Raw genomic sequence first — 57,671 nt, 5'->3', positions numbered from 1 at the left:
GATGTCGACGATGGTGGGCTTGCTGTTCTACATGGCCACCTCGCTGTCGATCGAAAACGATGCCGGCGACCTGTTCAACAATCTGGCGCGCAATACCCAGAAAAACATCGAATCGCGCACCAGTTCGTATGCCAACCTGCTGCGCGGCACGGCCAGCCTGTTCCATGCCAACGAACATGTGAGCCGCGAGCAATTCCACCGCTACGTGGCAAACCTCGCCTTGCAGCAGAACTACCCGGGCGTGATGAACCTCAATTACAGCCAGGAACTGGACGATGCCCAGCGCGGCGCCTTCGAAGCGGCCATGCGGCGCGACTATCCGCCCGGACGCGACGGCTATCCGGCGTTTGCCATTCATCCGCCCGCCCCGCGCGCGCATTACTCCGTGCTCGTGTATATCGAGCCGATCGCCAGCGCCGCAGACAAATATGGCTATGACATCGCCTCGCGCCCCCAGATCGCCGAAACGCTGACGCAATCGCGCGATTCCGGGCACGTCAGCAATTCCGGCGTTCCCGTGCCGATGGACGGCCGCCCCCAATTGACGGGCATGGCCATGCGCCTGCCCGTGTACCGCTTCGGCATGCCGACCGGCACGGTGGAGCAGCGGCGCGCGGCTTACCAGGGTTCCGTCGGCATCGGCTACGACCTGGTGACGATGATGCGCAGCGCGCTGGCCGACATGCCGGTACGCAACGTCCGCCTGACCCTGTTCGATATCGGCCCGCACGCGCCGCTTGAACAGCCGGACTTGCCCCTGGACTTGCCGCACGACATGCGCCCCATCTTCGACAGCACGACGGCAGGCATGCATGCGCCATGGTGGCAGCCCGGCAGTTCGGGCCGCTACCTGAGCAGCACGCTGCTGATCGAGCACAATGGCCGCCTGTGGCAAGCGCTGTTCAGCGTGCGCAAGAGCGACCTGTATTCGCGCTTCGACGCCTTTTTGCCCTGGCTGGCCCTGCTGATCGGCTTTGCCAGCACCATGTTGCTGTATGTGCTGTTCCATACCCTGGCGTCGTCGCGCCGGCGCGCCATCCAGATGGCGACGGGCATGACGGAGGAATTGCGCGCCAGCCAGATCCGCCTGCAGCTGTCGCACCAGAAACTGCGCCGCCTGGCGGCCCACGCCGACCAGATCAAGGAAGAAGAGCGCAAGCGCATCGCGCGCGAAATTCATGACGACCTGGGGCAGAACCTGCTGGTCTTGCGCATCGACGCCGACATGCTGGCTTCGCGCACGCAGCGCCGCCACCCGCGCCTGAACGCCCGCGCCCGTTCGACCCTGGAGCAGATCGACGCCACCATCAAGAGCGTGCGGCAGATCATCAACGACTTGCGCCCTACCGTGCTGGACCTGGGCGTGAATGCGGCCGTCGAATGGCAGGTGGCGCAATTTCGCCAGCGCACGGGCATCGACTGCGAAGTGAGCGAAAGCCATGCCGACATTTTCCTCAGCGATCAATGCGCGACGGCCCTGTTCCGTATCCTGCAAGAGTCGCTCAGCAATATTTCCCAGCATGCCAATGCCAGCCGCGTGCAAGTCAAGCTGGAAAAGTGTCGCGATACGGTATCGATGAGCATCTGCGACAACGGCGTGGGCGCGGCCATCGACGGACGCAACAAGCTGGGCTCATTTGGCCTGGTGGGGATCGAGGAGCGCATCAAGTTGCTGGGTGGCACTTTCCATATCGAAAGCAGCCCTGGCGCCGGCATGAGCGTGCACGTCAGCGTGCCGCTGGGCGCGGACGCCACCGGCTTCCCTTACCAGGAGGAAATCCGGGCCAGCGGCTGACCGGCGCGCCACGCATCCAACAAGCTCAGCTTGCGTTTTTCGTAATTAAATGCAATATTAATGTAGAACAACTCAGCGCCCGCCCGCCATGGGTCCGGCATTCCTCGACTACTTGCCAGGAGTACACGCACGCCGCTTTCCCTTGTTTCACCGTATTTCCCACAACGCTCTTTACCAAAGGACATTCATGGATACGAACGACAGTTTCAAGGCAATTGCCGATTTGAATTTGGACGCGATCAAGGTCAAGCTGATGCACCGGGAGTCAGGCGAAGGATGGAGCCTGGAGAAGGCGAATGCGGTGGAATTCGAATACCGCCGCTTCCTGATCCTGATGAAACAGTTTCCGGAAGAAGAGACGGCGCCACTGATGGACGTCGATACGTTCTGGCACTACCACATCCTCGACACCCTGAAATATGCGGCCGACTGCGAGCAGGTGTTCGGTTACTTCCTGCACCACTTCCCGTACATCGGCCTGCGCGGCGAAGACGACGAAGCGGCGCACCATCGCGTGGGCGAGCGCATGAAACAGCTGTATGAGCAAACGTTCGGGGAAGACTATATCCGCGCAGAAACGGCGTATTCAGGGCGCGCCGTACAGGCCGCATATTCGGGACGGACTGTGCAAACAGCATTTTCCAGTGCGGCGGTACAGGCGACGGCATACTCGGGCCGGGCCGTGCAAACAGCATTTTCCAGTGCGGCGGTTCAGGCGACGGCATACTCGGGCCGGGCCGTGCAAACGGCGTTTTCCAGTGCGGCGGTTCAGGCGACGGCGTATTCGGGCCGCGCGACCGGGGCTGCCAACACCGCCTTTTCCAGCGCGCCTGCCTCATTGACGGCGGCGCTGGTCAAGTCGTCCTCGACTGGACTGGAAATGGGGCGTTTCTATCTCGATCGTCCGGCACTGAACCGCGACCCGCAATAGAAAAACGGAAACAGCTGCGGCTGCCGCACGCGGCAAGCCTGACTTACGCAGACGGCACCTCTCAGTTTGCCGTCTGTCAGGCGCTCTTAGGCAGCCATCAACTCGCGCAATTCACGAATGCTGAAATCGCTGATTTCATGCATGCGGATGAGGATCGTGGCGCCGATCGGCAAGGTATTGTGACGAATCTTGCTGATAACAGGTGGCGCCACTTCCAGAGCTCGCGACAAGGCGGCATCGTTTTTCAGTTGCAGCTTGTCGATGATCGCATCGAGGACGCGATTCGGGTTGTAGGTAGGCAAAGAGGTAATTTGTTTGAGAGACATGATCAAAAATCCGTACTTGTTGTATTAAAGCAAGAAAAGACAGAATGTCTCTTCTGCAATAATTCAGGGTAAACACACTAAAAAGCGCCATCACTTATGCGGCTTTTACGCCGCAAACAATATAATACACGCTATTGTTGATTTTTGCGTAACTTAAAGCAAAATTGTGATAATTGAAGAGAATTGACGCACTTGGAATGTGCTAGAGGATAACTCAAATCGGAAAAATTTGCTGCACGTCATCAATTTTTACAATGGGGGACGCCGCTACGCATGAGCCAGGCAATCGTCATGAGCGTGCCCAGACGGGCCATGTCGGCGGATAGATGCCAACCTTGCGCGGCCACGCCGGCCGGGGTGGCAGGCAGGCAAGTGCCTGTGATGGGATCGCCACGGCACCAGGCCAGTTGGCGGCGAATTTCATCGGGTGGTGGTGGCGGCTGCAGCGCATGTTCGCGGCGCCGCATATAGGCGCGCACCTGTTCCTTGCTGGGGTGACTCGTAGCTCGCATGGCTCGCTCCTGCTGACGGGAAACAGCGTCGCGCTAATTGTAGAGCCCGCCACAAATAACCAAGACGCGTGACGACATTGCTCAGCATATCGCCAGCGCGCCATGACGCCCTTGCGGTGCATCAAATGGCAAGGCCCCGGCATCGCGCCGAAGCCCATGCTGCCCCACGGCCTGGCGGCCAGAGGCCCAGCCCCCATCCTTACTTCTTTTGCTGGCGCACGCGCTGTTGCTGTTTTTCCTGCGTTTGCTGGCGGTTCTGCTTGCGCTCGAACAGGGTGACCGCATCTTTCTTGGCTTGCTCGACGGTACGCATTTCCTCATGCGCATCGTGCGGGACAAAAAATTCGGCGTCCTGCGCCGCCACGACCAGCTTGATGGCGGCGTCGTCGTCGAGGTCATACAGTTCCGTCAGAACGGTGGTGACCTCGTCCAGGTATTCTTCGTAAGTGAGGGTGCTCATGCTGTAGTCCTTAGGTGAATGGCGCACCGCCGCAACGGCGCGCTGCGCGCCGGCCCAGCAAAGTGCGCAGATAACCGGTCATTTTACCCGATGCCGGCGCCATCGGCGGACAGCGACCGCAAGGCATCGGCCACGCGCGCGTAGCGCAGGCGCACGCCCAGCTCGCGCTTGAGACGCGTATTGTGCAGGCGGCGCGACTCGGACATGAACGACAGCAGCATCGGCGTGACCACTTGCCGCAGCTCGGCACGCGGCAGGCGCGGCGGGCGCGGCAAGCCAAACGTATCGGCCACGGCGTCGAAATACTCCGCCATTTTGAGTTCGCTGTCATCGCTGGCGTGATACACGCGTCCCGGCTTGCCGCGCCACAAGGCCCGCTCGATGATGCGCGCCAGGTCATCGGCATGGATATGGTTGGTGTACACATCGTCGCTTGCCGCCAGGGCCGGCGTGCCTTCGCGCAAGCGCTTCAGCGGCAGGCGGTCATCCGCGTAAATACCGGGCACGCGCAGGATGGCCACGCTGGCGCCGCGGCGCGCGCCCCAGCCCCGCAAGACCTGTTCGGCATCGACGCGCCGCTTCGCGCGCGCATTCGCCGGCGCAAGCTGCCGCGTTTCATCGACCCAGTCGCCAGCGCAATCGCCATACACGCCGCTGGTGCTCACATACACCATGCGTGCATGCTCGGGTAAAATGGCGGCCAGATTGCGCGTGCGCTGGTCCAGCAAACCCGACGACCGGGGCGGCGCCAGGTGCACGACCATCGTCGCCAGTCCCGCCAGCCGTTTTAGGCTGGCGCGCTCGTCGAGGTTGGCCACGATGGGCACGGCGCCGGCCGCCCGCAGCTGTGCGCAGCGCGCCGGCTGGCTGGTGACGGCAAAGACGCGAAAACGCGTGCGCAGCAGGGGCAGCAGCCGCATGCCGACGTCGCCGCAGCCCAGGATCAGCAGGCGCGGCAAGCCTGACGGCTTGCGCAAAGAGTGCATTAACATATTTTTCATCTCAAGGATTGTATGACTTTTCAAATTACTGTTCAGCCCAGCGGCCACCAATTCAGCTGTGAAGCGGACGAAACCGTCCTGTCGGCGGCGATACGCGCCGGCGTCGGCCTGCCGTACAGCTGCAAAAGTGGCGCCTGCAGCTCCTGCAAGGGCAAGATCGTCTCCGGCAGCGTACAGCATAAGCCATACCAGGCCCGCTCCCTGACGGAAGATGAAGCGGCCGCCGGCTACTCGCTGCTGTGCTGCGCCGTGCCCCAGGGCGACCTGGTGGTGCAGGCGCGCGAAGTGGCGGGCAGCAGCGACTACCCGATCAAGAAAATGCCGTCGCGCGTGACCACCATCGAAAAAGTCGCACCCGACGTCGTCGTGCTGACCCTGCAGTTGCCGGCCAGCGAGCGCCTCAATTACCGCGCCGGACAGTATATCGAAATCATGCTGCGCGACAACAAGCGCCGCAGCTACAGCATGGCCAGCGCGCCCGTCGAAGGCGGCCCCGTGAGCCTGCACATCCGCCATATGCCAGGCGGCCTGTTCACCGATCAGGTGTTCGGCAGCATGAAAGAGCGCGACATCCTGCGCTTCGAAGGCCCGATGGGCACCTTCTTCCTGCGCGAAGATTCCGACAAGCCCGTCGTGCTGCTGGCCTCGGGCACGGGCTTTGCCCCCTTGAAAGCCATCGTCGAACACATGATCAACGAGCAGTCCCCGCGCCCGATCACCCTGTACTGGGGCGGCCGCCGTCCGCACGACCTGTACATGGACGCGCTGTGCCGCCAGTGGGCCGCCGACTTGCCGCAGTTCACCTATGTACCCGTCGTGTCGGAAGCCTTGCCGGAAGACGCGTGGGAAGGCCGCACGGGCTTCGTGCACCAGGCCGTCATGGCCGACCTGCCCGACATGTCCGCGTATCAGGTATATGCCTGCGGCGCGCCCATCGTCGTCGAATCGGCCAACCGCGATTTCGTGCAACTGTGCCAGTTGCCAGCCGACGAGTTCTACGCGGACGCCTTCACCACGGAAGCCGACCTGGCCAAGTAAGCGTCACCTTCCAGACAGCGGGGCGCGGCTGGCGCGGCGCCCGCTGCCGCCACCGCCCTACCCCGCTGTTCCCTGGAAATCTCATGTCTCTCGCTTCTGCCGGCAACGGCTTCAGTATCCTGCGTCACCGCAACTTCGCCTGTTATCTTTCCGCCCGCGTGCTGGGCACGGTGGCCGTGCAGATGCAAAGCGTGGCCATCGGCTGGCAGGTGTACCAGATCACGGGCAGCCTGTTCGACCTGGGCTTGATCGGCCTGGCGCAATTCGCGCCCTTCCTCGTGTTGATTTTGCCGGCCGGCCACGTGGCCGACCGCTACAACCGCCGCAACATCATCGCCTGGTGCCTGGCGGCGCAGCTGGCGTGCGCACTGGCCCTGCTGGCGTTTACGTTAAGCAACATTTCCATCGTCTGGCCCGTGTTTGCCGTGCTGGTGCTGTTCGGCAGCGCGCGCGCCTTCATGATGCCGGCCACGCAAGCCGTGCTGGTGAACATGGTGCCCACGCAACACTTCAGCCGCGCCGTCGCGCTCAGCTCGTCGAGTTCGCACGTGGCCATCATCCTGGGGCCTACCCTGGGCGGCTTGCTGTATTACTTCGGTCCCAAGGTGGTGTACCTGATCTCGTCCGCGCTGCTGGTCGTGTCCGTCTTGCTGATGCGCGCCACCACGCCGGCGCCGCAAGTGGTCAGGCGCGAACCCGTCAGCTGGCATACGCTGCTCGAAGGCTTGCGCTTCGTCTGGTCGAAACCCATCGTGCTGGGCGCCATTTCGCTGGACCTGTTTGCCGTGCTGTTCGGCGGCGCCACGGCCCTGCTGCCGGCGCTGGCGCACGACGTGCTGCATATCGGCCCCAGCGGCCTGGGCCTGCTGCGCACGGCGCCTGGCGCCGGCGCGGCCCTGTGCTCGATCGTGCTGGCCATCTTCCCCATCACGCGCCGCGTGGGCGCGTGGATGTTCGGCGGCGTGGCCGTCTTCGGCCTGGGCACCCTGGTGCTGGGCAGCACCAGCTATTTCCCGCTGGCGCTGGCGGCGTTGTTCCTGATGGGCGCCGGCGACATGGTCAGCGTCTACATCCGCCACCTGCTGGTGCAGTTCGAGACGCCCGACGAGATCCGCGGCCGCGTCAGCGCCGTGAATGCCGTCTTCATCGGCGCCTCGAACGAGCTGGGCGAATTCGAATCGGGCTTGACGGCCGGCTGGTTCGGCCTGGTGCGCGCCGTGCTCTTCGGCGGCGCCGCCACCCTGGCCGTGACCGGTATCTGGGCCGTGCTGTTCCCCGTGCTGTCGCGCATGGACCGCTTTCCCCACCACGAGAAGGAAGCGGCCGCCAGGACGGCCACCGCGGCAAGCACATAGAGATTAAGATGCGCTATTGCCACTGACGAACCCGCACCATGAAAATCACGCTTCCCTTGCACGGCTTCATCCGCAGCCGCCCCCACCTGAGCATGGCCACGGCCATCGGCGTGGCAGCCGGCCTGATGCTGCCGTCTTCCTGGCAACAGATGACGCGTTTGCTGACGGCGTGGAACGTCGCCGTCTGGTTCTACCTGGCGACGATGGCCTGGATGATGATGCGCGCCAACCATCACAAGGTGAAGGTGATGGCGGCGCGCCAGGATGAGCGGGCCACCACGGTGCTGTCAGCCCTGTCCGTCGCATCCGTGATGAGCCTGGTGGCCATCGTCTCGCAGCTATCCTCGATGAAAGACATGGCGCCGGACGAGCGCGCGCTGCATTACGGCCTGACGATCCTGACGCTGGTCGGCTCCTGGTTCCTCGTCGGCACCCTGTTCTGCTTCCACTATGCCCACCTGTATTACCAGGCCGACCCCGCGCTGCGCCCCCTGAAATTCCCCGACGACGAGCAAAACCCCGATTACTGGGATTTTCTGTATTTCGCCTTCACCATCGCCGTGGCCGTGCAAACGTCGGACGTTTCCGTGCAGACGCGCTTGATGCGGCAGATCGTGCTGGGACAATCCGTGCTGAGCTTTTTCTTCAACCTGGTCGTGCTGGGGCTGTCGATCAATATCGCGGCGGGCCTGATCAATGGATAAGGCTGACGATAAATAATTTCGTGGTGGAAACTTGACCTGGCTGAAGGGTTAAGCGCATCTTAATCGTGCGCACCCTCTTGAAATACTGGAAAGAGGAGTAAGATAAGTTCCATGCACAGAGGTCATGTGCATGAGGCAGCAACCAGGCCGCAGCACGCCTGAGATGGGTTTTTTTTGAATTGACAGGAGTAAGCATATGCAAATCAATATTCATACCGACAGCACCATCGCCAACACCGCTGGACTGAACGAACATGTGCAATCCGTACTTGAAAGCGCACTGAGCCGCTTCCGCGACAACCTGACCCGCATCGAAGTCCACATCAGCGACACGAACGGCCCGAAAGGCGGCGCTGACGATATTCGCTGCCTCATGGAAGCACGCGTTGCTGGCTATCAACCGATTGCCGTGACCGAACAGAACGCCACCGTGCATCAATCCGTTGCCGGCGCCACCGACAAACTGAAACGCGCCATCGATAGCGCCCTGGGCCGCCTGCAAGACAGCAAGCGCCACGCCACCGGCAAAAATGCCGTGATCGATACGGCCGAAGCGGAAGAAACCGCCGAGTAACTCCCCACCCGCAGGATTTCCAGAGACTGAGGCAGCCGTTCAAGGCTGCCTTTGCACATCTGGCCCGCCTTTCGCGCGCGGCAACAACAATAGTCAAACCAGCATTGCTCCAGCGTATTGACGCCGCAATGAAATAATTGTCGTATTTCTCACAGTAAGTGACCTCAAGCAAGCCTTTGCCGTTACGGTCAAGGCCGCTTTACGCTATCATGAAGCTACCGGCCCCGTGCTCGCGCGCCGGCTTTTTGAAAGTATGATTGTGGAACAGATCGGCAACTTTGGCGCTTCAGGCTGCAACATCGGCGATTTACAGCTATTTCGCGATGGGGCGGACAGCCAGACGGCCGCCATGCTGGCGCCCTGTCCCGTCATGCGCCTCGAAGCGGGCGAAGCTATTGCCGACACGCAAGGCGCCAGCCTGTACATCGTCTTGCGCGGCTCGCTGGCCGTGGCCGCCGACACCCACACGGGCATGGATGACGGCACCGTCAGCAAGGTCTTGCCCGGCGAAAGCGTGGGCGAACAATCGGTGCTCGATGAAGCGAGCAACCTGGCCGCCATTTCCGCCCTGGAAGAAACCGACTTGCTGGTGATCGACGCGGCTATCGTCTGGGAATTGATCGAGCAATCGAACGGCCTGGCCCGCAACCTGCTGCGCCTGCTGTCCTTCCGTATCCGCGCCGCCAATGCCCTGCTGCGCCGGCGCCAGAAACTGGGGGAATTCTACCGCCAGCTGTCGATGGTCGACAGCCTGACGGGCTTGTACAACCGCGCCTGGCTCACCGATTTACTGCCCAACATGATCGTCACGGCCCACGCCAGTGGCGAGCCGCTGTCGCTGGTGATGATAGACCTCGACCATTTCAAGCGCTTCAACGACACGCACGGCCACCAGGCAGGCGACCAGGCGCTGCGCATCGCCGCGCAAGTGCTGGGCGCGGCCCTGCGGCCCACGGATTTTGCCGTGCGCTATGGTGGCGAGGAAATGATGGTGATCTTGCCCGATACCAACGAACACGTGGCCCTGCGGGTGGCCGAGCGCCTGTGCGAGCGCATGCAGCACGCCGTCATCTTCGCCGACATGCGCAGCGCGCTGCCGCACATCACGGGTTCCTTCGGCGTGGCCAGCCTGGCGGCCGAACAGGACGACGAGGCGCTGATCGCCGCGGCCGACGCGGCGCTGTACCGCGCCAAAGCCTCGGGTCGCAACCGGGTCATGCTGTAGTTCAGGCGGCCTTGCTGTCGGCCGGCTTGGCCGGCGTGGCCGGCGCCGCTGCGTCATCCTTCTTGCTGCCGTGCGCGGCGATGAAGTCCGCGTAGCCCTTTTGCACCAGTTCGTACGTCTTGTCGATATTGCCGGCGATATCGCCATTCAGCACTTTCAGGCCGCCCAGGATGTCGCGCGCTTCCTTGAAGCCTTTTTCCATGCCGCCGCTGATGGTGTCCATGAACTTGGTCAGGGCCGTATCGTCGTCCAGGCCGGGATTCTGTTTCTTGAAGGCGTCAAAAAATCCCGTCGACAGCGATACAATGCGGCTCGCCGTCGCTTCGGCGCTGTTGTCCTGCGAGGCCGCGTTCTGGATCGCGTCCTCGCCGTACTGCCCCTTCAACGCTTCATTGATGTTGGTGATGGCCGTCTTGTACAGCAGCGCCAGCGGCTCGTTCTCGGAACCGATCGACACGTTCAGCGACGCTTGCATGATGGAGGCGTTCAATTGCAGCTTGGTGCGGTCGTTAACGCTCATTTCAGTGTTGACGCCGTCCTTTTGCTGGACTTTATCGTCCTTGCCGGCAACGCCCGTACTGACGGAAGTCACGGAAGGGGTGGAATTGCCGCTTGCGGCGATGGGAATTGACACGATAGACCTCCTTGAACGGGCAATGTATGCCACCATGCGGGAAACGCGATGATGACCATCCTCTCGTGTAGTATCGGCAGGTTTTCAGAAAACTGTAGCAGCGGCCGCTTTTAGGGGCCCGGATAACCAATCAAGCAACGACCATCAATGACTAACCAGACCTTTCTTTGGCACGACTACGAAACCTTTGGCGCCCAGCCGCGCCGCGACCGCCCGGCCCAGTTCGCCGCCATCCGCACGGATGCCGACCTCAACGAGATCGGCGATCCCATCATGCTGTATTGCCAGCCTGCCAATGATTTCCTGCCCGATCCGCAATCGTGCCTGATCACGGGCATCACGCCGCAACAATGTCTGCAGCTGGGCGTGCCCGAGCACCAGTTCGCCGCCACCATCGAGGCGGCCTTTTCGGAGCCGGGCACCATCGGCGTGGGCTACAACACCATCCGTTTCGACGATGAAGTCACGCGTTTCCTGTTCTGGCGCAACCTGATCGACCCGTATGCGCGCGAATGGAAGAACCATTGCGGCCGCTGGGACATCCTCGACGTGGTACGCATGACGCACGCGCTGCGCCCGGAAGGCATCGCATGGCCGAAGCGCGACGATGGCCAGACCAGTTTTAGGCTGGAACACTTGAGCAAGGCCAATGGCCTGGTCCACGAAGCGGCGCACGATGCGCTGTCCGACGTGCGCGCCACGATCGCCCTGGCACGCCTGATCAAGGAAAAGCAGCCGAAGCTGTTCGAATTCTGCCTGGCGCTGCACAAGAAGGACCGGGTCGCCAGCGAGATGGGCATGCACCTGGCCGCCAGCGAGCGCCAGCCTTTCCTGCACGTGTCGGGCATGTTCCCCGCCGAACGCGGCTGCCTGGGCGTCGTCTGGCCGCTGGCCACGCATCCGAGCAACAAGAACGAGATCCTCGTCTGGGATTGCGCCCACGACCCGCGCGAACTGTTCAGCCTGGACGCGGACACCATCCGCACGCGCCTGTTTACACGCAGTGACGCCATGCCGGAAGGCATGACGCGCCTGCCCGTAAAAAGCGTGCACCTGAACAAGTCGCCCATGTTGGTCGGCAATTTAAAGACCTTGTCGCCGGCCATGGCCGCGCAGTGGGGCATCGACGTCGATGCGGCAAAGGTCAACGCCCAGCTGGCCGCCACGGCGCCGAACATGGATGCCATCTGGGCCGAAGTGTTCCAGCGCCCGGGCGCGAATGGCGCGCTGGACGTGGATGAGGATCTGTACAACGGCTTCGTCAGCAACGACGACCGCCGCCTGCTCGAATCGCTGCGCCGCGACACACCGGCCAAGCTGGCCACGGCGCGCCCCTCGTTTGCCGACGAACGCCTGCAGGAATTGCTGTTCCGCTACCGCGCCCGCAATTTCCCGCAAACCCTGAGCGAAGCGGAAAGCCTGCGCTGGGAACAGCACCGCGCCGCCCGCCTGTTCGACGGCGACGGCGGCGCCCGCACCATCGAAATGCTGTTTACGGAAATCGACGTGCTGTCGGAGATGGTCGATGAGCGAGGGGAAGAGATTCTGGGCGAGCTGTACGACTATGCGGAGATCGTTGCCCCGCAGAGAGACTAAATGCAAAATGCCGGGCTAGCCCGGCATTTTTTATGCATGCGACTTAAACCGAACGGTGCGCGTTGATCGCATCGCGCGTTTCAATCGCCACGCGGCGCGCCGCGTCGGCGAAATCTTCGCCCGCTTGCGGAGTGGCGTAGATGATGGCGCGCGACGAGCTGATCATCATGCCCATGCCGTTCGCCGTCTGGCCCGCGCCGACGGTGGCGGCGATGTCGCCACCCTGGGCGCCGATGCCGGGCACCAGCAGCGGCATGTCGCCGACGATGGCGCGCACTTGCGCCAGTTCTTCAGGGAAAGTGGCGCCGACGACGAGCGCGCACTGGCCGTTCTTGTTCCATTTGTCCGCCACCAGGCGCGCCACGCGCTGGTACAGCGGTTCGCCGTCCGTATTCAGGAATTGCAGGTCCGAGCCGCCCGGGTTCGAGGTGCGGCACAGAATGATCACGCCGCGGTCCTTCCACGCCAGGTAGGGATCGAGCGAATCCTCGCCCATGTAGGGGTTCACGGTGACGGCGTCGGCGCCGTAGCGCTCGAACGCTTCGCGCGCGTATTGCGTGGCCGTCGCGCCGATGTCGCCCCGTTTCGCGTCGAGGATCAGCGGGATGTGCGGGTAATTCTCGCGCACGTAGCGGCAGATGTCTTCCAGCTGCTTTTCCGCGCCCAGCGCGGCAAAGTACGCGATCTGCGGCTTGAAGGCGCAAGCCAGGTCGGCCGTGGCGTCGATGATGCGCGTGCAAAAGGTGGTGATTCCATCCGGCAGGTCGCGCAATTCGGCCGGCAGTTTCGCCAGGTCAGGGTCCAGGCCCACGCACAGCAGGGAATTATTGGCCGTCCACGCGGCGGATAATTTATCGATGAAATTCACGGCACACCTTCTTATATTCAGTTGCAAACCCCGTATTGTAACGCGGCGCAGGCCATGCAAGGCAGCCGGGGGCGGCGGCCGACGCTTATTAAACCGACATTGCGGGCCGTTTCAGGTATATTTGCCTCACCTCCCCCATTACGCACGGAACCCATCATGCAAATCACCAATCAATTCACCAAATGGCTGCGCCTGGCGCTGAGCGTCACCGTCCTGGCCGGCATCCTCACGGGCTGCGGCTACAACGACTTCCAGACCAAGGACGAAGCCACCAAGGCCGCCTGGGGCGAAGTGGTCAACCAGTACCAGCGCCGCGCCGACCTGATCCCCAACCTGGTGAACACCGTCAAAGGCTACGCCACGCACGAGCGCGAAACCCTGGAAGCGGTGACCAAGGCGCGCGCCGCCGCCACCAGTTTCCAGATCACGCCCGAGGTGCTGAACGACCCGGCCGCGTTCGAGAAATTCCAGCAAGTGCAGGGGCAACTGTCGTCGGCCCTGTCGCGCCTGATGGTGGTGTCCGAGAAATACCCGGACCTGAAGGCCGACACCAGCTTCCGCGACTTGCAGTCGCAGCTGGAAGGCACGGAAAACCGCATCACCGTGGCGCGCCAGCGTTACATCGTCGCCGTGCAGGATTACAACGTGCATGCGCGCAGCTTCCCGAACAACCTGACGGCCATGGTCTTCGGCTACAAGGTCAAGCCATCGTTCACGGTGGAAAATGAAAAAGCCATCTCGACCGCACCGACCGTCAACTTCGGCAAATAAGATGAAAGCCTGGTCCTACCTTGCGGCGCTGGCGACGGCGCTGCTGCTGTGGTCGATGCCGCCGGCCGGCGCGCAGGGCTTGCAGCCCGTGCCGCCGCTGACCGCGCGCGTGACGGACAACGCCGGCATGCTCGACGCCAAGCAAAAGGCGGCGCTGGAAGGCGTGCTGGCCGATTACGAAGCCAAGACGGGCAGCCAGATCGCCGTGCTGCTGGTCAAGAGCACGGAACCGGAAGCCATCGAGCAATACAGCGTCCGCATGACGGATGCCTGGAAGCTGGGCCGCAAGGGCGTCGATGACGGCGTGCTGCTGATGGTGGCGAAGGACAACCCCTCGTCGCTGCGCCGCCTGCGCATCGAGGCGGGCCGCGGCGTGCAGGGCGTGCTGACGGATGCGCAATCGAAACGCATCCTGCAAGACGTCATCGCCCCGCATTTCAAGCAAAACGACTTCTATGGCGGCCTGGTCGCCGGCGTGGGCGCGATCGCCACCCTGCTGAACCAGGAGCAATTCCCCGCACCCGCACAGCAGAAAGCGCCAGCCAGCGTGGAAGCGGGCGGCATGACCTTCTGGCTGCCGCTGCTGTTCTTCGGTTTCCTCGTCGTGCTGACCCTGTTCCGCTCGCGCGGCGGCCCCACGCGGCTGCAGCGCGGCAGCAACTGGTCGAGCGGCGCCACCGGTGTCGTGCTGGGCAGCATCCTCAGCCAGGCGCTGAACAACCGCGGTGGTGGCGGCTTCGGCGGCGGCGGTGGTTTTGGCGGTGGCGGTGGCGGCGGTGGTTTTGGCGGTGGCGGTGGCGGCGGTGGTTTCGGTGGCGGCGGCGGCGGTTTTGACGGCGGCGGCGCCTCGGGAGATTGGTAATGACGAAACAACTGACATTCGGACAACGCTGCGGACGCGCCCTGAAACATTTGCGGGGCACGCCGGCGACGGCACGCCAGGCCTTTCCCGAGCGCACCCTGAAAGCCATCGAGACGGCCATCGCCGACGGTGAAGCGATGCACCAGGCGGAAGTGCGCCTGATCGTCGAAGCGGCCCTGACGCCGGGCATGGCCTATCAGGGCGTGAGCAACCGCGAGCGGGCGCGCGAACTGTTCGCCCAGTATGGCGTGTGGGATACGGAAGACAACGTTGGCGTGCTGATCTATATCAACCTGGCCGAACATCAGGTCGATATCGTGGCCGACCGCAACGTGGGCCGCCGCGTCACGCCGGAGCAATGGCAAGCCGTGTGCCGCACCATGACGGGCGGCTTCAAGGAGGGCAATTTCCACGACAGCACCTTGCACGCGCTGGCGCAGCTGAATACCTTGCTGCAAAGCCACTTCCCCGCCGATGGCACGCGCGGCAACCAGTTGCCGAACGAACCCATCCTCCTCTGAATCCCGGGCAGGGATTAGAATCTGCCATTGCCGCGCACACAGGCAGCGCGCCCCACCCGCAGAGGAGAACACATGAAACTGATCAATAAAACCGCCATCGTCACGGGCGCCACGCAAGGCATCGGCCTCGCTTGCGCCACCCGCCTGATCGCCGAAGGGGCGCAAGTGATGCTGGTCGACATCAAGGAAGAAGGCGCGCAGGCGGCCGCCACCCTCGGCCCGCAGGCGCGCTTCTTTTGCGCCGACGTCAGCCAGAAGGCGGACGTGGACGCCATGCTGAAGGAAACCCTGGCCCAGTTCGGCCACGTCGATATCCTCGTCAACAATGCGGGCGTCACGCACGCGGCCGATTTCCTCGACGTCTGCGAAGACGATTTCGACCGGGTCATGCGCATCAACCTGAAATCGATGTTCCTGTGCGGCCAGGCCGTGGCGCGCGAGATGGTCAAGCGCAACAGCGGCTGCATCATCAATATGTCCAGCGTGAACGCGGAACTGGCGATCCCGAACCAGGTGCCGTACGTGGTGTCGAAGGGCGCCATCAACCAGCTGACCAAGGTCATGGCCTTGAACCTGGCGCCACACGGCGTGCGCGTGAACGGCATCGGGCCAGGCACCATCCTGACGGAACTGGCCAAGCAGGCGGTGCTGTCGAGCCCGCAGGCGCGCCACACGATTTTGTCGCGCACGCCGCTGGGCCGCTGCGGCGAACCGGAAGAAGTGGCGGGCATCGCGGCCTTCCTGGCCAGCGACGACGCCAGCTACATGACGGGCCAGACCATCTATGTCGATGGCGGACGCATGGCGCTCAATTACACGGTGGCCGTGAAGGAGTGAAGGCAGGGGGAGATAGTTATATCAAAAAATGATAATGGTTATCTGAAAATACCATTAGACACATATCGTGCGACGCAGCATAATGCACCTGTCTCCACTATTCTCCTCCAAGAAAATAGTTTTAAGCCCGCTTTCACCAGCGGGCTTTTTTTTCGCCCTCACTGCTGAAACATGGCCATTCTTGCCATATTCCCGATATATTGCGCTACCACAAAAAAATGTTGCGGCGTGTCATCAGCCCGTCATGTTCGCCCCCTATACTTGCTTCATCTGCAGTACAGGCAACCGATATGCCTGACTACAGACAGGTGTGCCGCGATGGCACACCAATCCCCTTTCATGACCATGACGGGCGCCGGCAAGGCGCGCGACACGGTGAGCAACTCTCAACTCTTGGCCCATTTCATTTGGGTTTTTGGCCCGCGCCCCCGCGGGCCTTTTTTTGTCTGTCCAGCAAGCTCTTGCGCAAAAACATGGTGGCGCGCCATGCGCATGATATTGTGACTGCCTTTCCACCGTCCTGACGCATCATGCCCGCACTATTTCTGGAACTCTGTTTTGCCGACAGTTATGAACGCCTGCGCTACCGCACCGCGCTGCTGCTGTATGTCCTGGTGATCCTGATCGGCGACATCCCCGGCGTGCGCGCGGACGTGGGCCAATATGCGTCTGGCGGCGTGCTGCATTCCCTCGGCTATGGCGTGCTGGCCCTGATCCTGTTCAGCGGCACGGGCGGCGGGATGGCGCGCCGCGCGCTGTTGTCGGTACTGATGGTGGCGGCCATGGGCGCGCTGGACGAATTCATCCAGAGTTTCCTGCCTTACCGCCATGGCGCCGTCAGCGACTGGGTGGTCGATATCACGGCCGCGACGGCGGTCTGCCTGCCGCTGTATTTCCTCTGGCCGAAAATGGTCGCCACCGCCCTGGGCAAGGACGCGCCGCTGCCCGAAGCCTGAACGGGGGGGATGACGCGCGTCCGTCAGGCGCGGTCCGCTTCGCTATCCTGCAATTCCAGCCGCAACTGTCCCTGGCTGCGCGTGCCCAGGCGCCGTATCAGGGCGCGCGCCTCGCGCCGGCTGCCGGCGCCCATGGCGCGTGCCGCATCGCGCTGCATGTCGAGCAACTGTTCCGAGCGCGCCAGCCGCACCAGGCCATGCAAGGCCTGGGCCAATACATGGCGCGCACGGGCATCGCGCGCGGTGCCGCCGACGGCCTGCACCAACTCATCGATCAGTTTTGCGGTAGGACCAGATGACATTTTTTCTCCCGATTGAACAGTGAGGAAACGTGCGGATACCCGAAATGGTGATTGCCAGCATCGTTTATACCAAGCACGGCAATTAGATGCTTGATCTAGCTCAATCGACAATGACGGCTGCCGAACATCCCTGTTCCGCCATGCTCTTACATGCAGCAATCGCCGCTATCCGCAATCACCGCGGGTGCCGATCCTGAGTGTGCGACCATGAGGAGACCAAGATGAGATCGAAAACAACCCTGCTGCTGACCGGCCTGACATGCGCCCTGCTGGCGGCCTGCCATTCCACGGAGAATGCCAGCCTGGCGCGCAGCAATAGCGGCGAGACCTATGCCGCGCCGGCTGGCACGACGCCGCAAAGCAGCACGCCGGCCAGCAGCACGGCCAGCATCGATACCGGCAACGCCATGAGCAACGAGATGGCGCAGTCGACCCAGTCCACCATGAACATCAGTTACGCGACGCTGCAATCGATAGAAACCGTGCCGCGCAGCATGGAGCAAGGCAGTGCCGACATGCAGGCGGGCACGTCAGGCACGGCCGGCACCACCTCGGGCGCGGCGGGCAATATGCTGTACCGCGTCACCTTGCGCCTGGACGACGGCACGACGCGCACCTTTGTGCAAAATACCCAGCCCGCCTTCCAGATCGGTGAGCGGGTCACCGTGCAGAAAGGCGTGATGCAGCGCTATTGACCGGTTCAGGGCCTTGCCGATGCGGGCCGATTTCCTCCGCACCTGGCCGCACTCGGCAAGCATCCGGCACGCCTTCGGCACGCACTGAGTGCGCAGTTGGCACGCAGTTGGCACAGTTGGCACGCAGTTGCTATTCTCAGGCCAGCGCCAGGGTCAGCGGCCGGCTGCGCCCCTGCACCACGGCGGAGGGCCAGGCCGGGTCGTGCGTCAGGTTGTGCAACTGGCTGCCGTCAAGCAAAAACGTGTCTTCCACTGTGCTGCCGGGCAGGCTGGGGTGGAAGGCCAGCGCCATGCCCCGCTTGAGGATGATTTCCGTGTGCGCGCCGGCCACCACTTCGGGCGCCAGGTAGCCATGGATACCGCCCTGCCGGCTCGTGCGCACCGTATCGGGCTGGCCTGCATATGCGTAGGCGCTGTCGAGTGCGTGATACACCATGCTCAGCGCATGGCCCGTTTCGCAAGCGTCGAGCGCCACCGCTTCCAGCGCCAGCATGGCCGCATCGGCATCGTCCATGGCCACCGCCGCGCCGTCAACCCGATGCTGCGCTGGACCGAAGCGCCGTTGACGGCTGAGACTGGCGCACAGGCCAAAACGCCGCGCGCACAGGGCCAGCACGGCTTGCGCGCCCAGCATCACCTGGGCTGGGGGCGCGCGCCGATAACGCTGCCGGCGGTCTTCGCCGCTGACCAGCACGTGCACGGCTTGCAAGCCCCGCAGCCACAGCGCGCGCACGCACGCGGCAGCCAGTTCCTGCTCGCTCCAGTCGGGGCGGGCCTGGCGCAGCGCATCCGCGGCCGCGCCGGCAGCCAGCTGCCCCACCTGCCGGTAGCGCTGCTGCTCCGATTCCAGCAGCACCAGCCGCTCTTCGCGCAAGGCCACAGGCAAGCTGCGTTCGTGCAAACCCGGCCGGTCGGACAGGACCGGCGCGCCGCCGGCCGCATGCTGCACGAAATGCTCGCGCAATTCATACAGCTGCGGCTGCATCCAGGGCGACACTTGCCAGGTCCATGGCCCGCGCACTTCCTCCTCGCGCATGCGCATGGCTTCGGCTTCGTCCGTCAGGATGTAGGCGGCGCCACGCGTCACCAGCACTTCAGAGCAGCCGCACTCTGCCGTATGGCAATGGCTGTTCGACGCGCCCGCCGTGGCCCACGCAAACCAGTCCACGCCGCGCAGGCGCACGGCGCCGGCCCGCTCCTGTTCCAGCCAGCCCCGCATCTGCGCCAGCTTGTGCCCCACTTCCAGTTCCAGCGGCCAGTTCATGACCGCCCCTCGTGCGGGCTCCGGCGTGGCGCCACCCCGCCGGCCCTGCCTGGCACCAGCCGGGCGTCCTGTTGTTCATGCATAGCTGCTCCCTTCCTACATGGAAACGTAAGACCGGCGCCCACATGAAAAGTTCAGTGCCCGGATGCGTCTCAGGCTTGCAGTCTATGACTTCCCTCTATTTTTGCAAGCGGCTATTTCGCCAGTTCGATCAGCACGGCCGTGTACATCTGCAAGTTCAACAGCAACTGCTTTTCCGTGATGAACTCATGTTCGGAGTGCCCCGTGTAGACGGTGTGCGGCATGGCCGGGCCAAAGCTGACGGCGTTCGGGAACAGCCGTGAATTGGTGCCGCCGCCGATGGCCACCGGTTGCGGCTTCGCCATGCCCGTATAGTGCGCGAAGACGGACAATAACGTGGGAATCTGCGGCGCGTCCGTCTGCAGCCACGGCTCGCCGATCTGTACCTGCAGGGTGGCCGGCACGTGGCGCCGCGCCTTCCAGCCATCGAAGGCGGCCGTCACCTGCTGCTGCAGCACGGCCGCCGTCTTGCCTTGCGGACGGCGCAGGTTGATGTTCAGTTCCAGCGCGCCGCCATCTTGCTTGAGCACGGTAGGCGCCACCGTCATCGGTCCCATGAAGCCGTCGCGGTAGGCGATCTGGCCGAAGCGCTCGCCGTGGATGCCCGTGCCCACCAGCTCATTCAGGAACGACAGCATGTCGGCCGCCTGCGTGCCCTGCCATGGCTGCACGGCCAGCGCGTCGGCCAGCATGCTGATGGCGTTGACGCCGTCTTCCGGCTTCGACGAGTGGGCCGACACGCCCAGCGCCGTCACCGTCAGGGTGTCGCCGTCGCGCGCATAGCTGTAGCGCACGCCCTGCTGGCCCTGCGCGCGGGCGCGGATGGCCGCTTCCAGCGCAGCCGGCGCACGGCCGATCACGGCTTGTGCGTCTTCCGGGATCTGGCTGCCGAAAAAGCCGCCCGTCAGTCGCGTCAGCACGGGGCCGCCATCGGCCGGCAAGGCCGTGCGCGGCGGCAGGGTCAGCTTGATCGAGCCATACCCCTTCTCGGCCGTCACCACCGGATATTCCGCATCGATGGTGATGTTGACCTGTGGCGGCGTATGGGTTTTCAGGAACTGTTTCAACGGCTCCCAGTCCGACTCCTCGGCCATGTAGACATACAGCTCGATGCGCTTGCTCAGCGGCACCTGCTTGTCCTGGATGGCTTTCATCGCATACAGGGCCGTGGCGATCGGTCCCTTGTCGTCTTCCGTGCCCCGTCCCAGCAGTTTTCCAGGCTCGCTGGTGCGGTCCAGCTCGAATGGCGAACGGGCCCACTTGGCGGGATTCACGGGCTGCACGTCGCCATGCGTGATCACGCCCACGCGCTCGCTGCCGCTGCCCATGCCGATGATCACCACATGGCCGTGATCCTGAAAATCGAATCCCAGGCGCTGCGCCTCGGCCGCCAGATAGCGCTTGAAGCCCGTGTGCTGGGGATGGTCGGCAAAGGGCACGGCCGGGTCGGCCACCGTGTTGTAGCTGATCATCTTCGCCAGGCTGGCGATCAGCGGTTCGGGATAGGTGGCCAGCGCGTAGCGGGCCGTTTCCTGCGCCTGCAGGCTGACGGGCGCGGCGTGGACGGAGGACTGCAGCAGCAGGCCGATCAGGGACAGCAAGACAGGTTTCTTGAACATGGGACGGCGCATGAAGTTGGGAGGCACACTCTAGCATTGCCTTGCCCGCTTTCCAATCAACACGAGTTTTTTACCGATCAGTACGCAAATTCGCGATTCGCATTATGATGTGCACAGCCTGTCTTCCCCGCCACGCTGTCCTGGGTGACCCTGCCAGCGTCAGGGGATAGACAAATCGTCCATTGTGATTTTCCACCACGTCCCGATATCGCTACCATGATTCCATTTTCCATACTCGATCTGGCCCCCATCGCCGAAGGCAGCGACGCCAGCCAGTCGTTCAAGAACACGCTCGACCTGGCGCAGCACGGCGAACGCTGGGGCTATCACCGCTACTGGCTGGCCGAACACCACGGCATGCCCGGCATCGCCAGCGCCGCCACGGCCGTCGTCATCGCCCATGTGGCGGCCGGCACGAAGACCATCCGCGTGGGCGCGGGCGGCGTGATGCTGCCGAACCACTCGCCGCTGGTCATCGCGGAACAGTTCGGCACCCTGGAAGCGCTGCACCCGGGCCGCATCGACCTGGGCCTGGGCCGCGCGCCCGGCTCCGACCAGACGACGGCGCGCGCGCTGCGCCGCGACCTGCAATCCGACGCGGAACAGTTTCCGCAAGACGTGCTGGAATTGATCGACTACATGTCCGACGAGCCGCGCCAGCGCGTGCTGGCCGTGCCCGGCAAGGGCGCGAAAGTGCCCGTGTGGATACTGGGGTCGAGCCTGTTCGGCGCCCAGCTTGCCGCCCACCTGGGCTTGCCGTATGCATTCGCCTCGCATTTCGCGCCGCAAATGATGATGCAAGCCGTGGCGTATTACCGCGAACACTTCAAGCCGTCAAAACAATTGGCGAAACCGTACGTGATGCTGGGCTTTAACGTCTTCGCCGCCGACACGGACGCGGAGGCGCACCTGCGCGCCACCTCGATGCAGCAAGCGTTCGTCAACCTGCGCACGGGCCGCCCGTCGCGCCTGCAGCCGCCCGTGCCCGGCTACCTGGAGCAATTGGGTCCGCAGGAACGCGCCATGCTCGATTCCGTGCTGTCGTGCACGGCCATCGGCGCGCCGGAGACCGTCAAGGCGAAGATGGCCGCCTTCATTGCCGAGACGGGCGCCGACGAGCTGATGATCACCTCGCAGATTTTCGAGCACCAGCAGCGCCTGCGCTCGTATGAAATCACGGCGCAGGTGCATGCGGAGCTGGCCCGGCAACAGTAACTGACAATTTTCCTCCCTCGGTATTTCCCCAAATACCCTTTTCCCGGCCGTCGGCAACGATCGCCGGGATTTTTTTGTCGGCCGTTTGGCCTGCACGGTTTCCTTCCACCCCGCCGTAAAATCGGCCGCGCCCGGCAAGAAATGCGCCACCCCGCTATCATGCTCGTCCAAAAGCGTCATTCCAAGAAAGTTGTATCGCATGAAATCTGCACCATCCACTATCGACGCCAGCGCCCTGCTGACGTCGACACGCATCCTGTTGTTCGCCCTGTCCGCCGGCGTGCTCGTCGCCAGCCTGTATTACGTGCAACCGCTCACTTCCATGCTGGCCGCCTCGTTTGGCGTGAGTGTGCCGCAAGCGGGCTACCTGGTCACGGCCACGCAGATCGGCTACGTGCTGGGCATCGTCTTCCTCGTGCCGCTCAGCGACGTGCTGAACCGCCGCCAGTTGCTGACGTGGATGCTGATCGCCAAGATCGGCGCCCTGCTGCTGGCCGCGACCAGCCAGAACATCATCGTCTTTGCCATCGCCAGCGTCTTGATGGGCATCACATCCAGCGCCTTGATGGTGGTCACGGCCATGGTGGCGTCGTATGCGCCGGACCACAGCCGGGGCCGCATGGTAGGCACCGTCATGACGGGCTTGTTGTTGGGGATTCTGCTGGCGCGTACCGTCTCCGGCACGGTGTCGCAGATCAGCGGCGGCTGGCGCACCGTCTACGTACTGGCCGCCATCGTCGTCGCGGCCCTGCTCGTCATGCTGCGCCGCATCCTGCCCAACGAGGCGCCGCGTGGCAAGCTGCAGTACGGAAAATTGATGGCCTCGCTGGCCGACATCATCCGCCAGGAACCGCTGCTGCGCCAGCGCGCCCTGTTCTCGGGCCTGGGCCTGGGCACCTTCAGCGTGTTCTGGACGGGCCTGACCTTCTTGCTCAGCGGCGCGCCGTACCACTACTCGGAAATGCAGATCGGCCTGTTCGGCCTGGCCGGCGCCACGGGCGCGTTTGCCGCCAACACGGCGGGCCGCATGGCCGACCGTGGCTATGCGCGCCAGGCCACGTGGCTGCTGGCTGTCGCCTCGATCGCGGGCTGGGCCCTGATCGGCTTTGGCGCCCACTCGCTGGTGCTGCTGCTGATCGGCATCGTCCTGCTGGACATGGGCGTGATGGGCCTGCAAGTGACGCACCAGTCGATCATCTATAAGCTGGCGCCGCATGCGCGGGCGCGCGTCACCACCGTGTTCATCGCGGGCGGCTTCATCGGCGCGTCGGCAGGCTCGGCGCTGGCCAGCGCCAGCTTCGCCGCCGGCGGCTGGCCCGCCCTGTGCATGGTCGGCGGCGCCATGCCGCTGCTGATGCTGCTGGTGTGGAGCAAGTACCGCCACACGCAGCGCAGACTGGAACGGACAAGCGCCACCTGAACCAGCGCGAAAAAAAACCGCTCCACCGAGCGGTTTTTTTACGTCCTTACTTCGCTGGCGCGCGCGCCTTGCCAAACGCATCACCCGCCTTCCAGGCCGGCATCTTCGCGCCATTCGCCACGGCTTGCCCCAGGTTCAGGGTGAATTGCGCCTGCTGCGTCATGCCGGACAAATCCCAGCTGGCATCGTACTCATCGGTGACTTGATGGTAGCGGGGGCCGTAGGCAGCCGCCTTGGCTTTCGACGCTGCCACGTCCTTGATGTACTCGCGTCCGCCATTGATGGAAAATGCGGGCACGCCCGCCTTGGCAAAGCTGAAATGGTCGCTGCGGAAATAGCCGCCCGCCAGGTCGGGGCGCGCTGGCGCGATGTGCATGCCCATGGATTTCGCCACCGTGGCGGCCATGGCGCCCAGCTCCGTGCGCTCGCTGCCCTGCGCGCCGATGTCGTGCGTGGCACCGACAAAGTTCAGACTGTCCAGGTTCAGCGCGGCCGCCGTCTTGTTCAAGGGCCACAACGGGTCGGCCGCGTAGGCGGCGCTGCCCAGCAAGCCCTGCTCTTCGGCCGCCACCCACAGGAAGATCTGCGTGCGCTTCGCCGGCTGTTTCACGGCTTCCTGCGCCATGGCCAGCAAGCCCGCCGTGCCGGACGCATTGTCGACGGCACCGTTGTAGATGGTGTCGCCCGCTTTTTCGTCATCCTTGCCCTGCTTGCCCAGGTGGTCCCAATGGCCGCTGTAGATGACGGCTTCATCCTTCAATACCGGATCGGTGCCCGGCACCATGCCGGCGATATTGAACTGTTCCACCTTGCGCACGGCGGACTTCATTTCGCCCGACAGTTTGGCATTCAATGCGACGGCCTTGAAGTCCTTGCTTTCCGCTTGCGCGCGCAAGGCGTCCAGGTCCTGACCGCCGGCCGCGAACAAGCGGCGCGCCGCCTCTTCCGCGATCCAGCCCTGCAGCGGCGTGCCGGCCGTGCGGTCGGCCAGCTGGAAGCGCTCGCTGCCGCTCCAGCTATTCTGCACCACGCTCCAGTCATACGAAGCCGATGGTTTCGTGTGGATCAGCAATACGCCAGCGGCGCCCTGGCGCCTGGCTTCCTCGAATTTGTAGGTCCAGCGGCCGTAATAGGTCAGCGCCTTGCCGGCAAAACGGTTCGGATCAAGCGCGGTCGGTTGCGGGTCGTTGACCATCATGACGACGATCTTGTCTTTGACATCGACACCCTTGAAATCGTTCCAGCCTTCTTCCGGCGCCGTGATGCCGTAGCCGACGAACACGAGCGGCGCATCGAAGGTATGCGTGGCAACGGAGTCGCCCGTGGCCCACACCCAGTCCGGGCCGAACGCCAGCGGCACGGCCTTGCCGCCCGCCACGGCGTGCAGGCTGCTCTCTTGCGGCAGCGACTTCACGCCGGCGATCCGCACGCTCTGGCGGTAGCTATTGCCGCGCACGGGTTGCAGTCCGGCCATCTGCGCCTGGGTTTCCAGGTAAGCCACCGTCAGGTCGGCGCCGCGCTGGCCCGTGCCCCGGCCTTCCAGCAAATCGTTGGACAGGAAGGCCAGGTGGGCGCGCAGGGGCGCTTCCTGCACCACGGGCAAGCCGGTGGCGGCGTGTGCGGAAAACGCCAGCGCCAGACTGGAAGCGAGCGCCGTGACGGCCAGGGAAGAAAACAGCTTCTGCATAAGATCCTTTGGGTAAGAGGAGGAAAGCGGTCCGGCGGATAGCCGGGCCGGCGATTGTATGCCATGGGGAAAGATGGCTCAAAATGCGGACGAAAAAAATCCCCGCGGCAAAGGCGGGGATGGGTGCGCGCGAGAAATTTACACCAGCAAGGCCGCCGCCAGCGATTCGATCTCTTCCGCCGATTCTTCGAGGATGGTGTGCAGGGTGCTGCCGCCGATGCCGAAGTCGATCTTCGCCGCCGCCTGGCGCCGCGCGGCGCTTTCCGGCGGGTGCAGGGGCGAGCCGACGGGCGACAGATCGTTGGCCAGCACCAGGGTCGCGCCCAAGGTGCGGGGCGGGAACGGGCTGCCGCCATGCCACATGCCTTCCACTGCCTGCAAGACCATGTCGGGCACTTGCAGCTGGCGCAGCACGCCGCGGCCGATCAGCTTTTCGCCGTATTCGATCCAGTCTTCGGTATTGTCGTCCAGCAAGCCTGGATACTCCTCGGCGCGCGACAGCAGATAAAAGCCGCCCACTTCGTGCACGATGGCGGCGAACATGGCCGTTTCCACGTCGACATGGGTGACTTTGCGCGCAATCACCTGGCTCAGCGCGGCTACGTGGGCCGTGTGTTCCCACAGCTTGGCCGCCTTGGCGCGCAATTGCGGGTCCGTGATCTGGCTGCCCAGTTGGCGCACGATGACGGACGCCACCATCGATTTCAACGTGGCAAAGCCCAGGCGCGAGACGGCCGCGCGCACATTGGCGATTTCATTGCCGGAACGGTTGTAGGCGGCCGAGTTGGCCAAGGCCACGACCCTGGCCGACAGCAGCGGCTCGGCCATGACCATGCGGGCGGCCGCTTCGATATGGCAATCGGGGTCGTCCAGCGCTTCCTGCAACTTCAAGGTGGCCTTGACGTTGGCGGGGAACGTCAGCTCGCCCTTGCTCGCTTGCAGCGCGATAATCTTGAATACTTCCAGTCTGTCCATGGGTCAATCTCCGGTACGGGCCTGTTCAGGCTCTGCTGTGTGGATGGGCCGGGAAGGCGCACTGCGTCCCGGCCCTGCTCCCGTTTCCGGCAATATTACAGCAAGTTTATGCCCAAACCTATTACTTTCCGGAAACTTTCCCTGCCACGCCTTCGACAAAATAATCCATCTTCGTCAGCGCCGCATCGTCCAGCGCGCCTTTGTCCAGGCGCACCTTGCCATCGTTATCCTTGATCGGCGCGCTGAAAGGATTGAGCTTGCCAGCAACCAAGTCTTTCTCGCGCGCCAATACAAACTGTTTCACGTCGGCGGGCACGGCGGCGTTAATGCCTTCCAGCTTGACCATGCCATCCTTGATGCCGCCCCAGGTGCTGCTGGACTTCCACGTACCGTCGAGCACGGCCTGCGCCTGCTTCGTGTAGTACTCGCCCCAATGGTGGGTGACGGCGGCCAGCTGCGCCTTCGGACCGTACTTCTTCATGTCCGAGTGATAGGCGATCGCATACTTGCCCTTCTCTTCCGCCGCCTGCACCACGGCGGTCGAGTCCGTGTGGTGGGTGACCACGTCGGCGCCCTGGCCGATCAGGGTGATGGCCGCGTCGCGCTCCTTGCCCGGATCGAACCAGCTATTCACCCACACCACTTTCACTTCCGCCTTCGGGTCGACGCTGCGCATGCCGCGCGTGAAGGCGTTCACTCCCTGCAACACTTCCGGGATGGGAAACGCCGCCACGTAGCCGGCCACATGGGTCTTGCTCATCTTGCCTGCCAACACGCCGGCCAGGTAGCGGCCCTCGTAGAAACGGGCGTTGGTATTGGCCACGTTGACGGCCGTCTTGTACCCCGTCAAATGAATGAACTTCACATTAGGAAATTGCTTCGCCACTTTCAAGGTGGGATTCATGTAGCCGAACGACGTCGTGATGACCAGCTTGCTGCCCGTTTGCGCCAGGTCGCGGATCACCCGTTCCGCATCGGCGCTTTCCGGCACGTTTTCCACGTATTTGGTGGTGATCTTGTTGCCCAGCGCCTTTTCCATTTCCTTGCGCGCCAGGTCATGCTGCGTGGTCCAGCCCGCGTCGCCGATGGGGCTGATATACACGAAGCCGACGTTCAACGGGGCGGCGGCGGGTGCGGCGGCCATGGCGGGCATCAAAATGACACTGCAAACGGCGGCGCACAATAGTTTCTTGGACATGGTTTTCCTTGTGGTGAGTGATTAATTTCCGGGATTGAAATTTTTCCCCAGCGAAGCGGGCATGTTGAGCTTGATGTAATTGGCATTGCTGGAAATGAGCACGAGCACGACGATGGCCGCCACATACGGCAGCATCGACAGCAGTTGCGAGGCGATGGGCACGCCCAGCGCCTGCGCGTGGAAAGTCAATATCGTGATGCCGCCGAACAGGTAGGCGCCGCCCACCACGCGCGCCGGGCGCCAGGTGGCAAAGGTGGTCAGCGCCAGCGCGATCCAGCCCCGCCCCGCCACCATGCCCTCGACCCACAGCGGCGTGTAGACGAGCGACAAAAAGGCGCCGGCCAGGCCGCAGCAGGCGCCGCCGAACAGCACGGCCGCCAGGCGGATGCGCCGCACGGGGTAGCCGAGCGCATGCGCGGAAGACGGCGACTCGCCCACGGCGCGCAGCACCAATCCGGCCCGCGTGCGGTACAAAAACCAGGCGATGGCCAGGCACAGCAGCAAGGACAGATACACCATCGCATGCTGGCGGAACAGGGCCGGCCCCAGCACGGGAATGTCTTCCAGGTAAGGGATGCCGAAGCGGCCATTCTGCAAGCTGTTGCCCACATATTTCAAGCCGATATACGTGGATGCGCCCGCGCCGAACAGCGATAAAGCCAGGCCCGTCGCATACTGGTTCGTGCCCAGCCATACGGTCAGCCAGGCAAAGAAGCCGGACAGCAGCATGCTGGCGCCCGCCCCGGCCAGAAAGCCCAGCGCGGGACTGCCCGTGTTGACGGCCACGGCAAAGCCCGTGATGGCCGAGACCAGCATCATGCCTTCCGCGCCCAGGTTCACCACGCCCGCCTTCTCATTGACCAGCAGGCCCAGCGCGGCGAGCATCAGCGGCGTGCCCGCGTTGATGCTGGCGGCGATCAATGGCGCGATGGTGAGTGCCAGGTTATCCATGTTTCCTCCAGCGCAATTTATATTGGATCAGCACGTCGCAGGCGAGCAAGGCGAACAGCAAGATGCCCTGGAACACGCCCGTGATGGCGCTGGGCAAACCGAGGCGCGATTGCGCCAGTTCGCCGCCGATATAGAACAGGGCCATGACGAAGCTGGAAAAGAGTACGCCGACCGGATGCAGGCGCCCCACAAAGGCGACGATGATGGCGGCAAAGCCGTAGCCGGGCGAGACCGTGGGCGTGAGCTGCCCCATCGGTCCCAGCACTTCGCAGGCGCCCGCCAGGCCGGACAGGGCGCCGCAGATCAGCAAGGACGACCATAGCGTCTTGCGCGAGGAAAAGCCCGCATACCGCGCGGCGGCCGGCGCCATGCCGCCCACGCGCAGGCGAAAACCTGAAATGCTGCGCGACAGGTACAGCCAGCCACCCAAGGAGGCCAGCAAGGCAAACACGATACCCACGTGCAAGCGCGTGTCGCTGATCACCATCGGCAACAGCAAGCCGTCGGACAGCAGTTTCGACTGGGGAAAATTAAACCCTTCCGGGTCGCGCAGCACACCATACACGAGATAGCTGAGCAGCAATTGGGCGATGTAGACGAGCATCAGCGAAACGAGGATTTCGCTGGCGTTGTAGCGGTCGCGCAGCCAGGCCACCAGCCCCGCCCACACCATGCCGCCCGCCATGCCGGCCAGCAGGGAGACACCGATGATGGCCGCGCCGCCCACGCCGTCATCGAGGTACAGGGCCGCCGCGCCGCCGCAGATGGCGCCCAGGGTCAGTTGCCCTTCCGCGCCGATGTTGTAGATGTTGGCGCGAAAACAGATGGCCAGACCGACGGCGATCAAGAGCAGGGGCGCCACCTTGAGCCCCAGCTCGGACCAGCCGTGCGCGTCGCGCAAGGGTTCCACGAAAAAGACGGCCAGTCCCGCCAGCGGATCGTGTCCCAGCGCCATGAACAGCAGCGCGCCGCACAGCACGGTCAGCAGCACGGCCAGCACGGGTGACAGCCACGACATCAACCGCGACGGTGTGGGTCGGGCTTCCAGGCGCAAGGCAAACTTAGCCATGGATGGCCTCCTGCGGCCACAGCCCGCTCATCCATTGTCCCACCTGCGCCACGCTGGCATCGGCCACGTCGAGCGACGGCGAGATTTTTCCCTTCGCCATCACCAGCAGGCGGTCGCTGATCTCGAACAATTCATCGAGTTCTTCCGACACGACGAGCAGCGCGCAACCCGCGTCGCGCAAGGCCAGCAATTCGGCGCGGATTTGCGCGGCCGCGCCCACGTCCACACCCCAGGTCGGCTGCGCCACCACCAGCACGGTGGGTTCGCGCATGACTTCGCGTCCGACTATGTATTTCTGCAAGTTACCGCCCGACAGGCTGCGCGCCAGCGCCTGCGGCCCGCCCGCCTTCACCTGGAAGCGGGCGATGATGGCGGCCGCGCGCTGCGCGATGACCTTGTGGCGCAGGAAGCCGTGGCGGATGGTGGCCGGGGTCTGCAAGCTGAGCAGCACATTGTCGGCCAGGGACATGTCGGGCACGGCGCCCCGCCCCAGCCTTTCCTCCGGCACGAAACCGAAGCCCAAGACGCGTCGGCGTCCCGGCGGCAAGCGTCCCGCCGGCGTGCCGCTCAGCACGATGCTGGCGGAGGCTGCGCGCATGTCTTCGCCCGACAGGGCGGCCAGCAATTCCTGCTGGCCATTGCCGGACACGCCAGCGATGCCGACGATCTCGCCCGCGCGCACGTCAAAGCTGATGTCCGTCAACTGCGTGGCGAACGGATGGCTCTTCGCCAAGTCCAAACTCTTGACACTCAGCATGGTCGCGCCGGGCGTGCGCGCCACGCGCGTGACGGCGGGCGGCTCGGCGCCGATCATCATGCGCGACAGGCTGGCCGCCGATTCCTGCGTGGGGTCGCACACGCCCGCGTTCTTGCCGGCGCGCACCACCGTGCACGTGTGGCACAGGGCGCGGATCTCGTCGAGCTTGTGGCTGATGTACAGGATGCTGCAGCCTTCGGCCGCCAGCTGGCGCAAGGTGCCAAACAGTTTTTCCACGGCGCCCGGCGTCAGCACGGAGGTCGGCTCGTCGAGAATCAGCAGTTGCGGCTTGGCCAGCAAGGCGCGCACGATTTCCACGCGCTGGCATTCGCCCACGGAAAGCGTGTGCACGTGGCGCTGCGGTTCCAGGTCCAGGCCGTACTGGCGCGCCGTGTCTTCAATGCGCCGCGCCAGCTCGGCCATGTTAGTGCCGGCGGGCAAACCGAGGGCGATGTTTTCCGTCACGGTCAAGGTATCGAACAGGGAAAAATGCTGGAACACCATGGCGATGCCCAGCGCGCGCGCGGCCGACGGGTTGGCGATCTCGACTTCGCGGCCATTCCACAGGATGCGCCCGCCATCGGGCTGCACGGCGCCGTAGATGATTTTCATCAGGGTCGATTTGCCGGCGCCGTTTTCGCCGAGCACGGCATGGATCTGCCCGGGCACGACGGTGAGACAGATGCCGTCATTGGCCACCACGGCCGGATAACGCTTGCTGATATCGAGTAATTCCAGGCGTGCCGTCATTGTTTTTTTCGTGCCTCGCTGCGGGGTCGCCGGCATTGTCGCCGGTGGGAAAAATCAAGCTGTTGTCTCTATCGTATCGGCATCCGCGGCGCTTGGGGGATGGCGTGGCGGCGCGCATTTCTATTTCCGCAAAAAAACAACACCTGTATACAATTTTGAAAAAAATTATCAGCTTTACAGCGACCGCCTTGCCCCGCAAGGGCGAGAAGGTGCGATGATTATATGCAAGAAATGATAGTCAGTATGCAGACAAGACATATCGCCCGGCGCGGCGCTTCTCGCATCATGGATTGAACGGCGCGCTATTTTCCCCATCGCAACGCATCGTGCGGGCTACGCCCCCTGCCATCCCGAATATCCGTTTTTCAACACCGCCATCAGGAGCCGAAAGTGCCAAAAACCATACCGTGTCTATTGCTCTGCCTCACCGCCACCCTCGGCGTGGGCGCGACCGCCCAGGCTGCCGAATGGAGCGATACCGCGCTGAGCTGGCGCGCCGGCAATGATTACCGCGAACCGTTCAATCCGGACGACATCAAGAAAAACATCTTCGCCATCACGCATGCCAGCGGCTACAAATATGGCAGCAATTTCGTCAACCTCGATTTCCTGATCTCCGACAGCAAGGACCCAGGCGCGCTCGGTAAAACGTCCGGCGCGCAAGAGGCGTACCTGGTCTACCGCAACACCATCGACATCGGCAAGGTGCGCGGCAGCGACATCAAGTTCGGCCCCGTGCGCGGCGTGGGCGTTACCCTGGGCTTCGACGTCAACACGAAAAATGATGTCGGCTACAACTCGCGCAAGCGCATGCTGGTGGCCGGTCCCACGCTGATGTGGGACGTGCCCGGCTTCTTCAACACCAGTCTGCTGTTGCTGCGCGAAAGCAATGCCCCCAGCGGCGCCTTCCCGCCCATCTCGCAAGTGACGGGCCGCTACACGTATAAAACGCACGCCATGCTGACGGGCGCCTGGGCCATTCCCCTGTCGCCGCTGTTCTCGTTCGAAGGTTTCTTTAACCTCATCGATTCCAAAGGCAAGGATGAAGTGGGACGCGACACGGCGGTGGAAACGAATATCGACATGCAAGTGATGTACGACGTGGGCGCGGCACTGGGCAGCGCCAAGAACACCTTCCGCGTGGGCCTGGAATACCAGTACTGGAAGAACAAGTTCGGCAACTCGCCGGCCACCACCGGCAACGTGGGCCAGACGGCAAAGACGCCGATGGTGCGCGCGGAGTACCATTTCTAAAATTCATTGTCACGCATCAACACACACGGTCGCGCCTGATGCCAGCATGAAGCTTTCCTGCTGGCGGAGAGCGCGACCGTGGAACAACTATTGCCGTATTACGAGCGTGAGCTGGGCTTGTTCCGCCAGTACACGCGCGAGTTTTCCAGCCGCTATCCGAAGGCGGCCGGACGCCTGCTGATCGCCGGAGACACCTGCGAAGACCCGCATGTCGAGCGCCTGATCCAGTCCGTCGCCCTGCTCACGGCCAGGGTCGCCAAGCGCCTCGACGACGCCTATCCGCAATTTACCCATTCCCTGCTCGACACCCTGTACCCGCACTACCTGCGGCCCTTTCCCTCGTGCTCCATCGTGCGCATCGCCGCCGACGAGGCGCCGGGCGGCGGCCAGCTGGCCCAGGTGACGCATGTTGCGCGCGGCACGGTGCTGCGCTCGCAACCGGTGCAGGGCGTGGCGTGCAAGTTCACCAGCGCGTATGACGTGACCCTGGCGCCGCTGGCCATTTCGCGCCTGCATTTCTCACCGCTCATCGACGCGCCGCCCGGCCTGCGCCTGCCCGCCGGCGCCAGCGCCTTGCTCAGCATTCAACTCACCAGCGGCAGCGAACCTTACCATCTGGACCAGGCCGGCTTTTCCAGCCTGCGCCTGTTTGCCGATGGCGAACCGTCCGTGCGCGCGGCCCTGCTCGACGCCCTGTTCCTGCGCGGCGCGGGCGCCTACGTGGCGCTGGACGAGCACGGCCCGTGGCAAGCCGTCGACGGCACGCCGCTGGCGCCAGCCGGTTACGCAGAAAACGATGCGCTGGTCCCCTTCTCGTCCCGTTCGCACCCGGCCCTGCGCCTGCTGACCGAGTATTTCGCCTTTCCGGAAAAATTCCATTTCATCGATATAGCCTGGTCCCTGCTGGCGCCCTTGCTGCCGAAACAGTGCCGCCAGTTCACCTTGCACCTGCCGCTCAAGGGCGTGCGCAGCGACAGCCACGAGGCGCGCCTCTTGTCCGGTGTCAGCCGCGACAACCTCTTGCTGGGATGCACGCCCGTCGTCAACCTGTTCGCCAAGTCCGGCGTGCCGATCCGTCTCACGCATACCGAGCCCGACTACGCCCTGGTGGCCGATGCCACGCATGCGTTTGCCTACGACATCCACAGCATCGAGGCCGTCACCGTGGTCCGCAAGGACGAGGCCGGCGAGCGCCTGAGCACCTTCTTGCCGCTGTATGCCTCGCTGCAAGGCACCCAGGCCGAACATCAGCAGGAGCATCATGGCCAGTATTGGCTGGCGCGCCGCGATGAAACCGTGGCGGCCATCAGCCCCGGCCATGAAATGCGCCTGAGCCTGATCGACCCGCAGTTTTCCCCGGACAGCGCGGCCTGCGCCACCGTCTCGACGCAGCTGCTATGCAGCAACCGCGACTTGCCCACGCAGTTGCATTACGGCTTGTCCGGCGGCGACCTGCTGGCCGAGGATGTACCCGACGGCATCCCCGCGCGCTTCCTGCGCAAACCGTCACCGAGCATGCGCTTCCTGGCGGACACGCACTGGCGCCTGATCGCCCACCTGTCGCTCAATTATTCCAGCCTGACGCAATCGGGCCTGGGTGAATTCCAGAAAATGCTCAGCCTGTACGACCTGCCCCGCTCGCCCACCACGCAGCGTCTGATCCAGGGCATCGTCACGCTCGACCACGGCAGCACGCGCGCGTGGATGCCCACCGTGCCGTTCCCCACGCTGATGCCCGGCATCGCCATCCGCCTGGGCATCGACGAGCAAGCCTTCGCCGGCTGCAGCATCTATATTTTTGCCCAGGTGCTGCAGCGCTATTTCGCCCTGAACAGCCAGCTCAACTGCTTTAGCCAACTGACGCTGCTATCCCATCGCAGCGGCGAGGAGATCCTGCGATGCCCGGAACGCAGCGCCGACGCCACCCCAGCGTGATCCAGCAATTGCTCGACGCGCCGCAGCGCTTCGAGTGCTTCCAGGCGCTGCGCCTGCTGCTGGCGTGGCTGGCCGAACACGACATCGATGAACACACGGCGCTGGCGAAGTTCGTGCGCTTCGACAACAGCGTCTCGCTGCGCTTTCCGGCCAGCCAGATCGAGGCGCTCGCGACCAACGGCATAGCCGATGCCGACGCCCTGCTGCAAGCGCTGCTGTCCGGCCACGACCAGCACATCCACATCACGCCCGCCTTCATGGGCCTGCTGGGTTGCCAGGGCAGCTTGCCCTGCCACTATTCGGAGCGCATCGCCGCGCACCAGCATAGCGAGCGAGACACCAGTCCGCGGGCTTTTCTCGACCTGTTTTCCAGCCGCGCCGTGGCCCTGTTTTACCAGGCCTGGCACAAATACCGCATCGAGCAGGCCGGCCACGACGGTGCCTTCCTGTCGCGCCTGCTGGACCTGGCCGCGTGCAACCCGGGCCAGGGCCAGGACGAGGCGGCGGTCGGCCTGTACAGCGGCTTGCTCCAGCAGCGCAACATCTCGTCCATCGTCATGGCGCGCATCCTCGCCGACCACTTCGGCGTGCCCTGCCATATCGACGAGGCGACGGGCGCCATGGACGCACTGGCGCCGCGCGAACAAACGGCGCTGGGCATGGCCAACGCCGTGCTGGGCCAGCACGCCACCGTCGGCGCGCGCTGCCGCCGCCCCGACCTGGCCGTGCGCCTGCGCCTCGGCCCGCTCACGGCGCGGCAGCATGCCAGCTTCCTGCCGCGCGCGCCCGGCAGCGAGACGCTGCGGCACATGCTGATGCTGTTCGGCCAGCCGCTCGTGCGCTACGAGATCGTGCTCGTGCTGCGCGCCGGCGAGGTGCATGGCCTGTCCCTGCGTACCGGCGTTCAGGACGGCCTCGGCTGCAACAGCTTTCTCGGCAACGACGCCGCGCCGCGCCACCGCGACGACATGCATTACGAAATGCAATTGATGCCCTCGTTCAATGATTGATCCTTGCGGCCGCGCAAAACGCCAGTGTTCGCTATTGCTACAGTCCGTCAACGATTCCTACCGTGAAGCGATGTGCGATGAGCCAGTTCCCCGATACGACGGCGGCATGGACGGCATTACTGGGCGACATGCAGGGCCAGCGCCTGCTGCGCCTGCACTTTCCGCATGGCGACGGCCCGGCCCACATCCAGTTCCTGGCCAACAGCTTGGACGCCAGCGAAAGCCTGTCGCGCGATTTTTCCTATGTGGTGGAAGTGCTGTCCGACGACGCCGCCATCGCGCTCGACACAGTGATGGGCAAGATGGTGACCATCGAACTGGTGCGCGAAGACGGCACCTTGCGCTACTTCAATGGTTACGTGTTCGAGTTCCGCTTCCTGCGCACGAACGGCGGTTTCGCGTTTTACGAGATGGTGCTGGAACCATGGCTGTCGCATCTGCACTTGCGGCAAAACAATGTCGCCTTCCACGGCTTGACGGTGGCGGCGCTGACGGACAAGGTCTTCGATGATTACCTGATGCGCGACTACAGGCTGGCCGCCAGCGGCCCGGATCCCGCCATCACCTACGCCTGCCAGCACAACGAGAGCGATCACAACCTGCTGCACCGCCACTGGGAACAGCTGGGCTGGCACTACCGCTACGAACACCGCCTTGACGGCCACACCTTGTGGCTGTCCGACGACAGCACATCCGGCAAGCCCATCGACGGTGATCTGAGTGAAATACCCTTCCAGCACCAGGCAGGTTCCCTGGAAGATGATGGCGTGCATCAATGGAGCACGGTGCGGCGCATGGCGCCAAGCCAGATGACGGTGGCCAGCTTCAACTTCAAGAATCCGCGCGGCGCCCGCGCCAGCCGCGACTCGTTGAACCGGCAAGGCGCCGTGCCGTCCCTGGAAGTGTATGAAAACACGGGCAGCTACGGTTTCAAGAACCTCGACGATGGCGAGGCGCTGGCGCAGCGCCGCATGGAAGAGCGTGATGCCCACGGCCAGCTGTTCGAGGCGCAGGGCAACGACCGCACGGCGCAACCGGGACGCTGGTTCACCCTGGGCGGGCATTTCGACAGCGCGGCCAGCGAGTACCTGATCCTGTCCGTGCACCACTACGCCAGCAACAACTACCAGCAAGGACACGGCGCCACCTCGCACTACAGCAACACATTTACCTGCATCGCCCGCACCGTCCCCTGGCGCCCCGGCCGCAACTTCCACAGCCGCGAACCGAAGATCTACGGCGTGCAGACGGCCACCGTCGTCGGGCCGCCCGGCGAGGAAATCCACACGGACGGCTACGGACGGGTAAAAGTGCAATTCCACTGGGACCGCCTGGGCACCTTCGACGACAAGAGTTCGCCGTGGATACGGGTGATATCGACCTGGGCCGGCCCGAATTTCGGCCACATCAGCCTGCCCAGGGTGGGCATGGAAGTGGCCGTGCAATTTCTCGACGGCAACGTCGCCATGCCCCTCATCATCGGCTGCGTCTACAACGCGCGCAACATGCCGCCGTGGGAGCTGCCGGCCAACAAGACGCAGAGCGGCATGCTGAGCCGCTCCTCCAAAAAAGGTTCGACCGCGCACGCCAACGCCCTGCGTTTCGAGGACCGCAAGGACGCGGAAGAACTGTGGCTGCATGCGGAAAAAGACCAGCGCATCGAGGTTGAACACGACGAATCGCACTGGGTGGGCAACGACCGCCGCAAGACCGTCGACCGCGATGAAACCGTGCACGTCAAGCGCGACCGCACGGAAACGGTGGACCACGATGAAGATATCACCGTGCACAACAACCGCCGTGAGCGCGTCGACCATGACGAACACATCGACATCGGCGACAACCGCCGCGAACACGTGGGCGGCAACGAGCAGGTGCAAATCGACGGCCACCGTTCGGAACGGGTGACCCTGGCCAAGGACGAAACGATCGGCCTGGCCAAGGTGCTGACCATCGGCGCCGCCTACCAGACCACCGTCATCGGCGCCATGAACACCACCGTGGTGCTGGCGCAGGCCGAGCAGATCGGCCTGGCGAAAAGCGTCATCGTCGGCGCCGACAGCACGCTCACGGCCGCCGACTCGCACACGATGACGGTAGGCACGTCCAGCATCACCATCACGCCGGGACGCATCGAACTTGTTGCCGATGAAATCATCATCCGCGGCAGGTCCAAGGTACAGATCCATGGCGATGACATCGACAACAATCCGGGCTGACGATGAACGACGCCGGCACCGCCCATTTCAACATCCCCAACCTGCTGTTCGACAACCGCACGCCGCACGCGGCCAGCCAGTTCGACATGGTCGACCAGTTTGGCAAGGCCTTTCATGTGGTGGTGGCGCGCATGGGCTACACGCTCGGTCCCTGCGGCGCGGACGGCCTGGCCAGCCTGCTGCCTGTGGCGCGCCAGTCGCCGCTGGCCACGCAAGACCGGCACCTGGCCGGCGACACGCAGGCGGGCACCGTGCTGGAAAGCGACTTCGCGCCCTATAAACCGCGTTGCGACGTGATCATCAATGGCGTGGCGCACGCGCCGCGCGGCCAGGCCATGCCGCAATTTCTCGTCAATATCAAGGTGAAGTCGGAAAAGAAGATTCTGGTCGACAAGACCCTGCAAGTGAGTGGCGAGCGCGCCTTCCGCAAGAAAGCCATGCTGACGCGCCTGGCGCAGGGCTGTGCCCGCGTCGCCACGATGGGCTTGCTGCGGCCCAATCCGTGGCAGCTATCCGCACCGGTAGCGTTCCTGCAATTGCCGCTGCACTACAGCTACGCGTATGGCGGGCAATGCCGCATCGAGGCCGATGACTGCAACGCGGCGGCGCACGATTCCTGCCAGGCCAACCCGCTGGGACGCGGTTTCGCGCGGCACTGGTACCTGGATGTGAAACAGATCGACGAGGTGCCGGCGCCCCGTATCACGCACCCGTCGTTGCCGTGCACGGCCGCCCAGTTCTGGCAAGGCGCGGGCGGCAAGGAACTGCCGCCACCGGCGGGTCTGGCCGTTATCGGCCGTGGCTGGCTGCCGCGCCGCGCCCTGGCCGGCAGCATCGTCGTCAAGGATCAATGGGATGCCGACGACATCCCCGCCCTGCCCGAGGACTTCGATTTCGCGTACTGGAACAGCACGCCGCCCGACCAGCAATGCCCATACCTGGCCGGCCTGGAACAATTCAGCTTGACCAATCTGTGCCGCCACGACCATCGCTCGGCCCGCATCGACCCGCGCGGCAACACGGTGCTGCGTTTCGCCTTGCCACGGCAGGTGCTGTGTTTGCTGCTGGCGGACAAGAACGACCAGTTGCTCGTCTGGCGCCTGGCCATCGATACGGTGCTGGTCGACCCCGAGGCGGGCACCGTGGAACTGGTGTGGCGCGCCATCGTGCCGGCCGACGCCGGCCAGGTCGCCTCGCGCCTGTTGCACGTGATGAAGCCGGCGCAAATCGCGCGCATCGAACTGCTGGAGCAGGTGCAGGAAGCGCTAGGCGAAGCCGCCGGGCAAGGCAGGAAACCATGACGAATGAAACCGTCACCAAGGCCTCGCGCTTCTATTGCGTCAGCCTCAGCCCCGACATTTGCAAGACGCCCGTCGGCTCCAGCACGCCACCTATTCCCTACAACATCATCGGCGAATTTTCAGAGGCGCAGAACGCCTCGCCCAACGTCAAGTCGCACAGCGAACCCGTCATCCTGCACCAGCGCAGCATCATTCCCACCGTCAAAGGCGACGCGGCCGGCAAGGCGGGCGGCGTCAAGAGCGGCACCGTCGGCAAGCAGGTCGACACCAAGGTCGCCAGCCCCATCCACCGCGCCAATGGAGCCAAGCTGGTGCAGATGGGACGCGAAGTATGGATGAATTCGCGCAATACGGTGGGCAAGATTTATGAACGGGGCGCGGAAGCGGCCAAGCCCGCGCTCAAGGAACTGAAGGCGGCGATACGGGAAGCGGCACAAGATTACAAGGATCATGGCTCCAAGAAAATGCATGGCACCGCCGAAGATCTGGTAGACGTGGGAGGCACCGTTCTGACAGGCAGCGCCGTGCTGGGAGTGGCTGGCGTTGGCGTGGCGGCCACGGGAGTCGGCGCCCCCGTTGCCGCCGCGATGGAAACGGGGGCGGCGGCAGGCGCCGTTGCCGGCACGGCGACCGTTGCGACAGGCACGGCCATGGAAGCGTCGGCCACGGTACTCGACCAGGCGGCCGACTACATATTGACAGGCAAGACCCCTGATTTACTCAATACGGCCTCGGACATCGTCACGAATGCGGCAGGCACATTACTGCAAGCGGCGCTCTTCAGCAAGATTCCCGGCGGAAAAATACTGAGCAAGTTCCTCGGCAAAAAGGCGGCGCCGACCATCAACAAGGTCAAGGACAAGCTGGTCGGCAAAAAGCCGGACAAGCCGCCCCAAAAACTCGACAAACCTCCTCCAAAAAACGGCGGCGATGACGGCAAGAGCCGTGGCAGGAAAGAACCAAAATCGGAGCCGCCGTCCGACTGCTGCCCCAAGGATAGCGGGCCCGCGAAAAAACCCGTCAAGGGCCGCAAACCCGTGCATTTCGGCACGGGCCAGGAAATCCTGTACCAGACGGATTTCGTACTCGAACGCAGCATCCCCATCGCCTGGACGCGCTGCTACCGCTCCGGCGCCGCATGCGAAGACGGGGGCTTGCTGGGTGCGCGCTGGTCCACGCCCTATACCACCAGCCTGTCGCTGTGCGATGCCGGCATCGTCTACCACGACGACAGCGGCCGCGCCCTGCGCCTGCCGCACCTGGAACCGGGCCAGCGGCACGACAGCCGCAAGGAAGGTTTTACGCTCACGCGCGACGGCGCCGACACCTTTACCGTGCTGTGGCGCGACGGCAGCATCGACCGCTATGCGCGCGCTGAAGGCGGCTGGCTGCCGCATGGCTACGACGGCGTCAACGCCATGCTGGCCCCGTCCGCACCCATCGCCACGCAGCGCTTTGCGCTCGCGCGTAGCGAAGGGCGCGATGGACGCGGCATCAGCATCGACCGCTTGATCGATGCCAAGCCGGGCGAAGTGCTGCTGCGCCTGCGCAGCGACGATGGCGGCGTGCTCGAAGCCATGCGCGGAGCTGAGGAAACGGCCATCCACATCGGCAGCATCGACGAGGTATTGCCCGACGGCAGCCGCCTCTGCCACGTCCGCTACGCCTATGCCATCGAGACGAACGATGCCCAGCCGCCCTTCCCGCCACGCTACAACCTGGTCAGCCAGTCGAATGCGCTGGGCGATACGCGCCGCTATGCCTACCGGCACCACCTGCTCACGTCGTGCAGCAGCTACACGGGCTTTGCCTACGAACTCGAGTGGATCAGCCTGGACGCACTGCGCGCCCGCTGGAGCGGTTCTCCATGGAGCGAACCGGAGCTGGCCGAACGTTTCCCCGTCACCCTGGCCAACAGTTACCAGGCGCGCGCCATCGCCACCCGGGCGTGCGATGGCAGCGAGCACATGCGCATCGATTACGTGGACAACGACACCAGCCGCGTCACGGAAAACGGCGGCGTCCTCGAATACACATTCGATGCCAACTGGCTGGTCACCGACGTGCGCCGCGTCATCGACGGCAAGGCCGCCTCGCTGGGCCGGCGCGAATGGGACCGCGATGGCATGCTGCTGGCCGATATCGATGCCAACGGCGCCGCCATGCGCTATGCCTACGATGCGGCCGGCAACCTGACCCGCAGCACCGATGCCAAGGGACACAGCAGCAGCATCGCATACGATGCCGGAAATCAACCTATCGCCTTCACGGATGCGCTGGGCAACACCACCCTGCGCGAATACGACGCGGCAGGCCGTCCCGTCAGCATCACGGACGCCCTGGGCCACGTCACGCGCTACCGCTACGACCAGCGCGGCCAGTTGGTGGAACTGATCGACGCCAGGGGCGGCAGCAAGCATTTTCAGTACAACCGCCAGGGCTGGTTGACCGCCTACACGGACTGCTCCGGCCATACCAGCGAATACCGCTACGATGCGCTGGGGCGACTGGAAGCGGCTCGCGATGCGCTGGGCCATACCACCCGCTATGCCTATGACGCGCTGGGCCGGCTGATCCGACTCACGGCGCCCGATCAAACCCGGGAGCAATACGCCTACGATGCGGACGGCAATTTGCTCTTGCACGAGGATGGCGCCGGCCAGCAGACGCGCTACCGCTACAACGGCCAGGGCTTGCCCGTGGAGCGCACGGACGCCATCGGCCAGACCGTGCAGTATCGCTACGATGCCGCGCTGCAACTGACGGAATTGATCAACGCCAAGGGCGAAAGTTATCAACTCGCGTATCACGCGGAAGGCTGGCTGACCTCGGAAACGGGCTTCGACGGCAAGCGTACGCAATACAGTTACGATCAGGCCGGCAACCTGACCGCCAGCGAGTGCGGCAGCCAGCGCACGCAGCTGCTGCGCGACGCGCTCGGCTTGTTGCAAGTCAAGACCACGGCGGACGGCGTGGTGCGCTACGCCTACGATGCACTGGGCCGCCTGACGGCCGTTTCCGCTCCGCAAGCCGAACAGCGTTTCTTCCACGATGCGCTGGGCCAGTTGACCGAAGAGCGCAGCGCCTGCTTTTTGCAAACGCTGCCCGAGATGGCCAGGCTGCCCAATGCCCCGCGCGTGCCGGATGCCAGCTTTGTCATGACGCACGCCTATGATGAGCTGGGCAACCGCATCCAGACGGTCTTGCCGAACGGACGCCGCATCGATACCCTGCGCTATGGTTCCGGCCACTGGCATGGCGTGCTGTGGCAAGGCCAGACCGTGGTCGATGTCGAGCGCGACAAGCTGCACCGGGAAAAGCAGCGGCAGCTGGGCAGCAGCGGTTTGCTCGCCACGCGCCAGTACGACCCGCAATCGCGGCTCATGCAGCTGACCCTGGCGCGTGGCGCCGACGCGCCCAGCCCGTTGCGCGAACGCCGCTTCGACTACGATGCGCAAGGCAACCTGACCACTATTTTCCAAACGGGTTCCACGGCTGCCGGCCCGCTCGGCAAACTCAGCTACGCCTATGACCCCGTCGGCCAGTTGCTGTCCGCCGTGCAACCGGGCCTGGCCGAACACTTCGCCTTCGACCCGGCCGGCAATCTGCTCGACACGGCTCCCGCCCCCGGCAACGTCCTGAAACACTACAGCGATACCGAATACGATTACGACGAGCAAGGCAATGCCACCGGCAAGCGCTTCCATCCGTCGGGCAGGGAGTCGACGTGGAGCGATCTGGCGCTCGAATACGACGCCGAAAACCGCCTCAGCCACGCCACCAGGACGGAACGCCAATCGCGCCACCACGCCCGCTATTTTTATGACGCCTTCAGCCGCCGCATCGCCAAACGGGTAGAGGAAGCACGCTGGAGCAATCGGCAAGACATCACCAAAGACCAGCCCGCACGCACGAGCGCCGCCACCACCTTCTTCGTCTGGGACGGCGACACACTGGCACAGGAACTTGGGCACGAAGAAACGGTCACATATTTGTACGAGCCAGACAGCTTCGTGCCGCTGGCCAGGATTGGTTCGCCAACCTGTCACCAGGCAAGCGCCGTTCACCTGCCGCGCGTCGCGCAATGGGATTTACCTGCCACCCGGAACGACACCGAACTCCAGGCAGCCATTACGCAAGAACAGGCGGACACCGAAGCGCAGCATGTATCGGCATGGCAACGTATCCAAGCGGCAGCCGACGACGCGGCAGAACGCGACCGCATCACCCACTACCACTGCGACCACCTGGGCACGCCGCGCGAGCTGACGGATGGGCAAGGAAACGTGGTCTGGAGCGCGCGCTACAAGGCTTGGGGGCGCCTGCTGCACACTGAGGGAGAAATCGAACAGCCGCTACGGTTTCAGGGGCAGTATGAGGATGGAGAAACGGGGCTGTTTTATAACCGTTACCGCTACTATGATCCGGATGTAGCCAGGTACGTGACGCAAGATCCAGTTGGCTTGCTTGGTGGATTAAATACATATAAATATGCACCAAATCCCACTGGCTGGAATGACCCATTAGGATTAGCAAAAAAATGTGCAAAAAACACACCATGCAATCCTTGCATTGGTAAAAATCCATCCGCTTCAGCAACAAAATGGCAAGGTAAGCCGCCCTACCCAGGAGTCGATGCATATACAAATATTGTTTTAAAAAAAGGGACTATCTTATATTCCCTCTATCCGTATGGTCCCAAACCCGGAAATTATTACAGCGACAGAATGACCCTTATTTCCGCAAATGGAAGCGCATTGGCATACAATAATTTAACGCAAATCTCACATTCCGGAAACACTCCAGGGGCGCGACCGATGAGAGATCAGGTTCAAGCATTCAAACTATCGGAAGATATCTGTGCAGGCACGGGAAAAGCATTGGCAAATACATTACTAGGCGCAGGAGGAGGAAATCAATACTTTATTGATGATTCAGATATATCAAAACTCAACGCTAACGCAAAAATATTTAAATTTCCGAGGCCATAAATGAATATAAATAAAAATACTGGAGATATTGAAATAAATGAGAATTTTCACGTAAACAAAAACACATCAACCAAAGAAATAAAAAACATGAATTTTCTTGAAAGTTTTGGGAAAATAAATGAATTTGAAACATATAGCATGAAAAATATTAAATTTCTCAATCTGGAAACAAGAGTAAATTTCAGATTTAAAAATGGAATTCTCTACATTATTGAAATAATCTGGACAGATGGAATAACACACAGACTTGGATATGACTCCAGTCATTCGGACATGATCAATGAAAAAAAATATCTAAGCAAGTTAATTTCAAAGTCACTAGGTCAATCAGCTGAAACATCGACAAAGTATGAAGATTTTTTTTCTTTCTCGTGGGGATACATAATAGTCAAAGCAGATCAAAAATCATCACTTTGCTCAACAATGATAATATATGGCAAAAATACAAACATATGATAAAGAATAAATATTAATTAACAGAGTACTCCAATAAACCTTTCCTATTCCGATAGATATATGGAAAAAAATACACCCAACATAATTCCTCTCCGCTTATTTTTATGCAAAATCAGAAAACTATAGGGTAAGCCTGGTTGATGAGAAAAATAAAATGATAAAATTTCATAAAATTAAAACTATTTATCATGGATACATTTCCTGATATTAAACTTAAAAATGGATATTTTTCCGCAAAAGAATCGATCATTCTATGTAGAGGAATGAAAAGAAAAAATCTACACTCGATGGATCAAGACTGGGAAACATGGATAAAGCATGAGGAGGAAGTTATCGCCTACAAAACAAGTTTCAAACTAAAAAATTTGAAAATAATAGTTATTTGTTTTTTTGAGAAAGATGATGGCCCCATAAAATATTGGGATTTTGGTCCTGAAAATTGGATGGATGGTTTTCAGTCTAAACCTGAAGGAAAATACACAAGAAGTTTGAGACGTTGGTTTCTGGATGAGTTTGGCGTCAAACTGCCGCAATCAGGAGAGTGGGGAGAAATAGACGCCTGTCACGACCCGCACAATCACACTACATCAGTTTTTTGTGCCTATCAATAAAACAAATATTGAATTCGGATAACTATGTGCATAAATATTTCAGATGCTGCACAAGAGATGTCAATTTTAAACATTCCATCAAATGCCTTTTCGATTGGCGATCCAAGTCAAGATGAAAGTTTGTGCCTCAGAGAAAGGAATGGACATTGGGAGGTTTTTTACTATGAACGAGGAATAAGGACAGGGCTTCGAACTTTTAGAGAGGAGCATGAAGCCTGTGAAAATTTTTCATCCAGAATAAAATCTTGGTTCAGGTGATTTGCAATAATGTTTCCCGCATTCGCCCTCAACTACAATGCCATTCATGGAATCCAGAAAAGAAACTCCCATTTTAGATAGCATCAATATAGGAATATATTGCCTGAATTTTGACGAGGCAAAAAATTTTTACATTGAGAATCTCGGATTTTATATTACGATGGATAGCACTATTCAATGTGATTCAGGTACCAGTCGTCGACTGACGATGGCGCACGAATCCAACAAAAATTTCTCAATAGAATTCATCCATCCTTCAAGCATTGAGCAAGCACATCACGTAGGTAGCAAAGGTGGTACGATTAATTTATTTACTTTACCAACGAAAAATATTGACATACTCAAGGAGCGACTGGGGAAAACTGCTTTTTTTGTCAATTATGTAGAGGCTCCCTACGCGAGTTTTCTAAGCGTGGAAGATCCGATGGGAAACAATATTTGCCTCTACGAACCGTGCTGACCACTGAGATCATTCATTTCAAGATGCATTATTAAAAGTCACGCATAATAAAGTGAAAAAAATTGAAATGCCAGGCTATATTTTTGATTTCATTGATGGATCACTGATCATCAATGGAGAGGTTACATTATCGAAAAAAACTCCAGCAAAACATTTCATGAACAAAATTGTCAATACATTTCATATCCAACCCAGGACAACAGGACCAGGAGTATATGTTTTTGAAATTAATGGCTGGATAGGCGACCACATTGTCGAGTTAATTATTGCAAAAGAAAAGCTCTTCAAGATAGATTGCATATTGATTCATTATTTTGAAAATAATTCTGTGGGCAACGGCGTGAGTGAATCATCGTTAGTCAAAAAAATTCAACTAAAGTCTGGCATTCCCGGTCAGACGATGGGACTATCAGAAATAGTATTTCAATTTTCGTGGGGAAGCATTATCGTACAACATGACATTAAAGCATCATCTTCCTGCATAATCTTACGGTACAAAACAGCCTGAAAATTAGCCATCATGTCGAAAATAAATGAGGATTACAAAATAAATGAGGATTACAAATCGCACGTCAATATAGAAAAATCGATAGAGGTGCAGCAACGAATAATGGAATTCATAAAAAATGGTGCAGCTTTTTTCCCAAAATCAAGTGATATACGATGGCTGATTTTATTGAAGAAACTACCTCTAAAATTAAAAATATGTATCTTTGATGAAATTTCTTTTGGAAATTCCTTGATAGCATTGCATTCTTCCGACTGGCCAGAGAAGGGGAGCGTTGTAGCGCTATTAAATAGCAAGTTCAGAACGAAGGAATTCGACAAGGATTTCCATTTCAGAGCGCTCAACGATCCGCATTACTGTAACGAAGAAATTTCATATGCGGAAGATAACGTTACGTATTTGATTATAAATTAGATAACAACAAGAATAGGCCAAGATTTGACTTGACCGACGCCCTGCACGATACTTGCCGCTGTCGCCAAAGCTCTCCGCCCGTAGCAATCAACCATCAGCAGCTGTCACCACCATCCACACTCACCGCATGCCCTCCTCCCCCTACATCGGCCGCTTCGCCCCCTCTCCCTCCGGCCCACTGCACATGGGTTCGCTCGTTGCCGCCATGGCCAGTTATCTCGATGCGAAGGTGCATCATGGAACGTGGCTGCTGCGCATCGAGGACCTGGACTATGACCGCAATGTCGAGGGTGCCGATCTGGGCATCCTGGCCAGCCTGCAGCGCTGCGGCATGCAGTGGGATGGCGAGGCGACGTGGCAGAGCCGGCGGCTGCCGCTGTACGAGGCGGCGCTGAAGCAGTTGCAGGTTGATGGCCTCGTGTATGCGTGCGGCTGTTCGCGCAAGGAGATCCAGGATTCAGTGCTGCAGGCGGGCGGGCCCAAGGGCGCAGCTACCGTGTATCCGGGCACTTGCCGCCACGGCTTGGCGCCGGGCAAGGCGGCGCGGGCCTTGCGGCTGCGGGTGCCGCAGGGAGCGGATGCCGTGTACGCTTTTGCCGACCGCTGGGCCGGTCCGCAGCGGCAGGATCTGGCCAGCGAGGTGGGTGACTTCATCGTGCTGCGCGGCGATGGCTATTGGGCGTATCAGCTGGCCGTCGTCGTCGACGATGGCGCGCAGGGCATCACGCAGGTGGTGCGCGGCGCGGACTTGCTCGATTCCACGCCGCGCCAGCTGTATCTGCAGGATGTGCTGGGGCTGCCCCATCCCGGCTTTTTGCACGTGCCCGTCGTCACGAACGATAGTGGCGAAAAACTGTCGAAGCAGACGGGCGCCCTCGCCTTCGATACGGCAAGCAATGCTGCCGACCTGCTGGCCTCGACCTTGCTGCCGGCCGCACGCTTCCTCGGCCTCGACGTGCGCGCCGAGTCCATCGACGATTTCTGGCGGCAAGCGATTCCCGCGTGGGCGCAGCGGCTGGCGCAGCTTCCCGAGCACCCATAAAAAAACCCGCCACGGCGAACCGGGCGGGTAGCAATGCAGGCGCCAGCACATGGCCGGCACCTGAAGTCTGGCAATTAGAAGTTGCCTTTAAATTGCACCCCAAACTGACGCGGCTCATTGATGAAGCCCGTGCGGTTGTTGAAGTCGATGGCGCCCGTGATGCGCTGGGTGTCGGTGATGTTGCGGCCAAAAACGGCCATTTCATACTTGCCGGCATCCCAGGTGTAGCCCACGCGCAAGCCACCTTCGACCATCGGCTTGCCGGTGAACTCGGTTGCCTCATACAGGAAGAAGTTGATCTTGCTGCGGTAAGCCCAGTCCGTGAAGACGAAGAATTCGCCGTTTTCCATCGGGATCGAATAGCGGCCCGTGGCGGTGATCGTCCACTTCGGCGCTTGCGGCAATGGATTGCCATCGATGATGGCACGGTTGCCGGTGGTCAGCGGATCGGTCACGGTGCAACGCGTCTGGGCGCAGGTGGCGATCGACAGGCTCGGGTCCTTGATTTCCGTGAAGTTGTAGCTGCCGCCCAGGGACATCTTCAGGCTAGGCGTGACAAAACCTTCCAGTTCCAGCTCGGCGCCGCGGCCATTCGTCTTGGCGGCATTGATCAGGCGCGTCACGTTCGACGTACCGCCCACCACCGTCAGCTGCTGGTTTTTCACCTGGTAGTCGTACACGCTGAACGCCACGCGGGCGCGGCGGTTGAACAGGTCGGCCTTGATGCCCGCTTCGTACGAGGTGATGGTTTCCGCATCGGCCACGGTGACTGGCACGCTGGTGCTGGCCGGGGCGATACTTGGCGCGCGGAAACCGGTGGCGATACGGCCGTAGAAGTTCACATCCTTGTTGTACTTGTAGGTGCCGCTCAAGTCCCAGTTGACCTTGGCTTTGCTGACATCGGCGCTGGTCGGGTTGACCTGCACGATGTTGGTCGCTTGCACCGTATTGAAATCCTTCTTGTCCTTGGTGTAGCGCAAACCGGCACGCAGCATGAAGTCATCATTGACGGCGTAGTTGACGGAACCAAACGTTGCCCACGCCGAGTTCTTCTGGCGGCTGGCCAGGTGCGTGGTCAGTACGTGCGTGTTGGTATCGAAGTTGTCGGTGAAACCGTTGGCATCTTCGTTGAAGTAATACACGCCTGCCTGCCAGTTGAGGGGACCGGCATTCTTCGATTCGGCGCGGAACTCTTGCGAGTATTGCTTCACGCTGGTGATGCCACCGGCCGTTTCAACCTGGAAAGGAATGAAGCCGGGACCCGTCGGGGTGCCGCCGTCGATGTCGCCATGCGACACGTAGTTGCCAACTTGTTCAAAGCCGGTGATCGAGTACAGTTTGATGCCGTCCAAGTCCCAGCTCAGGCGGGCGCTGGCGCCGTTGGTGCGCAGGCGCTGGAAGTTCGGTGCGTTCGTGAACGACTTGTTCGGATCGAAGCCATCGACGATATCGTTCGTGCCCTGCTTGATCATGTTGGCGTAGAAGATGCGCGCGCTGCCCGTGGTGTTGCGCTGGTGCACATTGAACAGGGCGTTGAACATGGCGTTCGGCGCATACAGCAATTGCACGCGTTCGGCGTGTTCGTTGTAGCCGTCCAGCGCATTCTTCTGGCCCGTAAACGTGTTGTCGACGTAGTCGTCGCGGTGCTGGCGCAGGGTCGAGAAACGCAGCGCCCATTCTTTGCTCAGCGGCACGTTGACGGCGCCGTCGAAGTTGGTGGTGTTGTGCGTGGCGGCGGAAACGTTGTAATAGCCTTCGACCTTGTCCAGGTTCGGCTTGACGGATTCGAACTTGACCACGCCGGCAGGCGTATTGCGGCCGAACAAGGTACCTTGCGGGCCGCGCAGCACTTCCACGCCAGCCACGTCGAAAATCGGATAGCCCTTGAGAATCGGGTTTTCTTGCACGACGTCGTCGTAAATCAGGGAAACAGGTTGCGATGCAAAGATGTTGAAGTCGGTATTGCCGTAGCCGCGGATGTAGAAGCGGGGGAAGGTGCGGCCGTTCGACGATTCCACGTTCAGGCTCGGCACTTTGCCGGCCAGCACGCGGATGTCTTGTCCACCGGACACCAGCACGTCGAGCTTTTCATCGCGCAGCAGCGACACGGAGACAGGCACGTCGCGGATATTTTCCTTGCGGCGCTGCGCCGTCACGGTCACGGTTTCCAGCTGGCTGGCGGCAGGGGTCGTATCAGCAGCGACTTCATCAGCGTAAGCCGAGCCGATAGGCAAGGCAGCGGACAGTGCCAGCATGGCGGCGCTTTTGGCGCACAAACGCTTGTGCATCTTGGACATCTTGATCATGTTGTTTCCCAGAAGTTTAAAAAAGAATTGCGAAACCTGTCTCCGGGTTATGTACGGCGCTGGATGATCGTTTGCACTATTTCGGTGCAACAGCGCGAGCGGATGTTTCTCCGCTCTCGGCGTCACTGGCTCTGCCCTGGCTGTCGTCCAAGCTGACAGCGGTCTGGCCGCATCTCCGGGATGTCTGATGAACACCAACTTTTAAGTAAGGCGCCAATTTAATTCAAGCGCCTGATGCGCTGCAAGAATATTGTTATGTAAAATATTCATTCATCAACATAAAGGCCTGACTAGTGGTTATTCAGCCACAATAGCGTCCCTGTCTTGCGATTTCCTTGCTATTTCCCCCGATGACTTGTCGCATGGCGCGACTTTTTCGCCAACCCAGGGAAAGTGGAATTGGCGTCCTGCAAGACAGCCCAGAGCGTAAAAATAGTTGTAATATCGCCAGAATTGCGCTGCCAGGCCGCTCCATTCCAGTGCGGCGGCAGCTCCCCTGCACCATCGTCGATCGCCTCCATGCCAGAACCCAGCCAGCCCAGCAACGCCGTCCCGTCTTCCACCGTCGCCACCCAGGCGGCGCATCTGCTGCTGAGTGCCCATTGCGACATCGTCTGGAGCACGAAAACCTTCGGCCAGTTCGATGCCGACCAGCCATCCTGGCGCGCCTTCACCGGCCAGACCGAGGCCGAACTGCTGGGCCGCGGCTGGGTCAATGCCCTGCATCCGGACGACCGCAACTTGCCTTACGTCATGCCGTCGCACCTGAACAGCGTGTTCGAAGCGGAATACCGGCTGCGCCACGTCAGCGGCGCCTACCGCAACATGCTCGTGCGCATGCTGCCCGTGCTGGCGCCCGATGGCAGCATTCTTGAATGGCTGGGCTCGCATTGCGACGTGACGCAGCAACGGCAGACGGAACAGCGGCTGCGCCTGGCCATGCAGGGCGGCCGCATGGGCACGTGGGAGATCGACCTGGGCAGCGGCAGCATGACCGGCTCCGATGCCTTCAAGGCCAATCTGGGCTTGCCGCCCGACAGCCACATCGACTACGCACAACTGACGGGCGCCATGCTCGACGGCGACCTGCAGCAGTGGCAGGCGGTGGTGCATGCAGCCATCGCCAGCGCCAGCGATTTCGAAATCGATATCCGCGTCCGCTGGCCCGATGGTGCGCTGCACTGGGCGCACATGCGCGGCACCTGCGCCAGCGACGGCGCCGGCAACGTGATAGCCCTGTCCGGCATCTCGCTCGACCTGACGACCAGCAAGCGGAACGAGGAAACCCTGCGCCTGACCCTGGCGGCCGGCGAAGTGGCCACCTGGAACTGGGACATCGTGGCCGACCGGGTCACGGCCGACAGCAATATGACGCGCTTGTTCCCCGTCCATGCCGATGCGCCTCCGGTGGCGCCGCTGGCGCGCTACCTGGACCTCATCCATCCCGATGACCGCGAGCAGGTCAGCGCGCAGATTGCCCAGGCGCTGCACGCGCACACGCCGTTCGAGGCCAGCTACCGCGTCGGCGCCGGCGATGGCCAGTACCGCTCGGTGATCGCGCGGGGACGCGCGGAGTACGCGCCCGATGGCACGCCCTTGCAATTTCCAGGCGTCCTGCTCGACATCACGCGCCAGAAACAGGTGGAAGATGCGCTGCGCCGCAGCGAGGAACGCTACCGCACCTTGATCGAGCTGATGGACCAGGCCTTTTGTGTGATCGAAATGCTGTACGACGAGCAAGGCCGCCCCATCGATTTCCGCTACCTGGAAGGCAACGCCTCCTTCGTCAAGCAGTCGGGGCTGGTCAATGCCATCGGCAAGACCATCCGCAGCTTCGTGCCCGACCATGACCAGCACTGGTTCGACCTGTACGACCAGGTCGTCAAGACTGGCGAACCCGTGCGCTACGAAAACGAAGCCGTGGCCATGGAGCGCTGGTTCGAGGTCTTCGCGGCGCGCCTGGGCGGCCCCGACAGCCGTCTGCTGACGGTGCTGTTCAGCGACATCAGCGAGCGCAAGCGCTCGGAGCAGCAATTGCGCCAGCTGGCCGACAACCTGTCCGAGATGGACCGGCGCAAGACGGAATTCCTCGCCACCCTGGCGCACGAACTGCGCAACCCGCTCGCGCCCATCCGCAACGGCTTGCAAATCATGCGCCTGGCCGCAGACAAGCCCGCCACCGTGGCGCGCGTGCGCGACGTGATGGAGCGGCAAGTCAATCAGATGGTGCATCTGGTCAACGATTTGCTGGACGTGGCCCGCATCACGCGGGGCCAGATCGAACTCAGGCTGGAACGCGCGGACTTGAAATCCATCATCGCGGGCGCCGTGGAAACGAGCATGCCGCTGATCGAAGCGGGCCGCCACCAGTTGCAAGTAACACTCGATGAGCAGGCGCTGCCGCTCGAGGCCGACCCCACGCGGCTGGCGCAAGTGCTGGGCAATTTGCTCAACAATGCCGCCAAATACACGCCTGCCGGCGGCCATATCAGCTTGCGCGCGGTACGTGATGGCGACGAGGCGCTGATCGAGGTGCAGGACAGCGGCGTGGGCATCCCCGCCGAGTCGATCGCCACCGTCTTCGACATGTTCACCCAGGTGGGACAGAACATGGGCCGCGCGCAAGGCGGCCTGGGCATCGGCCTGTCGCTGGTGCGGCGTCTGGCCGAGCTGCATGGCGGCAGCGCCACGGCGGCCAGTCCCGGCGCCGGCCTGGGCAGCACCTTCAGCGTGCGCCTGCCTCTGCTGGAGGAGGAAGCGAAGGCGCCCGCCGCACCGGCCGCGCCGGCCGGCGCCGCCAACGGTCCCTATTTCCGCGTGCTGGTGGTCGATGACAATGTCGATGCCGCCGATACGCTCGCCGCCGTGCTCGACATGATGGGCCATGCTACGCAAGTGGCCCATGACGGCGCGCAAGCCCTGGAGATGGCGCCACAATTCTTGCCAGACGTCATCTTCCTCGATATCGGCTTGCCCGGCATGAACGGCTACGAGGTGGCGCGCGCGTTGCGCCAGACACCGGCCGGCGACGCCGCCGTGCTCGTCGCATTGACGGGCTGGGGGGCCGAAAACGACCGCAGCCAATCGAGCGCGGCCGGCTTCGACCACCACCTGACCAAACCGGCCAGCCTGCTCGCCATCGGCGAATTGCTGGCCACCCTTTCCACTCCGAAAACACCGACAGAAAACCATGACTGAATCCCTGAACCACGTCCGCCGCACCCTCCTGCTGGCCGGCGGCGCTGCCCTGCTGTGCCCGACTCCGCTGCTGTTTGCCGCGCCCGCCACCGGCATCGCCGCCGCCCAGGCGCAGTTGGCCGCGCTGGAACACGCCGCGGGCGGGCGCCTCGGCGTGGCGGCCTGGCGTCAGGGCAGCGAGCTGCGCGTTGCCTATCGCGCCGACGAACGCTTTCCCCTGGCCAGCACCTTCAAGGCCATGCTGGCGGCCGCCGTGCTGGCGCGCAGCGTCAGCCAGCCGGGCTTGCTGGATCAGCACCTGCGTTACGAAAAAAAGGAACTGGTCACCTACTCGCCCATCACGGAAAAACATCTGGCCGACGGCATGAACGTGGCCGACCTGTGCGCCGCGACCTTGCAGTACAGCGACAATAGCGCGGCCAATTTCCTGATGACATTATTGGGCGGGCCGCAAGCCGTGACGGCCTATGCGCGCAGCATCGGCAATACGGTATTCCAGCTGGAACGCTGGGAAACGGAATTGAACAGCGCCATCCCCGGCGACGTGCGCGACACGGCCAGCCCCGCGTCGATGGCGCACAGCTTGCAGCAGTTGTTGCTGGGAAATAGCTTGCCGGCGCCACAGCGCCAGCAGCTCGACGCCTGGATGCGCGGCAACACGACGGGCGACAAGCGCATCCGCGCCGGCGTGCCTGCCGGCTGGCAGGTGGCGGATAAAACGGGCTCGGGCGCGTATGGCAGCGTCAACGATATCGGCGTGGCCTACCCGGCCAGCGGCGCGCCGCTGGTGATCGCCGTGTACTACACGCGCGAACAGAAAAAAGCGGATACCAACCAGGACATCATCACGGCCGCCACGCGCATCGTGACGGCCGCGTTGACCTGATTACTTCGGCAGTGCAGCCATGAAGCCCGCATACGTGGACCAGGCGGGATCGGCCGCGCTGCGGATTTCAATCGGGAACTTCGGACGCGGCGCCAGCGCCGTGTTGAGGCGATTGAAAAACTCTTCGCCCGACTGCGTGTAGTAAATCCATTCGCGCAGGTTTTCACCCGTCGACACCAGCGCCAGGGTGGCGAAGCCGTCCTCTTCCACGACGGGCGCCAGCGCCGCTTCCAGCTCTTCCATATGCTCGCGCTCGTTCGGCGCGGGCATGCCCGTCTCGTCCTCGTAACGCCAGGCGATGATGATGCGGTCCGGCTGCGACGACAGGTCCCAGTCGTCATGGAAGGCGTCAACATAGCGGTAGATGATGGCCATCTCGTCGCTATGCGTGACGATGGTGCCCCAGCTGCGGGCGGAAGTGGAATTTTCGTTCATGGTTGCAACAGTCAAAAAAACAATCGAGGGTGCGCAGCTTACAGCACCGGCGGGCAAGTCACATTCCACGCGTCATACTGGGCGCCGCTCTTGCGCAGCCAGACACGCGCGTAGCTGTCGCGGTCGCTCTTGAACACCAGCGCATAGCGCTCTTCGGCGCGCGGCGCGGCAGCCCCCACGTCGACGGCCGCCAGCGAGAACTTCAAGGCGCGCAGCGGGGCACAGGCCGTGTTACCTGCCATCAATAACCGCGCCCGCTCCAGCAGCGGCTTCTGGTACAGCAGCACGCCTTCCAGTTCCGCATCGGGGACGCGCTGCAGCATGCGCACGGGTTCGGCCACGGGACGGCAGGTGCCACGGTCGAGCCACGCGAAATATTCCATGCCCGCCTCCTGCCAGCGCGCCTGCTTGCCTTCGCCGTGCAACACGAACTTGGTGCGCTGCGTGCGGCACAGCGCGCCATGGCCACGGTAGGGCGACGTTTCCACGCTGCCCACCACTTCGCTGCCATTGCCGCCCACCACGGGCACACTCTCGAACACGGTGCGCGCAGCCGGCTCGCCCGGGTATTGCTGCGCATAAAATTCCAGCAAGGACGCGCGCTGCTGCGCATCCACCACCACCGCCTCGGCGGCACTGGCAGAGAGGCAGACGGCCGACACTACACACAGCGCCAAAGGGCGCACGATATATCTGGGCATGGCATTCCTTCAATCGACATTCAGGGACGGGTATCGCCCAAGCGCAGATTATATAGTTAGCAGGAAATACCAGGAGCGCGCCGCGTCAGGAGGTGCGCAAGGTGGCGCCGCCAGCGAGTAACTTCGCGCCGCAGGTGGTGGTGTCGCCCTCAAAGGCGATGGCGATGCCGTTGATGGTATGTCGGGACGAGCCGCTGGCAATCTTGCAGCCCTGATGTCCCTTGATGGGGCAGCTGCACAGATCCCCGACGCAGGCGACAGCAATCCCATTGACCGTAAAATGCGTGGCGGCACAGCTGACCACCTTGCCGCCGTGCGACGTGGCGTCGCCCAAACGGATGACTTTGCGCATGCTGCCTCCCGTTCTACTTGCCCGCCGAGCCTTCCAGGATGGCTTCCACCGATGGCGCCGCGTAGTTGGCCGGATCGATGGCCGGCGTGACGCGGCTGCGGAAGATATCGCCGCCCGCATCCTGCTTCTTGCGGATTGCGTCCGATGGCGGCGTGATGAAGATGATGCTCGCTTCGTTACTATCGCGCAGATTGATCGCCGCACTGGCGCCGCCATCGCGATAGCTGCCCATCACGCCGATGGCCATCTGCATGAACCAGGTGGCCGCCCCCGTATTGCCCAGGCGACGATCAGTATTGATGAACTGCGCACTCTTGCCGCTATCGATTTCCGGCCCGCCCTGCGCCGCGTAATCGTGCAGCATGCTTTCCAACATCAGCAACTGTTCCGGCTGATCCCCCGTACCCGTCACGATGCGCGCCGGCCCCTTGCCGCGCTGCGCTTCAGGCAAGGTCTGCAGCGCCTGCTGCCAGCCCGCATGGAACAGCTTCTGGCGCTGGTCACGCCGCGTGACGGGCTTGCCCTCCTCATCCACGAACTTGACGAACACGGGCCGGTGCACGAAGCCGAACGAGGGCAGACGGTCGAAGGTTTCCATCTGTTCCCGGTTCCACGGAATGGGAAACCACGGCGTCGGTTTCCAGTCGCGCGGCGGGCGATTTTCCCAGGGATTGAGTTTGTCGAACGTATGCAAGCCGACGCCGCGGATATCGGGCCGCTGGGCGAAGGCGGCGGCGGCGGCGAGCCATTCGGCGACGGTGGGTTGACGAGACATGCTAGAACTGGACCATATTGATTTGACTGGCCTTGCCAATGAACTCTTCAAATCGTAATACATGGCCTTGAAGTGCCCCTGCACAAACTTATTATCAGGATCCTCCCATACGTACGGGCGCAAAGGATCTATTCTTTCGCGGCGCGCCAACACAAACACGGCGGTGGCATCAGGCATCTCGGGGATGTAATAGCCATCCTTTAGTCTCATCGCATCACCCGGCTTGCGACTTCCATCGCGCGTACCCACACTATCTTCGGAATGTACGACAACATAAGGCAGCTCTGGATGTTGGTCGAAAAATTCGAAGACTTCCATCAACAATCGATCCGGTCTCTCATCCAATTTCCAAGGACCTATCGAAAATAAATGTGCCGGCAGACCAATTGTCGATGAACCTGCTACCAGTCCGGCCATCGGCTCGTACAAACTGGGCTGCTCATCAGGATCAAGAATGGGAGAGCCAGCATAAAACGACGGCAAGCCCCAATACATGGGTGTGAAATTAACGCCGTTTTCCAATGCGTCGCAGGCTCGCCCTCCCCCCTGCCCATCTTTATCCATCCCTGTCCAAGGATACTTCGTCGGATCCTGCTCACGTATGCTGGTGTAAGGACTTCCTTTTTGCAAGGCCTCCCACAATTTACCCTGACGGTATTTGTCCAGCGTCACACCCAATCCGATCACTTCCAGCACGTACTCTTTCCTCGGTTCCATAGGATTCTTTGGCTGTTGCGCCTGCAACTGTGACGCAATTTCACGTGCCTGGCTCCTAGATGCGGCACCTAGCCATAACCAGCCAGCAAATAAAATTACAACAACTATTGATATCCCCAACCAACGAAGCATCATCATAGTTCTCACCTTTTTTGGGTCAGCAATTCCGAAGGAAGCACAATCAGTCCAAATAACCTGTTATCGATGCGTCTTGGACACGCCACTTATCTTTTTCTCAGCCACTATTTTCATATTTTTTGTTTGCGATACGACAATCTTCCATAAAGCGCCCGACAGCAATGGAAGTCCTACAGGCAAACTTCCGCTGTTGTAATAGCCAATACTTCCTTCAATAATTGATTGCCGCCATGCTGGCTCAACATCCAGATAAGAAGAATACAAAGCACGAAATCGATGCATTAATAGTATTCCGTCTCTCGGTTGCTCACCTTTCTTCAGCACCTTCACTCGCCAATCCGCCACCGCACACAGATACGCATAAAACTGCGGATCCGACGACGCCTTGCCACTGCCTATGGCCACGTCGTACGCCGTCACCTGGCTATGATTCTTCGCGCTGCCGATAATCGAACTATGAAAAGACTTGGCACTGACTTCCCGCTGCCAGCGCAAGCGTGACTCATTCGGGCTTTCCTGAATCTGCGCCACGACCTTGCTGTCTGGGTAGCGTTTCGCGGAAACAACTTCACGTTGATCCCGCTTGTCTTTCAGGTGCAGACCTTTTTCCTCGTTGTAGCTTGCCGTCATCAATGCCAGCTCTCGTTGACTGAGGTGTTCTTCCCTTTCGGGAAACTTTTGATAGCCTCCCGGGTCGGGACGATATTCGCTACGTATCTGCATGCCGCTTCCGCTCGTCGGTGCTACCGACGCAT

General features: G+C 61.9%; 51 protein-coding genes (1 of these 51 only partly in view). 30 read left to right on the top strand and 21 right to left on the bottom strand.

Features of this window, described 5'->3' with window-relative positions; translation table 11 throughout:
- Position 1 precedes the first annotated feature (1 nt).
- Together GCN78_RS22570 and GCN78_RS22565 are read left to right on the top strand one after the other, a co-directional pair.
- Positions 2-1,795: a CHASE domain-containing protein gene (locus GCN78_RS22570; protein WP_226939778.1), complete on the top strand. Its 1,794-nt coding sequence runs from the start codon at positions 2-4 to the stop codon at positions 1,793-1,795.
- Positions 1,796-1,883: 88 nt separating this feature from the next.
- Entirely contained in the window at positions 1,884-2,726 is an 843-nt protein-coding gene (locus tag GCN78_RS22565; protein ID WP_319633144.1) for a glycine-rich domain-containing protein, read from the top strand.
- Positions 2,727-2,812: 86 nt separating this feature from the next.
- Here GCN78_RS22565 and GCN78_RS22560 read toward each other — a convergent pair whose 3' ends face one another.
- The 4 genes from GCN78_RS22560 to GCN78_RS22545 all read right to left on the bottom strand — a co-directional run bounded on the left by GCN78_RS22560 (position 2,813) and on the right by GCN78_RS22545 (position 5,025).
- Positions 2,813-3,052: a hypothetical protein gene (locus tag GCN78_RS22560; protein ID WP_029496207.1), complete on the bottom strand. Its 240-nt coding sequence runs from the start codon at positions 3,050-3,052 to the stop codon at positions 2,813-2,815.
- 242 nt (positions 3,053-3,294) lie between these two features.
- Complete coding sequence (locus GCN78_RS22555) at positions 3,295-3,564, bottom strand: hypothetical protein (protein WP_152253699.1); 270 nt, start codon at positions 3,562-3,564, stop codon at positions 3,295-3,297.
- A 199-nt stretch (positions 3,565-3,763) separates the two neighbouring features.
- Entirely contained in the window at positions 3,764-4,024 is a 261-nt protein-coding gene (locus tag GCN78_RS22550; RefSeq protein WP_034781738.1) for a hypothetical protein, read from the bottom strand.
- An 83-nt stretch (positions 4,025-4,107) separates the two neighbouring features.
- On the bottom strand, positions 4,108-5,025 hold the full coding sequence (locus GCN78_RS22545; RefSeq protein WP_152253698.1) for an SDR family oxidoreductase: 918 nt from the start codon (positions 5,023-5,025) through the stop codon (positions 4,108-4,110).
- A gap of 12 nt (positions 5,026-5,037) precedes the next feature.
- Here GCN78_RS22545 and GCN78_RS22540 point away from each other — a divergent pair, with 12 nt between their 5' ends.
- The 5 genes from GCN78_RS22540 (at position 5,038) to GCN78_RS22520 (ending at position 9,921) form a co-directional block, all read left to right on the top strand.
- The gene (locus GCN78_RS22540) at positions 5,038-6,063 is read left to right on the top strand and encodes a CDP-6-deoxy-delta-3,4-glucoseen reductase (protein WP_152253697.1); all 1,026 of its coding nucleotides are present in this window, start codon (positions 5,038-5,040) and stop codon (positions 6,061-6,063) included.
- A gap of 83 nt (positions 6,064-6,146) precedes the next feature.
- Complete coding sequence (locus GCN78_RS22535) at positions 6,147-7,418, top strand: MFS transporter (RefSeq protein WP_152253696.1); 1,272 nt, start codon at positions 6,147-6,149, stop codon at positions 7,416-7,418.
- A gap of 38 nt (positions 7,419-7,456) precedes the next feature.
- Positions 7,457-8,122 (top strand): DUF1345 domain-containing protein, encoded by a 666-nt coding sequence (locus tag GCN78_RS22530; RefSeq protein ID WP_152253695.1) that lies wholly within the window; start codon positions 7,457-7,459, stop codon positions 8,120-8,122.
- 196 nt (positions 8,123-8,318) lie between these two features.
- Positions 8,319-8,696: an HPF/RaiA family ribosome-associated protein gene (locus tag GCN78_RS22525; RefSeq protein ID WP_152253694.1), complete on the top strand. Its 378-nt coding sequence runs from the start codon at positions 8,319-8,321 to the stop codon at positions 8,694-8,696.
- Positions 8,697-8,955: 259 nt separating this feature from the next.
- On the top strand, positions 8,956-9,921 hold the full coding sequence (locus GCN78_RS22520) for a GGDEF domain-containing protein (RefSeq protein ID WP_152253740.1): 966 nt from the start codon (positions 8,956-8,958) through the stop codon (positions 9,919-9,921).
- A 1-nt stretch (position 9,922) separates the two neighbouring features.
- On the opposite strand, the gene GCN78_RS22515 is transcribed toward GCN78_RS22520, so the two are convergent.
- A complete protein-coding gene (locus GCN78_RS22515; RefSeq protein WP_226939777.1) occupies positions 9,923-10,555 on the bottom strand; it encodes a DUF5610 domain-containing protein in 633 nt (210 codons plus the stop codon).
- A gap of 147 nt (positions 10,556-10,702) precedes the next feature.
- Here GCN78_RS22515 and sbcB point away from each other — a divergent pair, with 147 nt between their 5' ends.
- Positions 10,703-12,151, top strand: a complete 1,449-nt coding sequence (gene sbcB / locus GCN78_RS22510) for an exodeoxyribonuclease I (protein ID WP_152253693.1) — start codon at positions 10,703-10,705, stop codon at positions 12,149-12,151.
- Between the two features lie 43 nt (positions 12,152-12,194).
- On the opposite strand, the gene pyrF is transcribed toward sbcB, so the two are convergent.
- The gene (gene pyrF, locus GCN78_RS22505; protein ID WP_152253692.1) at positions 12,195-13,019 is read right to left on the bottom strand and encodes an orotidine-5'-phosphate decarboxylase; all 825 of its coding nucleotides are present in this window, start codon (positions 13,017-13,019) and stop codon (positions 12,195-12,197) included.
- A 156-nt stretch (positions 13,020-13,175) separates the two neighbouring features.
- Here pyrF and GCN78_RS22500 point away from each other — a divergent pair, with 156 nt between their 5' ends.
- From GCN78_RS22500 to GCN78_RS22480, 5 genes are all read left to right on the top strand, one after another.
- Positions 13,176-13,790, top strand: coding sequence for a LemA family protein (locus GCN78_RS22500; protein WP_152253691.1), 615 nt, complete (start codon positions 13,176-13,178; stop codon positions 13,788-13,790).
- Between the two features lies 1 nt (position 13,791).
- Complete coding sequence (locus GCN78_RS22495) at positions 13,792-14,652, top strand: TPM domain-containing protein (RefSeq protein WP_152253690.1); 861 nt, start codon at positions 13,792-13,794, stop codon at positions 14,650-14,652.
- Positions 14,652-15,173 (top strand): TPM domain-containing protein, encoded by a 522-nt coding sequence (locus tag GCN78_RS22490; RefSeq protein ID WP_152253689.1) that lies wholly within the window; start codon positions 14,652-14,654, stop codon positions 15,171-15,173. The genes GCN78_RS22495 and GCN78_RS22490 overlap by 1 nt, the downstream gene beginning before the upstream one ends.
- Before the next feature lie 72 nt (positions 15,174-15,245).
- A complete protein-coding gene (locus GCN78_RS22485) occupies positions 15,246-16,010 on the top strand; it encodes an SDR family NAD(P)-dependent oxidoreductase (RefSeq protein ID WP_152253688.1) in 765 nt (254 codons plus the stop codon).
- Positions 16,011-16,540: 530 nt separating this feature from the next.
- On the top strand, positions 16,541-16,966 hold the full coding sequence (locus GCN78_RS22480; protein WP_152253687.1) for a VanZ family protein: 426 nt from the start codon (positions 16,541-16,543) through the stop codon (positions 16,964-16,966).
- A gap of 23 nt (positions 16,967-16,989) precedes the next feature.
- On the opposite strand, the gene GCN78_RS22475 is transcribed toward GCN78_RS22480, so the two are convergent.
- Positions 16,990-17,268: a hypothetical protein gene (locus GCN78_RS22475; RefSeq protein WP_152253686.1), complete on the bottom strand. Its 279-nt coding sequence runs from the start codon at positions 17,266-17,268 to the stop codon at positions 16,990-16,992.
- 221 nt (positions 17,269-17,489) lie between these two features.
- Between GCN78_RS22475 and GCN78_RS22470 the strand changes: the two genes are divergently transcribed.
- Positions 17,490-17,963 carry a hypothetical protein gene (locus GCN78_RS22470; RefSeq protein WP_152253685.1) on the top strand — a complete coding sequence of 158 codons (474 nt, stop codon included), beginning with the start codon at positions 17,490-17,492 and terminating at the stop codon, positions 17,961-17,963.
- A gap of 136 nt (positions 17,964-18,099) precedes the next feature.
- Here the strand turns inward: GCN78_RS22470 and GCN78_RS22465 are convergent, their stop codons facing one another.
- Positions 18,100-19,227: a M24 family metallopeptidase gene (locus tag GCN78_RS22465; protein WP_152253684.1), complete on the bottom strand. Its 1,128-nt coding sequence runs from the start codon at positions 19,225-19,227 to the stop codon at positions 18,100-18,102.
- Positions 19,228-19,421: 194 nt separating this feature from the next.
- A complete protein-coding gene (locus GCN78_RS22460; RefSeq protein ID WP_152253683.1) occupies positions 19,422-20,927 on the bottom strand; it encodes a dipeptidase in 1,506 nt (501 codons plus the stop codon).
- Between the two features lie 216 nt (positions 20,928-21,143).
- Between GCN78_RS22460 and GCN78_RS22455 the strand changes: the two genes are divergently transcribed.
- Both GCN78_RS22455 and GCN78_RS22450 read left to right on the top strand, forming a co-directional pair.
- On the top strand, positions 21,144-22,142 hold the full coding sequence (locus GCN78_RS22455; RefSeq protein WP_152253682.1) for an LLM class flavin-dependent oxidoreductase: 999 nt from the start codon (positions 21,144-21,146) through the stop codon (positions 22,140-22,142).
- Positions 22,143-22,341: 199 nt separating this feature from the next.
- Complete coding sequence (locus GCN78_RS22450; protein WP_152253681.1) at positions 22,342-23,562, top strand: MFS transporter; 1,221 nt, start codon at positions 22,342-22,344, stop codon at positions 23,560-23,562.
- Between the two features lie 46 nt (positions 23,563-23,608).
- Here the strand turns inward: GCN78_RS22450 and GCN78_RS22445 are convergent, their stop codons facing one another.
- From GCN78_RS22445 to GCN78_RS22420, 6 genes are all read right to left on the bottom strand, one after another.
- On the bottom strand, positions 23,609-25,249 hold the full coding sequence (locus tag GCN78_RS22445; protein ID WP_152253680.1) for a M28 family peptidase: 1,641 nt from the start codon (positions 25,247-25,249) through the stop codon (positions 23,609-23,611).
- Between the two features lie 138 nt (positions 25,250-25,387).
- The gene (locus GCN78_RS22440) at positions 25,388-26,224 is read right to left on the bottom strand and encodes an HDOD domain-containing protein (RefSeq protein WP_099379493.1); all 837 of its coding nucleotides are present in this window, start codon (positions 26,222-26,224) and stop codon (positions 25,388-25,390) included.
- A gap of 121 nt (positions 26,225-26,345) precedes the next feature.
- Positions 26,346-27,422 carry a BMP family ABC transporter substrate-binding protein gene (locus GCN78_RS22435; RefSeq protein ID WP_152253679.1) on the bottom strand — a complete coding sequence of 359 codons (1,077 nt, stop codon included), beginning with the start codon at positions 27,420-27,422 and terminating at the stop codon, positions 26,346-26,348.
- A 21-nt stretch (positions 27,423-27,443) separates the two neighbouring features.
- Positions 27,444-28,373 (bottom strand): ABC transporter permease, encoded by a 930-nt coding sequence (locus GCN78_RS22430; RefSeq protein ID WP_152253678.1) that lies wholly within the window; start codon positions 28,371-28,373, stop codon positions 27,444-27,446.
- On the bottom strand, positions 28,366-29,442 hold the full coding sequence (locus GCN78_RS22425; RefSeq protein ID WP_152253677.1) for an ABC transporter permease: 1,077 nt from the start codon (positions 29,440-29,442) through the stop codon (positions 28,366-28,368). Before GCN78_RS22425 ends, GCN78_RS22430 begins: the two co-directional genes overlap by 8 nt.
- The gene (locus GCN78_RS22420) at positions 29,435-30,949 is read right to left on the bottom strand and encodes an ABC transporter ATP-binding protein (RefSeq protein ID WP_152253676.1); all 1,515 of its coding nucleotides are present in this window, start codon (positions 30,947-30,949) and stop codon (positions 29,435-29,437) included. Before GCN78_RS22420 ends, GCN78_RS22425 begins: the two co-directional genes overlap by 8 nt.
- Before the next feature lie 390 nt (positions 30,950-31,339).
- On the opposite strand from GCN78_RS22420, the gene GCN78_RS22415 reads away from it, so the two are divergent.
- The 12 genes from GCN78_RS22415 to gluQRS all read left to right on the top strand — a co-directional run bounded on the left by GCN78_RS22415 (position 31,340) and on the right by gluQRS (position 47,408).
- The gene (locus tag GCN78_RS22415; RefSeq protein ID WP_413465229.1) at positions 31,340-32,203 is read left to right on the top strand and encodes an outer envelope protein; all 864 of its coding nucleotides are present in this window, start codon (positions 31,340-31,342) and stop codon (positions 32,201-32,203) included.
- Positions 32,204-32,281: 78 nt separating this feature from the next.
- On the top strand, positions 32,282-34,138 hold the full coding sequence (gene tssF, locus GCN78_RS22410; protein ID WP_152253675.1) for a type VI secretion system baseplate subunit TssF: 1,857 nt from the start codon (positions 32,282-32,284) through the stop codon (positions 34,136-34,138).
- Positions 34,102-35,148: a type VI secretion system baseplate subunit TssG gene (gene tssG / locus GCN78_RS22405; RefSeq protein ID WP_152253674.1), complete on the top strand. Its 1,047-nt coding sequence runs from the start codon at positions 34,102-34,104 to the stop codon at positions 35,146-35,148. Before tssF ends, tssG begins: the two co-directional genes overlap by 37 nt.
- 77 nt (positions 35,149-35,225) lie before the next feature.
- Entirely contained in the window at positions 35,226-37,367 is a 2,142-nt protein-coding gene (locus tag GCN78_RS22400) for a type VI secretion system Vgr family protein (RefSeq protein ID WP_152253673.1), read from the top strand.
- Positions 37,368-37,369: 2 nt separating this feature from the next.
- Positions 37,370-38,668 (top strand): DUF2169 family type VI secretion system accessory protein, encoded by a 1,299-nt coding sequence (locus tag GCN78_RS22395; protein WP_152253672.1) that lies wholly within the window; start codon positions 37,370-37,372, stop codon positions 38,666-38,668.
- The gene (locus GCN78_RS22390; protein WP_152253671.1) at positions 38,665-43,659 is read left to right on the top strand and encodes an RHS repeat-associated core domain-containing protein; all 4,995 of its coding nucleotides are present in this window, start codon (positions 38,665-38,667) and stop codon (positions 43,657-43,659) included. The genes GCN78_RS22395 and GCN78_RS22390 overlap by 4 nt, the downstream gene beginning before the upstream one ends.
- Entirely contained in the window at positions 43,660-44,115 is a 456-nt protein-coding gene (locus GCN78_RS22385; RefSeq protein ID WP_152253670.1) for a hypothetical protein, read from the top strand.
- 188 nt (positions 44,116-44,303) lie between these two features.
- The gene (locus tag GCN78_RS22380; RefSeq protein ID WP_152253669.1) at positions 44,304-44,726 is read left to right on the top strand and encodes a hypothetical protein; all 423 of its coding nucleotides are present in this window, start codon (positions 44,304-44,306) and stop codon (positions 44,724-44,726) included.
- 304 nt (positions 44,727-45,030) lie between these two features.
- The gene (locus GCN78_RS22370) at positions 45,031-45,444 is read left to right on the top strand and encodes a VOC family protein (RefSeq protein ID WP_152253668.1); all 414 of its coding nucleotides are present in this window, start codon (positions 45,031-45,033) and stop codon (positions 45,442-45,444) included.
- Between the two features lie 52 nt (positions 45,445-45,496).
- Positions 45,497-45,952 (top strand): hypothetical protein, encoded by a 456-nt coding sequence (locus GCN78_RS22365; RefSeq protein WP_152253667.1) that lies wholly within the window; start codon positions 45,497-45,499, stop codon positions 45,950-45,952.
- Between the two features lie 12 nt (positions 45,953-45,964).
- Positions 45,965-46,366, top strand: coding sequence for a hypothetical protein (locus GCN78_RS22360; RefSeq protein ID WP_152253666.1), 402 nt, complete (start codon positions 45,965-45,967; stop codon positions 46,364-46,366).
- 127 nt (positions 46,367-46,493) lie between these two features.
- Entirely contained in the window at positions 46,494-47,408 is a 915-nt protein-coding gene (gene gluQRS / locus GCN78_RS22355; RefSeq protein WP_152253665.1) for a tRNA glutamyl-Q(34) synthetase GluQRS, read from the top strand.
- Positions 47,409-47,482: 74 nt separating this feature from the next.
- Here the strand turns inward: gluQRS and GCN78_RS22350 are convergent, their stop codons facing one another.
- Entirely contained in the window at positions 47,483-49,714 is a 2,232-nt protein-coding gene (locus GCN78_RS22350; protein WP_152253664.1) for a TonB-dependent receptor, read from the bottom strand.
- Positions 49,715-50,233: 519 nt separating this feature from the next.
- On the opposite strand from GCN78_RS22350, the gene GCN78_RS22345 reads away from it, so the two are divergent.
- Together GCN78_RS22345 and bla are read left to right on the top strand one after the other, a co-directional pair.
- The gene (locus GCN78_RS22345; protein ID WP_152253663.1) at positions 50,234-52,912 is read left to right on the top strand and encodes a hybrid sensor histidine kinase/response regulator; all 2,679 of its coding nucleotides are present in this window, start codon (positions 50,234-50,236) and stop codon (positions 52,910-52,912) included.
- The gene (gene bla, locus GCN78_RS22340; protein ID WP_152253662.1) at positions 52,905-53,798 is read left to right on the top strand and encodes a class A beta-lactamase; all 894 of its coding nucleotides are present in this window, start codon (positions 52,905-52,907) and stop codon (positions 53,796-53,798) included. Before GCN78_RS22345 ends, bla begins: the two co-directional genes overlap by 8 nt.
- Here bla and GCN78_RS22335 read toward each other — a convergent pair whose 3' ends face one another.
- The 5 genes from GCN78_RS22335 to GCN78_RS22315 form a co-directional block, all read right to left on the bottom strand.
- Entirely contained in the window at positions 53,799-54,233 is a 435-nt protein-coding gene (locus GCN78_RS22335) for a DUF695 domain-containing protein (protein ID WP_051992096.1), read from the bottom strand.
- 38 nt (positions 54,234-54,271) lie between these two features.
- Positions 54,272-54,934, bottom strand: a complete 663-nt coding sequence (locus tag GCN78_RS22330; RefSeq protein WP_152253661.1) for a hypothetical protein — start codon at positions 54,932-54,934, stop codon at positions 54,272-54,274.
- An 85-nt stretch (positions 54,935-55,019) separates the two neighbouring features.
- Complete coding sequence (locus GCN78_RS22325; protein ID WP_152253660.1) at positions 55,020-55,286, bottom strand: PAAR domain-containing protein; 267 nt, start codon at positions 55,284-55,286, stop codon at positions 55,020-55,022.
- 13 nt (positions 55,287-55,299) lie between these two features.
- Positions 55,300-56,757: a type VI lipase adapter Tla3 domain-containing protein gene (locus GCN78_RS22320; RefSeq protein WP_193316829.1), complete on the bottom strand. Its 1,458-nt coding sequence runs from the start codon at positions 56,755-56,757 to the stop codon at positions 55,300-55,302.
- A gap of 219 nt (positions 56,758-56,976) precedes the next feature.
- Positions 56,977-57,671: the final stretch of a T6SS effector phospholipase Tle3 domain-containing protein gene (locus GCN78_RS22315; RefSeq protein WP_152253658.1), read on the bottom strand. 1,597 nt of this gene lie beyond the right edge of the window; only the last 695 of its 2,292 coding nucleotides appear in the window; its start codon lies off the right edge, out of view; its stop codon occupies positions 56,977-56,979.

The organism is Janthinobacterium rivuli (assembly GCF_009208735.1).
Taxonomy (GTDB): domain Bacteria; phylum Pseudomonadota; class Gammaproteobacteria; order Burkholderiales; family Burkholderiaceae_D; genus Janthinobacterium.
This window is presented reverse-complemented; position numbering and strand designations above follow the sequence as displayed.

Coding starts and splice junctions, on each gene's coding strand:
- GCN78_RS22555 (WP_152253699.1), bottom strand. CDS start 3,564: ATGCGAGCTACGAGTCACCCCAGCAAGGAACAGGTGCGCGCCTATATG.
- bla (WP_152253662.1), top strand. CDS start 52,905: ATGACTGAATCCCTGAACCACGTCCGCCGCACCCTCCTGCTGGCCGGC.
- GCN78_RS22560 (WP_029496207.1), bottom strand. CDS start 3,052: ATGTCTCTCAAACAAATTACCTCTTTGCCTACCTACAACCCGAATCGC.
- GCN78_RS22550 (WP_034781738.1), bottom strand. CDS start 4,024: ATGAGCACCCTCACTTACGAAGAATACCTGGACGAGGTCACCACCGTT.
- gluQRS (WP_152253665.1), top strand. CDS start 46,494: ATGCCCTCCTCCCCCTACATCGGCCGCTTCGCCCCCTCTCCCTCCGGC.
- GCN78_RS22525 (WP_152253694.1), top strand. CDS start 8,319: ATGCAAATCAATATTCATACCGACAGCACCATCGCCAACACCGCTGGA.
- GCN78_RS22435 (WP_152253679.1), bottom strand. CDS start 27,422: ATGTCCAAGAAACTATTGTGCGCCGCCGTTTGCAGTGTCATTTTGATG.
- GCN78_RS22450 (WP_152253681.1), top strand. CDS start 22,342: ATGAAATCTGCACCATCCACTATCGACGCCAGCGCCCTGCTGACGTCG.
- GCN78_RS22360 (WP_152253666.1), top strand. CDS start 45,965: ATGTCGAAAATAAATGAGGATTACAAAATAAATGAGGATTACAAATCG.
- GCN78_RS22350 (WP_152253664.1), bottom strand. CDS start 49,714: ATGATCAAGATGTCCAAGATGCACAAGCGTTTGTGCGCCAAAAGCGCC.
- GCN78_RS22535 (WP_152253696.1), top strand. CDS start 6,147: ATGTCTCTCGCTTCTGCCGGCAACGGCTTCAGTATCCTGCGTCACCGC.
- GCN78_RS22460 (WP_152253683.1), bottom strand. CDS start 20,927: ATGTTCAAGAAACCTGTCTTGCTGTCCCTGATCGGCCTGCTGCTGCAG.
- GCN78_RS22370 (WP_152253668.1), top strand. CDS start 45,031: ATGGAATCCAGAAAAGAAACTCCCATTTTAGATAGCATCAATATAGGA.
- sbcB (WP_152253693.1), top strand. CDS start 10,703: ATGACTAACCAGACCTTTCTTTGGCACGACTACGAAACCTTTGGCGCC.
- GCN78_RS22385 (WP_152253670.1), top strand. CDS start 43,660: ATGAATATAAATAAAAATACTGGAGATATTGAAATAAATGAGAATTTT.
- GCN78_RS22465 (WP_152253684.1), bottom strand. CDS start 19,227: ATGAACTGGCCGCTGGAACTGGAAGTGGGGCACAAGCTGGCGCAGATG.
- GCN78_RS22545 (WP_152253698.1), bottom strand. CDS start 5,025: ATGAAAAATATGTTAATGCACTCTTTGCGCAAGCCGTCAGGCTTGCCG.
- GCN78_RS22335 (WP_051992096.1), bottom strand. CDS start 54,233: ATGAACGAAAATTCCACTTCCGCCCGCAGCTGGGGCACCATCGTCACG.
- GCN78_RS22400 (WP_152253673.1), top strand. CDS start 35,226: ATGAGCCAGTTCCCCGATACGACGGCGGCATGGACGGCATTACTGGGC.
- GCN78_RS22475 (WP_152253686.1), bottom strand. CDS start 17,268: ATGTCATCTGGTCCTACCGCAAAACTGATCGATGAGTTGGTGCAGGCC.
- GCN78_RS22380 (WP_152253669.1), top strand. CDS start 44,304: ATGGATACATTTCCTGATATTAAACTTAAAAATGGATATTTTTCCGCA.
- GCN78_RS22425 (WP_152253677.1), bottom strand. CDS start 29,442: ATGGCTAAGTTTGCCTTGCGCCTGGAAGCCCGACCCACACCGTCGCGG.
- GCN78_RS22440 (WP_099379493.1), bottom strand. CDS start 26,224: ATGGACAGACTGGAAGTATTCAAGATTATCGCGCTGCAAGCGAGCAAG.
- GCN78_RS22540 (WP_152253697.1), top strand. CDS start 5,038: ATGACTTTTCAAATTACTGTTCAGCCCAGCGGCCACCAATTCAGCTGT.
- GCN78_RS22345 (WP_152253663.1), top strand. CDS start 50,234: ATGCCAGAACCCAGCCAGCCCAGCAACGCCGTCCCGTCTTCCACCGTC.
- GCN78_RS22390 (WP_152253671.1), top strand. CDS start 38,665: ATGACGAATGAAACCGTCACCAAGGCCTCGCGCTTCTATTGCGTCAGC.
- GCN78_RS22570 (WP_226939778.1), top strand. CDS start 2: ATGTCGACGATGGTGGGCTTGCTGTTCTACATGGCCACCTCGCTGTCG.
- GCN78_RS22490 (WP_152253689.1), top strand. CDS start 14,652: ATGACGAAACAACTGACATTCGGACAACGCTGCGGACGCGCCCTGAAA.
- GCN78_RS22455 (WP_152253682.1), top strand. CDS start 21,144: ATGATTCCATTTTCCATACTCGATCTGGCCCCCATCGCCGAAGGCAGC.
- GCN78_RS22330 (WP_152253661.1), bottom strand. CDS start 54,934: ATGCCCAGATATATCGTGCGCCCTTTGGCGCTGTGTGTAGTGTCGGCC.
- GCN78_RS22420 (WP_152253676.1), bottom strand. CDS start 30,949: ATGACGGCACGCCTGGAATTACTCGATATCAGCAAGCGTTATCCGGCC.
- GCN78_RS22325 (WP_152253660.1), bottom strand. CDS start 55,286: ATGCGCAAAGTCATCCGTTTGGGCGACGCCACGTCGCACGGCGGCAAG.
- GCN78_RS22445 (WP_152253680.1), bottom strand. CDS start 25,249: ATGCAGAAGCTGTTTTCTTCCCTGGCCGTCACGGCGCTCGCTTCCAGT.
- GCN78_RS22485 (WP_152253688.1), top strand. CDS start 15,246: ATGAAACTGATCAATAAAACCGCCATCGTCACGGGCGCCACGCAAGGC.
- GCN78_RS22430 (WP_152253678.1), bottom strand. CDS start 28,373: ATGGATAACCTGGCACTCACCATCGCGCCATTGATCGCCGCCAGCATC.
- GCN78_RS22500 (WP_152253691.1), top strand. CDS start 13,176: ATGCAAATCACCAATCAATTCACCAAATGGCTGCGCCTGGCGCTGAGC.
- GCN78_RS22395 (WP_152253672.1), top strand. CDS start 37,370: ATGAACGACGCCGGCACCGCCCATTTCAACATCCCCAACCTGCTGTTC.
- tssG (WP_152253674.1), top strand. CDS start 34,102: ATGCCCGGAACGCAGCGCCGACGCCACCCCAGCGTGATCCAGCAATTG.
- GCN78_RS22565 (WP_319633144.1), top strand. CDS start 1,884: ATGGGTCCGGCATTCCTCGACTACTTGCCAGGAGTACACGCACGCCGC.
- GCN78_RS22480 (WP_152253687.1), top strand. CDS start 16,541: ATGCCCGCACTATTTCTGGAACTCTGTTTTGCCGACAGTTATGAACGC.
- GCN78_RS22530 (WP_152253695.1), top strand. CDS start 7,457: ATGAAAATCACGCTTCCCTTGCACGGCTTCATCCGCAGCCGCCCCCAC.
- GCN78_RS22470 (WP_152253685.1), top strand. CDS start 17,490: ATGAGATCGAAAACAACCCTGCTGCTGACCGGCCTGACATGCGCCCTG.
- GCN78_RS22495 (WP_152253690.1), top strand. CDS start 13,792: ATGAAAGCCTGGTCCTACCTTGCGGCGCTGGCGACGGCGCTGCTGCTG.